The organism is Brevibacterium sp. RIT 803, from assembly GCF_016892625.1.
Lineage (GTDB): Bacteria > Actinomycetota > Actinomycetes > Actinomycetales > Brevibacteriaceae > Brevibacterium.
The window spans coordinates 1-57,671 of sequence record NZ_JAFEMW010000007.1 but is presented as its reverse complement, the minus strand read 5'-3'; the positions used below and the strand labels follow the sequence as shown (position 1 = coordinate 57,671).

47 protein-coding genes and 1 tRNA gene (1 of these 48 running past the window's edge) are annotated in these 57,671 nt (G+C 62.5%); 13 read left to right on the top strand and 35 right to left on the bottom strand.

Annotation, left to right across the window (positions count from 1 at the left end):
• Positions 1-336 carry the beginning of an FHA domain-containing protein gene (locus JTF07_RS21060; protein WP_502710976.1) on the bottom strand. Its footprint begins 702 nt before the window's first position, so the window shows 336 of its 1,038 coding nt (coding positions 1-336); its start codon is at positions 334-336; its stop codon lies off the left edge, out of view.
• Entirely contained in the window at positions 336-740 is a 405-nt protein-coding gene (gene gcvH / locus JTF07_RS20115; protein WP_204235966.1) for a glycine cleavage system protein GcvH, read from the bottom strand. Before gcvH ends, JTF07_RS21060 begins: the two co-directional genes overlap by 1 nt.
• Positions 741-972: 232 nt before the next feature.
• Here gcvH and JTF07_RS20110 point away from each other — a divergent pair.
• Positions 973-1,046, top strand: a tRNA-Pro gene (locus JTF07_RS20110).
• A gap of 99 nt (positions 1,047-1,145) precedes the next feature.
• Here the strand turns inward: JTF07_RS20110 and JTF07_RS20105 are convergent.
• Both JTF07_RS20105 and JTF07_RS20100 read right to left on the bottom strand, forming a co-directional pair.
• Positions 1,146-2,369, bottom strand: a complete 1,224-nt coding sequence (locus JTF07_RS20105; protein WP_204235965.1) for an MFS transporter — start codon at positions 2,367-2,369, stop codon at positions 1,146-1,148.
• Positions 2,366-3,796, bottom strand: coding sequence for a sodium:proton antiporter (locus JTF07_RS20100; protein WP_204235964.1), 1,431 nt, complete (start codon positions 3,794-3,796; stop codon positions 2,366-2,368). Before JTF07_RS20100 ends, JTF07_RS20105 begins: the two co-directional genes overlap by 4 nt.
• Before the next feature lie 134 nt (positions 3,797-3,930).
• Here JTF07_RS20100 and JTF07_RS20095 point away from each other — a divergent pair, with 134 nt between their 5' ends.
• A complete protein-coding gene (locus tag JTF07_RS20095; protein WP_252199988.1) occupies positions 3,931-5,478 on the top strand; it encodes a sugar porter family MFS transporter in 1,548 nt (515 codons plus the stop codon).
• 61 nt (positions 5,479-5,539) lie between these two features.
• Here JTF07_RS20095 and JTF07_RS20090 read toward each other — a convergent pair whose 3' ends face one another.
• Together JTF07_RS20090 and JTF07_RS20085 are read right to left on the bottom strand one after the other, a co-directional pair.
• Positions 5,540-6,040, bottom strand: a complete 501-nt coding sequence (locus tag JTF07_RS20090; RefSeq protein ID WP_204235963.1) for a DedA family protein — start codon at positions 6,038-6,040, stop codon at positions 5,540-5,542.
• A 222-nt stretch (positions 6,041-6,262) separates the two neighbouring features.
• Positions 6,263-7,477, bottom strand: coding sequence for a metal-dependent hydrolase family protein (locus JTF07_RS20085; RefSeq protein WP_204235962.1), 1,215 nt, complete (start codon positions 7,475-7,477; stop codon positions 6,263-6,265).
• A gap of 198 nt (positions 7,478-7,675) precedes the next feature.
• Here JTF07_RS20085 and JTF07_RS20080 point away from each other — a divergent pair, with 198 nt between their 5' ends.
• Both JTF07_RS20080 and JTF07_RS20075 read left to right on the top strand, forming a co-directional pair.
• Complete coding sequence (locus JTF07_RS20080) at positions 7,676-11,680, top strand: non-ribosomal peptide synthetase (RefSeq protein ID WP_204235961.1); 4,005 nt, start codon at positions 7,676-7,678, stop codon at positions 11,678-11,680.
• Positions 11,673-12,971 (top strand): M1 family metallopeptidase, encoded by a 1,299-nt coding sequence (locus tag JTF07_RS20075; RefSeq protein ID WP_204235960.1) that lies wholly within the window; start codon positions 11,673-11,675, stop codon positions 12,969-12,971. Before JTF07_RS20080 ends, JTF07_RS20075 begins: the two co-directional genes overlap by 8 nt.
• Positions 12,972-13,041: 70 nt before the next feature.
• On the opposite strand, the gene JTF07_RS20070 is transcribed toward JTF07_RS20075, so the two are convergent.
• Together JTF07_RS20070 and JTF07_RS20065 are read right to left on the bottom strand one after the other, a co-directional pair.
• Positions 13,042-13,746, bottom strand: coding sequence for a GNAT family N-acetyltransferase (locus JTF07_RS20070; protein ID WP_204235959.1), 705 nt, complete (start codon positions 13,744-13,746; stop codon positions 13,042-13,044).
• Entirely contained in the window at positions 13,743-15,059 is a 1,317-nt protein-coding gene (locus JTF07_RS20065) for an MATE family efflux transporter (RefSeq protein ID WP_204235958.1), read from the bottom strand. The genes JTF07_RS20070 and JTF07_RS20065 overlap by 4 nt, the downstream gene beginning before the upstream one ends.
• Positions 15,060-15,434: 375 nt before the next feature.
• Here JTF07_RS20065 and JTF07_RS20060 point away from each other — a divergent pair, with 375 nt between their 5' ends.
• Positions 15,435-17,984: an HNH endonuclease signature motif containing protein gene (locus tag JTF07_RS20060; RefSeq protein ID WP_252199980.1), complete on the top strand. Its 2,550-nt coding sequence runs from the start codon at positions 15,435-15,437 to the stop codon at positions 17,982-17,984.
• 4 nt (positions 17,985-17,988) lie between these two features.
• Here the strand turns inward: JTF07_RS20060 and JTF07_RS20055 are convergent, their stop codons facing one another.
• The gene (locus tag JTF07_RS20055) at positions 17,989-19,188 is read right to left on the bottom strand and encodes an acetyl-CoA C-acyltransferase (RefSeq protein WP_204235957.1); all 1,200 of its coding nucleotides are present in this window, start codon (positions 19,186-19,188) and stop codon (positions 17,989-17,991) included.
• Between the two features lie 75 nt (positions 19,189-19,263).
• Positions 19,264-20,007, bottom strand: a complete 744-nt coding sequence (locus JTF07_RS20050; RefSeq protein ID WP_204235956.1) for an SDR family oxidoreductase — start codon at positions 20,005-20,007, stop codon at positions 19,264-19,266.
• 449 nt (positions 20,008-20,456) lie between these two features.
• Here JTF07_RS20050 and JTF07_RS20045 point away from each other — a divergent pair, with 449 nt between their 5' ends.
• The 5 genes from JTF07_RS20045 to JTF07_RS20025 all read left to right on the top strand — a co-directional run bounded on the left by JTF07_RS20045 (position 20,457) and on the right by JTF07_RS20025 (position 25,251).
• The gene (locus JTF07_RS20045) at positions 20,457-21,680 is read left to right on the top strand and encodes an ABC transporter substrate-binding protein (protein WP_204235955.1); all 1,224 of its coding nucleotides are present in this window, start codon (positions 20,457-20,459) and stop codon (positions 21,678-21,680) included.
• An 85-nt stretch (positions 21,681-21,765) separates the two neighbouring features.
• Entirely contained in the window at positions 21,766-22,632 is an 867-nt protein-coding gene (locus JTF07_RS20040) for a branched-chain amino acid ABC transporter permease (protein WP_204235954.1), read from the top strand.
• Positions 22,629-23,777 carry a branched-chain amino acid ABC transporter permease gene (locus tag JTF07_RS20035; RefSeq protein WP_252199979.1) on the top strand — a complete coding sequence of 383 codons (1,149 nt, stop codon included), beginning with the start codon at positions 22,629-22,631 and terminating at the stop codon, positions 23,775-23,777. The genes JTF07_RS20040 and JTF07_RS20035 overlap by 4 nt, the downstream gene beginning before the upstream one ends.
• A complete protein-coding gene (locus JTF07_RS20030; protein ID WP_213018982.1) occupies positions 23,777-24,547 on the top strand; it encodes an ABC transporter ATP-binding protein in 771 nt (256 codons plus the stop codon). The genes JTF07_RS20035 and JTF07_RS20030 overlap by 1 nt, the downstream gene beginning before the upstream one ends.
• Positions 24,547-25,251 carry an ABC transporter ATP-binding protein gene (locus JTF07_RS20025; RefSeq protein WP_204235952.1) on the top strand — a complete coding sequence of 235 codons (705 nt, stop codon included), beginning with the start codon at positions 24,547-24,549 and terminating at the stop codon, positions 25,249-25,251. The genes JTF07_RS20030 and JTF07_RS20025 overlap by 1 nt, the downstream gene beginning before the upstream one ends.
• A gap of 25 nt (positions 25,252-25,276) precedes the next feature.
• On the opposite strand, the gene JTF07_RS20020 is transcribed toward JTF07_RS20025, so the two are convergent.
• From JTF07_RS20020 to JTF07_RS19905, 24 genes are all read right to left on the bottom strand, one after another.
• A complete protein-coding gene (locus JTF07_RS20020) occupies positions 25,277-25,897 on the bottom strand; it encodes an L-threonylcarbamoyladenylate synthase (protein WP_204235951.1) in 621 nt (206 codons plus the stop codon).
• Between the two features lie 84 nt (positions 25,898-25,981).
• Positions 25,982-27,277 (bottom strand): AI-2E family transporter, encoded by a 1,296-nt coding sequence (locus tag JTF07_RS20015; RefSeq protein ID WP_353844040.1) that lies wholly within the window; start codon positions 27,275-27,277, stop codon positions 25,982-25,984.
• A complete protein-coding gene (gene der, locus JTF07_RS20010) occupies positions 27,278-28,789 on the bottom strand; it encodes a ribosome biogenesis GTPase Der (RefSeq protein ID WP_204235950.1) in 1,512 nt (503 codons plus the stop codon). It abuts the gene before it with no gap.
• Entirely contained in the window at positions 28,786-29,445 is a 660-nt protein-coding gene (gene cmk, locus JTF07_RS20005) for a (d)CMP kinase (protein ID WP_204235949.1), read from the bottom strand. The genes der and cmk overlap by 4 nt, the downstream gene beginning before the upstream one ends.
• A complete protein-coding gene (locus tag JTF07_RS20000; protein ID WP_204235948.1) occupies positions 29,442-30,587 on the bottom strand; it encodes a prephenate dehydrogenase in 1,146 nt (381 codons plus the stop codon). Before JTF07_RS20000 ends, cmk begins: the two co-directional genes overlap by 4 nt.
• Positions 30,584-31,444 carry a pseudouridine synthase gene (locus tag JTF07_RS19995; RefSeq protein ID WP_252199978.1) on the bottom strand — a complete coding sequence of 287 codons (861 nt, stop codon included), beginning with the start codon at positions 31,442-31,444 and terminating at the stop codon, positions 30,584-30,586. Before JTF07_RS19995 ends, JTF07_RS20000 begins: the two co-directional genes overlap by 4 nt.
• An 18-nt stretch (positions 31,445-31,462) precedes the next feature.
• A complete protein-coding gene (gene scpB / locus JTF07_RS19990) occupies positions 31,463-32,095 on the bottom strand; it encodes an SMC-Scp complex subunit ScpB (RefSeq protein WP_204235946.1) in 633 nt (210 codons plus the stop codon).
• Entirely contained in the window at positions 32,092-32,931 is an 840-nt protein-coding gene (locus JTF07_RS19985) for a segregation and condensation protein A (RefSeq protein WP_353844041.1), read from the bottom strand. Before JTF07_RS19985 ends, scpB begins: the two co-directional genes overlap by 4 nt.
• Positions 32,932-33,005: 74 nt before the next feature.
• A complete protein-coding gene (locus tag JTF07_RS19980; protein ID WP_204235945.1) occupies positions 33,006-33,875 on the bottom strand; it encodes a ParA family protein in 870 nt (289 codons plus the stop codon).
• 39 nt (positions 33,876-33,914) lie between these two features.
• Positions 33,915-34,862, bottom strand: a complete 948-nt coding sequence (xerD, locus tag JTF07_RS19975; protein WP_204235944.1) for a site-specific tyrosine recombinase XerD — start codon at positions 34,860-34,862, stop codon at positions 33,915-33,917.
• 10 nt (positions 34,863-34,872) lie between these two features.
• A complete protein-coding gene (locus tag JTF07_RS19970) occupies positions 34,873-35,520 on the bottom strand; it encodes an NUDIX domain-containing protein (protein WP_204235943.1) in 648 nt (215 codons plus the stop codon).
• Between the two features lie 12 nt (positions 35,521-35,532).
• Complete coding sequence (pyrG, locus tag JTF07_RS19965) at positions 35,533-37,215, bottom strand: CTP synthase (RefSeq protein WP_213018989.1); 1,683 nt, start codon at positions 37,213-37,215, stop codon at positions 35,533-35,535.
• 8 nt (positions 37,216-37,223) lie between these two features.
• Positions 37,224-38,360, bottom strand: coding sequence for a group 1 glycosyl transferase (locus JTF07_RS19960; protein ID WP_204235941.1), 1,137 nt, complete (start codon positions 38,358-38,360; stop codon positions 37,224-37,226).
• Between the two features lie 33 nt (positions 38,361-38,393).
• Entirely contained in the window at positions 38,394-39,581 is a 1,188-nt protein-coding gene (locus tag JTF07_RS19955; RefSeq protein ID WP_204235940.1) for a glycosyltransferase family 4 protein, read from the bottom strand.
• The gene (gene murJ / locus JTF07_RS19950) at positions 39,578-41,302 is read right to left on the bottom strand and encodes a murein biosynthesis integral membrane protein MurJ (protein WP_204235939.1); all 1,725 of its coding nucleotides are present in this window, start codon (positions 41,300-41,302) and stop codon (positions 39,578-39,580) included. The genes JTF07_RS19955 and murJ overlap by 4 nt, the downstream gene beginning before the upstream one ends.
• On the bottom strand, positions 41,299-42,168 hold the full coding sequence (locus JTF07_RS19945; protein ID WP_204235938.1) for a hypothetical protein: 870 nt from the start codon (positions 42,166-42,168) through the stop codon (positions 41,299-41,301). The genes murJ and JTF07_RS19945 overlap by 4 nt, the downstream gene beginning before the upstream one ends.
• A gap of 1 nt (position 42,169) precedes the next feature.
• Complete coding sequence (locus JTF07_RS19940) at positions 42,170-43,120, bottom strand: copper transporter (protein WP_204235937.1); 951 nt, start codon at positions 43,118-43,120, stop codon at positions 42,170-42,172.
• Entirely contained in the window at positions 43,113-44,351 is a 1,239-nt protein-coding gene (gene steA, locus JTF07_RS19935) for a putative cytokinetic ring protein SteA (protein WP_204235936.1), read from the bottom strand. The genes JTF07_RS19940 and steA overlap by 8 nt, the downstream gene beginning before the upstream one ends.
• Before the next feature lie 15 nt (positions 44,352-44,366).
• Complete coding sequence (gene recN / locus JTF07_RS19930) at positions 44,367-46,070, bottom strand: DNA repair protein RecN (protein WP_204235935.1); 1,704 nt, start codon at positions 46,068-46,070, stop codon at positions 44,367-44,369.
• The gene (locus JTF07_RS19925; RefSeq protein ID WP_204235934.1) at positions 46,071-47,012 is read right to left on the bottom strand and encodes an NAD kinase; all 942 of its coding nucleotides are present in this window, start codon (positions 47,010-47,012) and stop codon (positions 46,071-46,073) included.
• A complete protein-coding gene (locus JTF07_RS19920; RefSeq protein WP_204235933.1) occupies positions 47,009-47,812 on the bottom strand; it encodes a TlyA family RNA methyltransferase in 804 nt (267 codons plus the stop codon). The genes JTF07_RS19925 and JTF07_RS19920 overlap by 4 nt, the downstream gene beginning before the upstream one ends.
• Complete coding sequence (locus JTF07_RS19915; RefSeq protein ID WP_204235932.1) at positions 47,809-48,066, bottom strand: hypothetical protein; 258 nt, start codon at positions 48,064-48,066, stop codon at positions 47,809-47,811. Before JTF07_RS19915 ends, JTF07_RS19920 begins: the two co-directional genes overlap by 4 nt.
• Entirely contained in the window at positions 48,059-49,096 is a 1,038-nt protein-coding gene (locus tag JTF07_RS19910) for an HAD-IIA family hydrolase (protein WP_204235931.1), read from the bottom strand. Before JTF07_RS19910 ends, JTF07_RS19915 begins: the two co-directional genes overlap by 8 nt.
• The gene (locus tag JTF07_RS19905; RefSeq protein ID WP_353844039.1) at positions 49,093-50,451 is read right to left on the bottom strand and encodes a hypothetical protein; all 1,359 of its coding nucleotides are present in this window, start codon (positions 50,449-50,451) and stop codon (positions 49,093-49,095) included. Before JTF07_RS19905 ends, JTF07_RS19910 begins: the two co-directional genes overlap by 4 nt.
• On the opposite strand from JTF07_RS19905, the gene JTF07_RS19900 reads away from it, so the two are divergent.
• The 3 genes from JTF07_RS19900 (at position 50,389) to JTF07_RS19890 (ending at position 55,389) form a co-directional block, all read left to right on the top strand.
• Positions 50,389-51,336, top strand: a complete 948-nt coding sequence (locus tag JTF07_RS19900; protein ID WP_204235930.1) for a hypothetical protein — start codon at positions 50,389-50,391, stop codon at positions 51,334-51,336. The two genes, JTF07_RS19905 and JTF07_RS19900, sit on opposite strands and share 63 nt — an antisense overlap.
• Positions 51,337-52,334: 998 nt before the next feature.
• Entirely contained in the window at positions 52,335-53,813 is a 1,479-nt protein-coding gene (locus tag JTF07_RS19895) for an aldehyde dehydrogenase family protein (protein ID WP_204235929.1), read from the top strand.
• A gap of 13 nt (positions 53,814-53,826) precedes the next feature.
• The gene (locus JTF07_RS19890) at positions 53,827-55,389 is read left to right on the top strand and encodes a GMC family oxidoreductase (RefSeq protein WP_204235928.1); all 1,563 of its coding nucleotides are present in this window, start codon (positions 53,827-53,829) and stop codon (positions 55,387-55,389) included.
• Between the two features lie 293 nt (positions 55,390-55,682).
• Here JTF07_RS19890 and JTF07_RS19885 read toward each other — a convergent pair whose 3' ends face one another.
• Positions 55,683-57,470, bottom strand: coding sequence for a BCCT family transporter (locus JTF07_RS19885; RefSeq protein ID WP_204235927.1), 1,788 nt, complete (start codon positions 57,468-57,470; stop codon positions 55,683-55,685).
• Positions 57,471-57,671: the final 201 nt, after the last annotated feature.

The window sequence follows — 57,671 nt, the reverse complement described above, 5'->3', positions numbered from 1 at the left end:
ACCGTATCCGGGGCCCTGCCCACCGTTGTGCTGCGGAGCATTGCCGTACTGCGGTGCCTGCGATCCGTTGTCCACCGGTTGCTGGCCGTAGGGAGGTGTCTCCTGCGAAGCTGGTCCTCCCTGTGGCTGCGACTGGGCAGAGGTGTGGACGTTGCCTTGGCTGCCGCCGCCGTTCTGGCCGTATGGGTCGATCACCGGGTTATGACGCGTCTCGGGGTCCGTGCTCTCATCACCGTTGCCGGCGCCGAACGGAAACTTCTTCGATTGCGGCACTTGACCGTTGTCATACCAGGTCTGCGAGGGGTTGGGACGACCTTGATCGTTATTCTGCGACATTACGCCTCCTCGCTCTTAATGAGCTCTTGGTACTGCTCGCTGTCCAACAGCGCGTCAACCTGCTCTGGATCACTGAGTTCGACGAGATACATCCAACCATCCTGGAATGGGGATGAATTCACCGTCTCGGGAGCGTCGTCGAGTCCTTCGTTGACTTCCGTGACCGAACCGGACACGGGTGCGATGAGATCGGACACGCTCTTCGTGCTCTCAACCTCACCACAGGATTCTCCAGCAGTGGTCTTATCGCCGACATCAGGAAGATCGACATACACGACATCACCCAGCTGTTCCTGGGCAAAATCGGTGATACCCACCCGCACAACCGCACTGTTGTCCGTGGTCTCGACCCATTCGTGGTCGCGTGAGTATCGCAAGGTCACTGGATAATCCAGGTTTGCCATGTCGACTCCTCTTAGCTTGTTGGTCCTCCAAGCATAGCCGCCTGAGGTGGTTTCATAACAATCACGAAACAGAAATGTTACTGATCCTCGGGACCAGCCAAGGCTCGCACCCACCTCTCACGTGACTACCTGGGATGATACCCGTTTTTTCGAGGTCACGAAACGCGGTTTTGGCACTTGGCCGGGGATCGTTATAGGCTGGGTCTCGTTGCTTTCCGAAGCAGCACGGATACGGGCTATAGCGCAGCTTGGTAGCGCGCTTCACTGGGGGTGAAGAGGTCGTGGGTTCAAATCCCGCTAGCCCGACCGTCTGATGTGTCGCGACGTCGTTCCTACGATGTCGCGGCACATTTTTCATTTCTGGCCCAGGTCCGTCTCGCAACATCGTTCCGGTCATGTCTCACGTCATCGTTCCGCCTGTTCCTGCTTTCCTCCGAGCTGGCCAGCGAAGATCATTGTGACAGCGCCGATGACGATCAGCACGGACAAGCCCCAGCGGAGCGTGCCGAGGCTGGCGATGATACCGACCAAGGGGCTTGTGCCCAGGAATCCGACCCTCATGATCCAATTGACCAGCGTCACACCTCCGGCTTTCCCCACACCGGGAATGTGGGCAGCGGCTCCGAGCGCCCCTGGAACCAGAGTCGCCGATCCGTACCCCATGAGTGCCAGTCCGACCAACAGCTGAATCGGCTCGACGGCGGTGACGACACCGATCCCGCCGAGGGCGATGAGGCCTCCCCCGAGGCGAGCTATCCGGCTTGAGCCCAAGCGCTGGACCAGGAAGTCCCCGCTGAAACGGCCCAGACACTGACTGCCGATGACCACGCTGAAGGCGATTCCGGCGGTCGCGGCAGACACCCCGCTGAACTCAACAGCTGCTATCGCGGACCAGTTGTTCGCAATGTCCTCCACAGCCGTTCCGCAGATTGCGACGACGGCCAGGGGCAGTGCCACCAGCAGAACCGCACGCTTCGAACTTGGTCGAGCACCGGTTGAAGGTTCGCTGACACCGGCTGCGGCTTCAGCGTCAACTCCCGTTCCTGCCAGCTGTCTGCTCTGGCCAACGTCTGAGATCAGCCTGCGGGCGAACATGATCACGATGAAAGACACCACCGCGATCAGGGCCAGATGGACCCTCATGTCCACGCCGTTGCCTGCAGCAATGGTGGCAGCAGCACCGCTGGCGAGACCTCCGAGACTCCACAGCGCGTGCATCGACGAGAGAATGACGCGCGACAGGCTCTCCTGAACCCCGATGCCGACGACGTTCTGCGCCACATCCACAATGGCATCGAAGAAGCCGACGAAGAACAGGCAGGCGGCCATCATCCAGCCATTGACCGACCACGCTGTGGCGGCCGCGGAGAGTCCCAGGAGAAGAGTGCCTCCCACGACGACTGCATTGGCTCCGAACCGTGAGATGAGGTGCGCCGGGACGACAGAGGAGGCGATGGCGCCGAGGGCGAAGGAAGCGACGACGAGCCCGAACTCCCAGGAATTCAGTCCCAGTCGCTCGACCAGCAGCGGGTACCACGGCAACAGGGCTGCGAACATGAGTCCGTTGCAGCTGAAGTAGAGACCGACGCCGGCTATCGCGCGGGCTCCGGAGCCCGGCCGATGGCTCATTCGCCGGACTCGCTCGCCCGGTCGATCGAGCCCGGTCCTTCCTTCGCTTCATGTCGGCCTGCTCGCACATTCAGCCCGGCCCGCCCGAGCACGAGCAGAGTCAACAGGACCCCGAGGAGCTTCCACCACACGCCATCGGTCATGAACAGCAGCACCATTGCTGCCAGGATCGGGGCCAGGTGGGACATCGACCACCCGACATAGCCTCCAAAACTCGGCATGGCCACGTTCGCCGAGTCCGCAACAGATTTCACCATGAAGTTCGGCCCGTTGCCGATATAGGTGATCGCCCCACCCATGACTGCACCTAGGGACACCGCGATCAGCAGAGTCTCTGCAACCCCAGCCACCCGAGGCTCCCCCGGCACCTGAGAGGCCATTTCGAAGAAGGTCACATATGTCGGAGCATTGTCGAGCACCGAGGAGAGGCCACCGGTGAAGACGAACAGAGAGATCTCATTGAGCGGTATCCGGTGCGCGATCTGACCAAGGTAGGCCAGCGCCGGCATCATCGTGAGGAAGATGCCGATGAACAGTGCTCCGACTTCCAGAATCGGGGTCCATGTGAATTTGTTGAGGTTGAAGCGGGCGCCTCGGTCTCCGAAGAGGAACGACGCGATTGCGGCTGTGAGCATCACGACCTCGCGCCAGGGAACGTACTGCGACAGGCTCGCGTGCCCGGATTCGACCGCATGCATGTCGATCGAGGGGATGAAGGCGACGGCGATGATGATGACAGCGAGGAAGGCGAGTCCGCTCGCCCCTCGCAGCCCCAGCTTGGTGACGTACTCCGCATCCTTCGCCAGCGCCTCGGCGGGCTCCTTCGCATACATTCTGCGATCGAGTGCATAGAAGCTGATCAGAAGCAGCGAATTGACGAACAGCCAGTATGGCCACAGCCCGAAGGTCCACTCGAAGGGAACGCCGCGCAGCATTCCGAGGAACAGCGGCGGATCGCCCAGCGGGGTCAGGAGCCCACCGCAGTTGGCCACGATGAAGATCGTGTAGACGACAGTGTGGGTACGGTGCCTGCGGTCCTGGTTGGTGTTGAGGATCGGCCGGATGAGCAGCATCGCCGCCCCTGTAGTGCCGATGAACGATGCGAGCACTCCGCCGATCGCCAAGAAGATCGTGTTGTTCTTCGGCGTTGCCTTGATATCGCCGACGAGGAAGATTCCCCCTGAGGCGACGAACAGGCTGCCGACAAGAACGATGAAACGGAAGTACTCCACCAAGGCATGGGAAACGGTGGAACCGGCTCCGCCGATGACGAACCACACAGCGATCGGCACGCCGAGGACCAACGCCACTGAGAGTTTGACGAGATTGCGGTCCCAGATCTTCTCAGTGGCCGGTATGAGCGGCAGGACTGCGATGCAGCCCAACAGCAGAACAAACGGCAGGATACTCCACCAGGCAACAGCCATCCGGCGGTCCCTTTCTCATAACGGTGATGACGAGTTCCACCGAGCTCGTCGACGATGACGTGGCACCACTCTACTGACAATCGGGTCCGATCCCCGCAGTGGCCCACCTCACGGACAGTCGCGTGCTCAACAGCATGTCGGTGGCATACCCTGGGGTGCAGCTCATCGACGTCACATTCGCGCCGCGTGCCGAATGTCATCTTCAGGAGGAGACTCGCTTGTCTCAGAATTCCCCATCCCCCGATGGCAGACTGCACGGTCGAGAACGGGTGAACTCCCGTATCGTCGGGATCTCACTGGCCGCCGCGCTGGGCGGATTCCTCTTCGGCTTCGACACGGCTGTCATCAACGGAGCCGTCGACGCCCTGGCAGAGGAGTTCGCTCTCAGTGCTGGCCTGAAGGGTTTCGCCGTCTCCTCGGCGCTGCTGGCGTGCGCACTCGGAGCCTGGTTCGCCGGTTCTCTGGCCAATCGCTACGGCAGACTCCCCGTCATGGTCGTCGCGGCGGTCTTGTTCTTCGTCTCTGCCGTGGGCTCAGGTTTGGCCTTCGGAGTCACAGATCTCATCATCTGGCGCATGGTCGGCGGCCTCGGTGTGGGCGCTGCCTCCGTCATCGCTCCTGCCTATATCGCCGAGGTGTCCCCCGCCCGGGTGCGTGGTCGCCTCGGGTCGCTGCAGCAGCTGGCGATCGTGACCGGTATTTTCGCGGCACTCCTGTCGAATGCGCTTCTGGCCTCACTGTCCGGCGGAGCAGCCGATCCACTGTGGTTCGGAATCGAAACCTGGCGCTGGATGTTCATGGTCGAGGCACTCCCCGCTCTGGTCTACGGACTCATGGCATTGGGACTTCCGGAGTCTCCGCGGTTCCTGGTGGCCCGTGGCAGAGAGGACGAAGCCGCACGAGTTCTGCGAGTCTTCACCGGGGTCACCGACACCGATTCCCTCATCGAACGGATCCGCGACTCGATCCGACGGGAGGACAAAGAGTCCTTCAAGGACCTCATAGGCAAACGTCTCGGCCTCAAGCCGATCGTCTGGATCGGAATACTGCTGTCCGTGTTCCAGCAGTTCGTCGGCATCAACGTCATCTTCTACTACTCGACGACACTGTGGAAATCGGTCGGATTCGACGAGTCCAGCGCCCTTCTGACCTCGGTCATCACTTCGGTGACGAACATCGTCGTGACGATCGTGGCGATTCTCCTCGTCGACAAGGTCGGACGTCGGAAGATGCTGCTGGCCGGTTCGTTCCTGATGGGCATCGCCTTGGCGATGATGGCGGTGTCATTCTCGTTCGCCGAACTCGCCACCGCGGCCGATGGCACCACCAGTGCCCAGTTGGAAGCGCCGTGGTCGATCATCGCGCTGATCTCCGCGAATGTGTTCGTCGTCGGATTCGGTGCCACATGGGGCCCTCTGGTGTGGGTGCTCCTGGGCGAGATGTTCCCCAACCGGATCCGTGCCGGTGCCCTGGCTGTGGCTGCTGCGGCCCAGTGGATCGCGAACTTCGCCATTTCGACGACGTTCCCGATCTTCTCCGATATCAGCCTGACCTTCGCCTACGGCTTCTACGCCTTCTTCGCGATACTCTCGTTCTTCTTCGTCTGGTGGAAGGTTCCCGAAACGAAGGGAGTCGAGCTGGAGGACATGACCGAAGAGCTCACGGTGCGTCCACACGACTGACTCCGCCGAGGCTGTCCCCTGGGAGGGTCTGTCACGCCGAGGTAGTTCCGAGCAGGACCGGTCAGGCCGTGCCGTGGGCGGCGGGCTCGGTCTGCTCGTCCTTCTTCTTCAGCCCGATGAACAGGCCGAGGATGGCCAGGACGAAGACGGCGCCGAGCCCGATCGTCAGTCCGGGCTCCGCCTGGTAGGCCGTGGCCAGGGCCTTGAAGCCGATGAGGCCGACGGTCGAATAGATCAGGGCCCACAGAGACCCGCCGACGACGAGAGCGGGGAGATAGCGGCGGTAGCTCATGCCGCTGGTTCCAGCCGCCAGATTGAGCACGGTCTGGACCCCGATCATGAGGAAGCTCACAGCGATCACCGGCGCACCGAAACGCTCGATCATCGCTTCGGCCTTTCGGTATTTCGGACCGGACATGATCGTGTCGATGCGTTCGATCCTGCGAATGCCCTTGCGTGCCAACCGCCCCAGGAGGAAGGTTCCTCCCGCGCGGGCCAGGATGATGCCGAACAGGATGAGCCACGTCACGGCGATGGGAAACGACCAGTTCAGTGGGTTCATCGTGAATCGTCGCCCCTGCACCCTGCTGCGTCGAGGCTTCCGCTGTTGGAACTGGGACTGCGGTGTGCCCTGGCACTGCGGTTCGCACTGGCACCGCGGTATGCCCTCGCACTGCACGGATGGTTTCGATTGCTCACGCCACGATTGTACGCCAGGTGAGGTTAGTCTCCCCTCACCTGGCGTACGCTCCTGCTGTCGTGCTCAGCCGCTCGGCCGGACGCCTCAGACGAGTTCGCCGCCCAAATGCACTGAGCTCACTCGTGACTCGATTCCTCTGACATCTTCGGAGCTGAGGTCACCATCGACGACCACGAGGTCGGCGAGCGCCCCCTCAGTGATCCGGCCGACGTTGTCGTGTCCCAACAGTTCAGCCGCGACGGAGGTCCCTGCTGCCAGCGCTTCGGTGGTGGAGAGGCCGACGCCGGCGAGGAGGCTGATCTCTTCGAGGTTCTCACCGTGCGGGCCGACACCGGCATCGGTGCCCATCGCGATCTTCACCCCCGCCTCGTGGGCCTTCGTGATCGACTCATAGTGCGCCTCGATCACCGAGTGCGCCTTGTCAACCACGGACTGGGGCAGAGCCGATCCGGCCTCGGCGGCCTTGATCACTGCCTGCGGCGCCTGCAGGGTCGGGACCAGGAAGGTGCCGTTTTCGAGCATGAGATCGATGGCTTCATCATCAAGGTAGATGCCGTGTTCGATGGAGCGCACCCCCGCACGGACAGCATTCTTGATTCCTGGTGCGCCCTGTGCATGAGACATGACGTGCGCGCCCTGGGCAGCCGCCTCGGCGACGATGACTGCGATCTCAGCCTCGGTGAACTGGGAGTGCCGGGGATCATCACGCGGCGAGAGCACGCCTCCTGTCGAGCAGATCTTGATGTGATCGGCTCCGGCTCGCAGCAGCTCACGGGTCTTGCGCTGCACTCCTTCGAGACCGTCGGCCACACCCGAGGGCCGGCCCGGGTGTGGAGCTAAGAATGGCGAATCGGCGCCCGAGACCAGGTGGAAGTCTCCGTGCCCGCCCGTCTGGGACATGATGTTCACCGCAATCGACAGACGTGGTCCGCGAACGATGCCCGTCTCGACGGCGACCTTCGCGCCGAGGTCGGTGCCACCGGCATCGCGCACGGTGGTCACTCCGCCCTTGAGCGTCTTCTCCATATTGTCGACGGAGTTGTAGAACTGCAGCGAGAACGGATCATGGAATGACGAGGTGTTGCTGGCCCCCGTGCTCATCAGGTGCACGTGGCAGTCGATGACGCCGGGAATGATCGTCTTTCCGGCACAGTCGACATAGGTGTCTCCGGCATCGTGTGAGCCCTGTCCGCCCTCGGTGACCAAAGAGATCGCTCCCCCGTCGACGACGATGTCTCGCAGCCCCAGCAGGAACCTGGTTCCGTCGAAGACCTTGGCGTTCTTGAAGACTGTGACCATTGACGTTCTCCTCATCATTGAAAATAGTGCGGGTGGATTAAGGATAATGAAGTGCCTGCACCATAGTGAAGAGGCCCACGGTCCGAGATACCATCACCGTCCTGTTCACATTCGAGACACCTTGTCGATATAGAGTCGTGGTCGGTGACTGGCGGCACGCACGCCGTCGTCCCTCTCCAGCCCCGACCCGGAAGTCCTGTGACCATACATTCGGCCCAATTCCCCGCAACTTCGCGACCACGCGAGGACCGTACGCTCATCGATGTCCTCCTCGAGGTTGCAGGCACACATGGTGATCAGCCCGCAATCGATGACGGGCGCGGCGTCCTCAGCTATTCCGAATTGATCGTCGAGATCCGTGATCTCGCTCTCCAATTGGCCGCTGCCGGCATCGGACCGGGAGACAAGGTCGGCATCCGAGTGCCTTCCGGCTCCGCCGATCTCTACGTCTCCATCCTGGCCACGATGATGCTCGGCGCAGCATACGTTCCCGTCGACGTCGACGATCCCGATGAGCGTGCGCACACAGTCTTCACCGAGGCGGCTGTCACAGGCATCATCACCGCCGACCGAGCGATAGAGTCGCGAACAGATCGGGGTCCGCTCGCACGTTCAGAGCTGCGTCGCCCGACCCCCGACGATGACTGCTGGGTCATCTTCACCTCCGGATCGACGGGCAAGCCGAAGGGCGTGGCAGTCTCCCACCGCAGTGCAGCCGCATTCGTCGACGCCGAGGCGGCGATGTTCTGTCAGGAGGAGCCGCTGGGGCCCGGAGACCGCGTGCTGGCCGGTCTGTCCGTGGCCTTCGACGCCAGCTGTGAGGAGATGTGGTTGGCTTGGCGACACGGCGCCTGTCTGGTCCCAGCGCCGCGTGCCCTTGTGAAGTCCGGGATGGACCTGGGGCCGTGGCTGTCCTCACGTGGCATCACCGTCGTCTCGACCGTTCCCACCCTGGCAGCGCTGTGGCCCGCCGACAGTCTCGATGCCGTGCGTCTCCTCATCTTCGGCGGTGAGGCATGTCCGCCCGAACTCGGGCGCAGGCTCAGCGATGAGAGTCGCGAAGTCTGGAACACCTATGGTCCCACCGAGGCGACCGTGGTGGCCTGCGGGGCACAACTCGATGGCTCCGAGCCCGTTCGGATCGGACTGCCGTTGGACGGCTGGTCCCTGGCCGTCGTCGATGCGGCAGGAATCCCAGTCGCTGATGGCCAGACCGGTGAGCTCATCATCGGCGGGATCGGTCTGGCCCGCTACCTGGATCCGACCAAGGACGCCGAGAAGTACGCTCCGATGCCGACCCTCGGCTGGGATCGCGCCTATCGTTCGGGCGACCTCGTCATCAGCGACCCCGAGGGACTGATCTTCGTCGGCCGAGCCGATGAGCAGATCAAGCTCGCAGGGCGTCGCATCGAGCTCGGTGAGATCGACGCCGCTCTCCAGGCCCTGCCCGATGTCGAAGGTGCTGCGGCCGCAGTCAAGCAGACTCCGGCGGGTTCGGACATCCTCGTCGGCTACATCGCGTCGAGCGCGGAAAATCCCGAGGATCGCATCTCCGGATGGGAACTGGCACTTCGGGCCGAGCTGCCTGCGGCTCTTGTGCCGCGACTGACTCTCATCGACGAACTTCCGACGAAGACCTCCGGCAAGGTCGATCGCAACGCACTGCCGTGGCCGATGGGCGACAGTGCCGAGACCGAGGACAGTTCTGAGACCTTCGAGCCCGAAGTCGAGTGGATCGCCGAGCAGTGGTCGGCGGTGCTCGGATCGCGGCCGGGATCGGACAGCGACTTCTTCACCTCGGGCGGCGGCTCGCTGGCGGCTGCGCAGATGGTCTCCCGGCTGAGGACCCAGCATCCCAGCGTCACCGTCGGTGACATCTATGCCCATCCGCGCTTCGGCGCACTCGCGAATCTGTGCCACGCCGACGACGGAGCCGCGGCGGGAGCCGGGCGCCCGAAGCGGACGATCACACGGACCTCGAGGGGGATGCAGGCCTTCCAGACTCTGCTCGCGGTACCGGTCCACATCCTCGGCGGGGTCAGGTGGGTCGTCATTGCGATGGTGCTCGCGAATCTCGGCAGCAGCCTCGGCGCGGATCTCCCGGTCACCCCCTGGCCTGTGGTCGCCACCCTGTTCCTCGTCTTCGTCACCGCGTGGGGCCGTATGCTCATCTCCGCCTGTGCAGCGCGCGCACTCATGCTCGGTATTCGTCCGGGTGACTATCCGCGGTCGGGCTGGGTGCATAAGCGCCTGTGGCTGGCCGAGCACATCGCCGATCTCGCTGCGGCCGTCTCGGTGGCCAGCGCCCCCTGGGTGACCTGGTACGCGAAGCTCCTGGGCAACCGGATCGGTTCCGATGCCGATATGCACTCGGCTCCCCCGGTGACTGGTTTCCTGACCGTGGGCGAGGGCGCCGCGATCGAGCCAGAGGTCGATCTCAAGGGCTGGTGGGTCGACGGTGACCTGCTGCGCATCGGCACGATCGACGTGGGTGCCAACGCGACGGTCGGAGCTCGCTCCACACTGATGCCGGGCACCCGCATCGGTGAAGGCGCACTGGTCGAAGCAGGTTCGGCTGTGACCGGCAAGGTGCGCCGGAACCAGATCTACTCCGGTTCCCCTGCTGTCCGGATCGGAAAGGCCAAGAAGAGCTGGCCCGCTCCACCGCCTCGCCGTCGGCTGCCCTTCCTGCTCTATGCTGTGGGCTCTCAGCTCAACGCCGCTCTGCCCTATCTGGCTGCCGTACCGGGCATTGCACTGATGATTGCGGTCTCAGGCATCGGCGTCGTCGAGTCTCCATTGCTCGTTCTCGCCTGGTCCCCTCTCATCGCCTGCATCTGGTTCGTCTGCACGGCCCTGTTCATCCTCGTGTCGGTGCGGCTGCTGTCCATCGGAATGAAGGAGGGAGAGTTCCCGGTCCGTTCTGCTCACGGCTACCGTGTCTGGGCCACGGAGCGCCTCCTCGACTTGGCCCGTGATCTCCTCTTCCCTCTCTATGCCTCGATGCTCACCCCGTGGTGGCTGCGACTGCTCGGAGCGAAGGTGGGCCCGGGCACCGAGATCTCAACGGTCGTGTTCGTCCCCAAGATGACGACCATCGCCGCGGGTGCGTTCCTGGCCGATGACACGATGGTGGCCAGCTACGAACTCGGTCACGGGTGGATGCGAGCCGGCAAGGCGAAGGTCGGCAAGCGTGCCTTCCTCGGCAACTCGGGTATCGCCTCTCCTGGACGGCGAGTGCCCAAGAACGCACTGGTTGCCGTGCTGTCGGCAGCCCCGGCGAAGGCGAAGAAGGGCTCGTCGTGGCTCGGCTCTCCCCCTGTGCAGCTGCGCAGGGCAGCGGTCGATGCCGATGAGGCGCTGACCTATGCCCCGAAGCTCGGCGTCAGATCGGCCCGGGCGTTCTTCGAGACCCTGCGGATCACCTCGGTGATGGTCGCCGGTGCACTCGTCGCCGCGGTCCTGCTCACGATCGAGTTCCTCCTCGGATTGCCGGGGGCTGGATCGTCCGCGGCCGGTACGGGCGCGGTGGGCACAGCTGGTGGCGCGGCTGGCGGTGGCGGATCATTCTTAGCCTCTGTCGGGCTCGCCCTGCTGACCTCAGGCATCGTGATGATGGCTGCTGGTGCGGTGGCGGCGGGGATAGCCATCGCGGCCAAGTGGATCTGCGCCGGTCCCATCAGAGCCGGCGAACATCCCCTGTGGTCATCGTTCATCTGGCGCAACGAGGTGGCGGACTGCTTCGTCGAGCTCATCGCCGCACCATGGTTCGCGCGGAATGCTGTGGGGACTCCCGCCATCGTGTGGTACCTGCGGGCCATGGGAGCGAAGATCGGCCACGGAGTGTGGTGCGAAAGCTACTGGCTGCCCGAAGCCGACCTGGTCAGCCTGGGCGACAACTCCACGATCAACCGCGGCTGCGTGGTCCAGACCCATCTCTTCCACGACCGGGTCATGAGCTTGGACACCGTCGAGTTGGAGCAGGGATCGACTCTGGGGCCCAACAGCGTGATCCTGCCTGCCTCCAGCTTGGGCACGAATTCCACGGTGGGTGCGACCTCGCTGGTCATGCGCGGAGAGTTCGTGCCGGCCCACGCCTATTTCAGGGGCAATCCTGTCATACCCTGGGTGGATGCACCAGAACTTCCTGAGGGCGGATCCAGCGAGCCCGAAGCAACCCCAAGGCGGCGCCACGATGCTTGATCCCTACACCCCGAACGTCGGTAACGCCGAACTCACCATCGACCACTATGATCTCGACCTCGACTACCGGATCGGACCCAACCGCCTCTCCGCACATGCGAGATTGACGGGCCGTGTGCTGCAGGAGACGAAGACGATCCTCCTCGACCTCACAGGTCTGCGAGTCACGAAGGCCGCCGTCAACGGCAAGAAGGCTCGGTACTCCACACGGGGCAAGAAGCTGCGACTGACGACAGATGCCCTGCCGAAGAACCAATCGGTGCGCATCGACGTCTCCTATGTCGGAAACCCGCAGCCCGCGATCGGAACCTGGGGTGACGTGGGCTGGGAAGAGCTCGAGGACGGTGTCCTCGTGGCCGGGCAGCCCGTCGGCGCCTCAACCTGGTTCCCCTGCAACGACCACCCCTCGGACAAGTCGAAGTACCGCATCCGCGTGCTCACGGAATCCGAATATACGGTCGTGTCCAACGGAGAACTCGTCGACAAGGTTCGCAAGGCCGGCCGCACGGCATGGACCTACGAGTCACAGACACCCCTGGCGACCTATCTGGCCACGGTACAGATAGGCCGCTACCGGCACGCCCAGATCGACGCCGAGGATGGTGCTGAGCCTTCTCCTGTCTCCCTGGGTCTCTACGCCGGTGAGCATTGGACCGCAGCGTCCACTCGTCTGCAGATCCAGCACTCCATGATGAACGAGTTCATCGAACGGTTCGGTCCCTACCCCTTCGACCGCTACGACGTGGTCGTGACCGACGACGAACTCGAGATCCCCCTTGAGTCACAGCCTCTGTCCGTGCTCGGCCCCAACCATCTCGGCGAGGAGTGGGAGGCCGAGCGACTCGTCGCCCATGAGATGGCCCATCAGTGGTTCGGGAACTCGCTGACGCCTCGGCGCTGGTCAGACATCTGGCTCAATGAGGGCTTCGCCTGCTATTCGGAGTGGCTGTGGTCGGAGGCATCGGGCCGCAGCAGCGCGCATGAGTGTGCGCAGACCTGGCGGGAGGCTCTGGCCGATGAGCCGCAGGACTTCGTGCTCACCGACCCGGGCGGTCACGATATGTTCGATGACCGTGTGTACAAGCGCGGGGCACTCTGCTTGCACGCGCTGAGGCTTGAGATCGGCGATGAGGACTTCTTCGCTGCGATCTCCGAATGGACGACGAAGCATCGTCATTCTTCGGTCGATACCTCGGATTTCCTCGAGTGCGTCTCTGGTGTAGTCGGCCGCGACCTCGCCGAGGTTGTCCGGCCGTGGCTGTTCGAAGAGGAGCTGCCTGAGCTGACCTAGCTGGATCGGCTAGGTGGGCTGGCCTAGCTGGTTCGGCTGGCTCCTGATGTCATTGCTGACTTCGTCTCAGTCACTTGAGCCGACGGACGAGGATGTCGGCGTTTCCATTGCGCCCGACCGTGACGAACCCGCGGTCGTGGTAAAGACGAGCCGCGCCGTTTCCGTCCTCGACGGACAGACTGACGGCAGGGAAACCGCTCATCTTCGCCAAGGTGCACACCACGTCGAGGAGCATGCCGCCGATTCCCTGAGACTGATGATCAGGCAGAACAGCCAATGAGAGCTCGGGGATGTCCCCGGCCACCCAGCCGTACCCGGCGAAGCGCGAACCCGCTTCGGCGGTGGTGTCGGTCGACTTTTCGATCACTGCATCGAACGCGGCCAGACGCAGCCATGCGAGTCCGATGATCTCCGGTTCTGAATCCGCGGCACCGTCGTGTCCGCCTGCAGGGTGGTCGTCGGCGGACTGGTCCTCGGCGGACTGGTCCTCGGCGGGCTGCTCGTCGGCGGCGTCTCCGCCGTTCGGGTCCTTCGCGTAGGCGGCCACCGCAATGTCGCCCTCGCGCCCCCAGTCCTTGAAGTAGAAGGCCGCATCGTCGCGCTCGATGAGCTCATCGACGTCGATCCTCGGCTTGTCCAAAGACCAGTTGAAGCACAGATCGAGGAAGGGTAGGAATGCCTCGTCTGGGGTCTCTGGACCCAGCGGGCGGATCCGTGACCTGAGTTCGGTCCGGCGGGCCGCCTCGGCGGAATCCTGGTTCTGACGTTCGTTCATGAGGTTCCTTTCTCGACCGCACGAGCGATCCAACTGCGATTGCGCACCCGCCACCCCAACGTCAGCGCCCGAAGGCCGACGAAGCCGATGCAGAATGCGGCCCACAGGCCCAGAGCACCGGGCCAATAGAGGACGATCGGAATCAGCAGAATCGCATATCCGCCCACAGCTACCAATTGTGCCAGAGCCAGATATCTCGCGTCCTCGGCGCCCATGAGGACACCGTCGAGGACGAATACATAGCCGGCGATGGGCATGCTCAGAGCCAGCACGGGAAGGAGGCTCGTCATCAGCGCGACGACTGCCGGGTCCGACGAGAAGCCGCGGGGAATGATTCCGGCGCCTGCGAGGAGGATGAGACCGACGACGACCCCGAAGACGACGCCCCACAGACACAGCCTCCGGTTGATCGCGGCCACTGCATCGACGTTCCGTGCGCCCAGCTGGAGTCCGATCAGGGCCTGACCGGCAATCGCCAGTGAGTCGAGGGCGAGTGCGAGAGCGAAGAAGATGCTCTGCGCGACTTGGATCGCGGCGAGCTCGGTCGTGCCCATAGCAGTGGCGAGGAAGACGAGGATGATGAGAGCCGCGCGCAGGGATGCATTGCGCACCAGCAGCCAGCCGGAGGTCTTCGCCGAGGAGAGCACGCCGGACCAGTCTGGTCTGAAAGTGGCGTGGAACCGTCGTGCAGCCCTGATCGAGATCGCCACATAGACGGAGCACATCCCCGCTTGCGCGATGACGGTGCCCAGCGCGGAGCCGGCAACTCCCATATCGAGGCCGTAGATGAAGATCGCGTTCAACCCGATGTTGGCGATGCATCCGGCTGCTGCCACGATGAGTGGTGTGCGCGTGTCCTGCAGCCCGCGCAGGAGCCCTGTGGCGGCGATGACGACGAGCATGAAGGGCAGGCCCCACCAGGAGATGGCGAGATAGGAGTGCGCTCCCTCGGCGATCTCGGCACCGGGTTCGAATGCAGCGATCACCGGCTTGAGCAGAGGCAGCCCGATCGCCAGCAGCAGCACCGAGGTGCACAGGGCAAGCCAGATTCCATCGAAACCCGCGTTGATGGCACCGGAGCGGTCTCCGGCACCCATTCGCCTGGCGACCCGAGGGGTGGTGGCATAGGCGAGGAAGATCATCAGTCCGAGGACGGTCTGCAGAATCGTCGACGCGATCGCCAGCGATCCCAATGCACCGGCGCCGAGGTGGCCGACCATGGCCGTGTCAGAGAGCAAGAAGATGGGTTCGGCAATCAGTGCTCCGAGGGCCGGAAGTGCCAAACGGAGAATGTCTTTGTCGATCGCTGCCACGGATCGAGTCTAACGAATCGGTGGAACTGCTTCCCAGGACGATTGCGCAGGCCCTCGTGTCAGTGGTGAACGTTCCTGCGTCGGTGGCCCAGCCTCTCGTGTCAGTGGTGAATGTTCCTGCGTCGGTGGCTCAGCTTCTCGCGTCAGTGGTGAATGGGATCATATAACAACAAACCGTACTGGATAAACATCTGTGGCTGAATGCTCCTCAATTAAGTCCTACTGAGATTTTGTATAGCTAGATGTATGTTCGAGCCATTTGCTGTTCGTCTTTTATTCGAATGTGTCTGGCTTTACGTTCTATTTTTAGTTAGACTGTGAGTAGACGCCAAACTATCAGCAGACTCCACATCGCAGTGGAGAGGAGGCGACGCAATGAAGCACATGGACGACGACAGCTCTCACTACGGTGTGCACTCGGATGACTCCAGCTCATCAGCCTTCAGCGGCCGCAGCCTTGATATTGATGAAGATTCGCCGTTCAGCGACCTGTCAGCCGTCTATGCCTGCAGCGACCAGGCACAGTTTGCGGCACTGGACGCAACCAGCAGCGTCTTCGTCCGAGAGGTTGCGCACTACCTTGGACTCGCGGGTCCCGACCTGATGATTCCATACGACTTCGCGTCGCTCGCGGAAACCGTCAGCCGACACAGCTGCCGCAAGCGCCCACGCAGCCGCTCCACGAAGAACACGAAGGCGAGCGCCCAATCCGATAACACCGGTAAGTGGGGTGAGGCGGGCACGGCTGGCGCCGCCGGCGGGTCAAGCAGAAAGAAGGACCGTGGAGCGGGGCGAAGGATGCGTCGTGAACAGAGGGAAGCCCGAGAACATCCCGAGCCGCTTCCCGACTTCCCTGCCTACAGACCCACATCGACGTTCAACGGATGGACGCATCAATACGCTTGTGCTGAAGACATCAGCGAATACTCGGCTCTGCTCGGCGCGACTACGTCCGGAGCCTATAGACACATCACCTCTGCGATGACGTTGGTGCACGGGCTTCCGAAGTTCCACCAGCGCTGCGCCGACGGCGATTTCACCGTTGAGCATGTTGCGTTCGTGACGCGTCGTTGCCGAGACGTCGCATTCAGATACCTGCCGAGCATTGATGACTATTTGGCCGACAGGCGTGCGGATATCACAATCGAAACGTTCAAGCGCTCTCTCGCGCTGAAGATCGCAGCGACCCAACCGGCACAGGAGACCCTTGAGAAGGTCGCAGTTCGCCGCCGAGTCGATATCAGCACGGGTGATGACGGTACCGCCTACCTCACTCTCACAGGGCCTGCCCCAGAGCTCAACGCCTGCTATAGAAGAGTCGAAGCATTCGCCCGCTCCGTCTACAAGGGAAACACTTCCGCGTTCGGCGACCAGCTGAGCCCCGGGGAGTCATTCGAAGACGACCGCGGCATCGATGCGCTCATGCTCGACATATTCACTCGTACCCGGCCACAGCTGAAACTGCGAATCACCAGCAACAACACCACAACTGGCGAGACGACGAGTACCGACTTCCCGATCGACGGTCTGTTCGTGGGATCAGACGGTGTCCCCATGTCTCCCGAGGAATCCCTACTCGATTACATCGAGCGGACTTTCGGCCAGATGGATGACGAGGCTTCAGCACCGGCCGACGCCGAGAAGGAAGATCAGGAGAATGAATCGGCCGACTGTCTGCGCGACCCACGGTTCCTCGAAGCGCTGAAGAACAGCCGACCAGCACCCGACACCCCTTTCTCGCCGACAGGGTTCGATCCTGATACAGCGTTCGTCCCTGATTCCTCGTCGGAACCTGACGGTTCAAAGTGCACAGTCAACTACGAGGTTCTCCTCGACTTGCCCACCGATGAGTATTGGCTCTCCCACCAGGCACGGACGACGGTCACCGTTCCAATGTTCACGCTGCTCAGCCAGTTCCTGGCTACCTCCGACGACGCAGCGAGCGCAGCGGAAATCACGAATGCAGAACGAACAGAGGCAGCCACGGCGACAGCGGCGACAACGTCCCCTTCGACCGACACCGCTGGCGAGCAGCGGACAGATACAGATGTATGCGATTTGGCCGGAATGCTTCCAGACGGCTCTCCCCTTCCAGCCGACATGGCGCGCCGGCTCGCCGGATATGCATCGACATGGACACGGATCCTCACGGACCCAGCGACCGGCACGCCACTCGATGCAAAGGCCACCAGCTATACGATCCCCAACAGCATTCGACAGCCTCTGGCCGCCCAGTGGATGAACTGCACCATGCCCGGTTGCACTCGTCGTGCCGAGCTCACCGAGGTCGATCACATCATTCCCTTTGACCACGACAGTCCACAGACCGGCGGTCTCACTCGATTCGGCAATCTCCACAATCTGTGTAAGCTCCATCACCAAGCGAAGACAGACCGGAAGTTCTCAGTCAGAATGACAGAACCTGGGCGACTCGAATACATTTTCAGGCACGGAATCACCACCGAAGTCATGCCGCCCGACAATCCGATCAACGTCGAGCACGCGAGGCTCTTCCTCAGATATTTCGCCACAGCCCCGCCCCGGGCGACTGTTCCACCACCGGCTGCGTCTTCGACAGCTGCACCTCGAACAGCTGCACCTCGAACTGCTGCGCCTCGAACAGCTGCACCTGCGACGGGATCTGCATCTCAAACCGGTGCACCGCCGACGGGATCTGCACATCCGAGGAAAACTGCCCCTGCTGACACAGAGAATCCGCCCGCGAAGAAGAACCATCGCAAGAAAGCAGAGACGGCAGAAGAAGAGCCGTCGACCATGCAGTCACAAACTGCGCAGTCGACGGCTGGTCCCGCCGAAGGACTTCAGTCCCCCGGCCAGGCCGAATACATCGATCCCTTCTCCCGCCTGCCCGACCAGAATGCGAAGCAGTGGTTCTGGGACTCGGGCGAAAAGCCACCGTTCTGATGACTCAGCAGACTTCGAAGAGTCCCGCAGCACCCTGGCCGCCGCCGATGCACATCGTGACGACGACATACTTGACGCCGCGACGACGTCCCTCGATGAGAGCATGGCCGACAAGGCGAGCACCGGTCATTCCGTATGGGTGACCGACTGAAATACCGCCACCATCGACGTTGTACTTCTCGGGATCGATCCCCAACCGGTCACGGCAGTAGAGAGCCTGAACCGCAAATGCTTCGTTGAGCTCCCACAGTCCGATGTCATCGATCGACAGCCCCTGCGCCTTGAGCAGCTTCGGAATCGCAAAGACTGGCCCGATCCCCATTTCGTCGGGATCACAGCCGGCCACTGCCATACCTCGATAGATGCCCAGCGGCTCCAGGCCTCGCCGACTCGCCTCATCGCCCGACATCAGCACCGAAGCAGAAGCGCCGTCGGACAATTGTGAGGCGTTGCCTGCAGTGATGCTCGGAACCTTGGACGCATCGCCGGGCTTGAGTACGGGATTCAACCCGGCCAAACTCTCCAATGTCGTCGATGGGCGATTCCCCTCGTCGCGCTCAAGCGTCACCTGCTGGGTCGACGATTCCTTCGTCTCCTTGTCGACGACGATCTTCGTCGACGGCAACGGTACGATCTCATCGTCGAACCGACCGGCCTCCTGAGCGGCGGCAGTCCGCTGCTGCGAGGACAGCGAGTATTCGTCCTGCGCTTCACGGCTGATGCCATACCGTTCTGCAACCACCTCGGCGGTGGCGAGCATCGGGTAGTAGATTCCGGGAACATGCTCGACCAGCCACGGGTCCTGCGCCCGGTACATGTTCATCTTGTCGTTCTGCACCAGTGACACCGACTCGACGCCGCCGCCGACCGCGATCTCCTGGCCGTCGAAGAGAATCTGCTTCGCTGCCGTCGCAATGCCCATCAGACCGGAGGAGCACTGACGGTCGATCGTCATTCCGGGGACTGTTGTGGGGAGTCCTGCTCGGAGTGCTGCTTGGCGCGCGACGTTGGTGGACTGACTGCCCTGCTGGAGGGCCGCACCGAGGATGACGTCATCGACTTCGCCCCCTTCCAGACCAGCCCGTGAGACAGCGTGAGAAATGGCGTGGCCAGCAAGTTCCTGGGCCTGAGTATTGTTGAACGCTCCTTTGTACGCCTTTCCGATCGGAGTTCTGGCGGTGGAGACGATAACTGCTTCGCGCATGACGTGCCTTTCTTCAGTGTGGTGCGTCGGACCTGAGTTCGCCGCGATGATCGTGGAACCGGAATTCGCTGGGGGTCAGTCCTTCGGCCCTCCGGCCACATAGATCACCTGACCGGAGACGAACCCGGCGCCTTCGGAAGCGAGGAATGAGGCGGTGTGGGCAATGTCTTCGGGTTTTCCCGTGCGCGCCACAGGAATCTGGCCGATTCCCGCTGCGATGAAGTCCTCGTAGTTCACGCCCATCCGCTCAGCGGTGGCTTTGGTCATATCAGTTTCGATGAGGCCGGGTGCAATCGCGTTTGCTGTGACCCCGAATTTGCCGAGTTCGATCGACCACGTCTTCGTCATCCCCTGAATCCCCGCCTTGGCAGCAGAGTAGTTCGTCTGCCCTCGGTTGCCCTGCGCCGATGTCGACGACATCGACACGATGCGCCCGAATTTCGCTTCCACCATGTACGACTGAACGGCCTTGGTCATCAGAAATGCCCCGCCGAGGTGCACGGAGAGGACCTTTTGGAATTCTTCATGAGTCATCTTGAACAGCAGGTTGTCCCGAAGAATGCCGGCATTGTTGACGAGGATGGTCGGAGCACCGAGGGTCTCTGCGACGGTCTTCACAGCGGACTCGACTGAGGCTTCGTCAGAGACATCGGTGGCGACTCCCAGCCCCTTCATACCTGCGGATTCGACAGCCTTAACCGAGTCTTCGGTGGGGCCCATGTCGAGGATCGCGACGTTCACTCCGTCCTTGGCCAGGCGCTGGGCGATGGCGGCTCCGATGCCGCGGCCGCCACCAGTGACGATTGCTGTCCGAGTCATGACGATTGTCCTCCGAAATGATAGTTCGTAGTTGATGACGAGAAGGGTGACCTGGATCTCACCTCTCGCAGTTTCCACCATAGACCACAAAAGTAACTGAACGATTGTTTGCTCAAACATTGGACCGTGGATTTCACCCATCTTTGCCGGATGTCGACGTCAGTGCGACCCACGTGCGACCCGCGTGCGAACCGAGCGCACAGCAGGGACGAGCCAAGTGCAAGCCAGGTGCGAACCAGATGCAAGCCAGGTGCGAGCCGGGCCCCATAACGACCAAGGACAGATGTCAGGGATTTCGAAAATGCGATTGACATCACATTTGATGATGTATAGGTTCCTATCTAAGCCTCAATCGAATATTCGTTCAGATTGGCTTCGGGCTTCCGCTCAGGCATCCCGACAACCTTGAGGAGCGATGTTGCTCCGTCTCACTTTTCAAAGGAGAAAAGATGACCTCAATCCCGCGAAGGGCGAGCCGTCCTGTGCTTGCGGCGGCCGTGATCAGCACTTTCGCACTGACCCTCGGGGCCTGCGGTGGGGGCGGTGGAAGCGGTGACTCCGGTGGCGATGGCTCGGTCGTCATCGGCTATACCGGCCCCCTGAGCGGCGGCGGCGCGGCCTATGGAGAGAATGTCCAGACGGGCCTCCAGATGGCTGTCGATGACCTCAACAAAGATGGTCTCGAAGTCGACGGGACGAAGGTCACTATCGAGCTCAAGTCCCTTGACGACAAGTACGCACCCTCCACCGCGGCGAGCAACGCTCAGCGACTGGCAGACCAAGACAAAGCACCGGTCGTCGTCTCCCCCAACGCCGGCGCGATCAAAGCGATTCAGCAGATCAACAACGGCCGATCCAAGTTCATGATCTCCGCGTACACCTCGGATCCCGCCATTGTGCAGTCTGACAATCCGCTGACGATGATGATTCCTCCGAACTTCGAGTCCTACGCCAAGCCGTTCACCGAACAGGGAATGAAGAATGGTGGCAAGAAGCTCGCGCTGCTCGGCACACAGAGTGAATACGGTCAGCAGTGGACGAAGGCAATCACGGACGAGTGGAAGAAGGCAGACGGCAAGATCGGGGCAGATAACAGCATTGACTACGCCACGGTGTCGGACTTCGCGGGCCCAGTCTCGAAGGCCCTGTCCGAGAAGCCGGACAGCATCTTCGTCGGTGGCCCCTCACAGCCGACTGCGCTGATCATGGAAGAAGCGAAGAAGCAGGGCTTCACGGGCAGCTTCCTCGTCATGGACCAGGCGAAACTCGACGAAATGGCGACCGTGACGAAGCCGAAGAACCTGACGAACTCCGTCGGAGTGCTGCCGGTCAAGGAATACGAAGATCCGGGCACGAAGGACTTCCTGAAGAAGTTCGCGGAGGCTGCCGGTGAGAAGAAGGTGGCGACCAGTGAGACCGCGCTGAACTATCAGAGCATCGCCATCATCGCCAAGGCGATGGAGGTCGCTGGGACCACCAGCGATCCCGAGAAGATCCGGGCGGCAGTGCCGGATGCGCTGAGCAAGGTCGACGACAAGTACAAGGTCAACGGCTTCCCGACGAAAATCACCGATCAGGGGCATTTGATGAATCCTGAATTGGAGGTCACCTACCTGAACAAGGACGAGAAGTACACGAAGGTACCCGTCGAGCAGGTTTCCGACGCCAAGTAGTCACCATCGTCGGCGCTTCCCACAGCGGGGTATGAGCTTCATGCCCCGCTGTCGCGCCGTCTGACGTCCTGTGAGGATTCGCTTCATGACACTTTTCACCCAACAGCTCTTCAACGGCGTTGCACTCGGCGGTGTGTACTGCCTTGCCGCAATAGGCCTGACCCTGGTCTTCGGCGTCCTACGCATTCCCAACCTCGCGCACGGTTCGCTCTACATGCTCGGCGCCTACGTCACGTACTTCTTTCTGACCACTGTCGGAGTGCCTTATGTGGCTGCCATCGGCATTGCAGCACTCATCCTGTTCGTCCTCGGTGTCCTGCTCGAACGCTTGGTCTTCCACCCCCTGCGCAACTCACCGCACACTCATCACATGATTGCCGCCATCGGCGCCATGTTCTTCTTCCAGGCCGTCGCTCAGGCGATCTGGGGTGCTGATTTCCGGCGGATGGAGACACCGATCTCCGGAAGTCTGAAGATTCTGGGCGCAGAGATCTCCGCACAGCGCATCGTGATCATCGTGACTGCAGTCGTTGTGCTCTCCCTGCTGACATGGTTCATCAAACGGTCCATTCACGGCCAGACGATCGAGGCCATCGAGCAGGATCGGACCGGAGCAGCTCTGGTCGGAATCAACCCCGCGATGGTCTCGATGCTCACCTTGGGCCTATCGGCACTTCTGGTGACGATCGCCGCTGGCCTTGTGTCTCCCATCAATCTCCTCTCCCCCACGATGGGTGATTCGCTCAACCTCAAGGTGTTCGCGATCATCATCCTCGGCGGGCTCGGTTCACTGCCAGGCGCCATCGTCGGCAGCTTCGCGCTTGCGATCACCGAGACGATGACATCAACGTACATCTCCTCGGCTGTCGGCGAGGCCGTGGCCTTCATCGTTCTGGTGGCGGTCCTGGCGATCAAACCCACTGGCCTGTTCGCAAAGGCGGTGCAGCGATGAGTGCACTGAAGAATCCTCGAATCATCGGAACCTTGGCCGTGCTGCTCATCATTGCCCTGACACCAGTGGCATTCGGCGATGAGAATTACATCATGCGAGTGATCACCGTCGGCCTGTGTTCGGCGATCGCGGTCTACGGGATGAACATCATCCTCGGCTTCACGGGGCAGCTGTCTCTGGCCCAAGGCGGCTTCTTCGGCATCGGAGCCTACACAGTCGGCTTGCTGACAACCGATTTCGACTGGTCGTTCTGGCAGGCCTTCCTCGTCGGAGTGGTCGGCACTTCTGCCATCGGGTACCTGTCCGGACTGATCGCACTGCGCACCAAGGACGAATATTTCGCCATCTTCACGATGGCCATCGGCTTCATCATCTACCTGACCATCAGCCGGTGGGAGGCGGTGACTCACGCCCATTCCGGCGTCAACAATGTGAAGTTCCCCGAGGCTGGAGACATCGTGGACTTCAGCAATCCGACAGTGATGTTCTACCTCGTCTTCATCATTCTGCTGATCTGCGTCTATATCACCTACGCGATTCGACGCTCCAGCGTTGGACGTACGCTGCTGACGATTCGAACCAGCGAAGACCTTGCCGATGCGATCGGCGTCAATGTGGGGCTGAGCAAGCAGCTCGCCTTCGCCGCCTCGGCGTTCTTCGGCGGGATCGGCGGCGGCCTCTACGCCTCCGTGGTCGGTTTCATCGGACCCGATGCGGCGACCGTGGACAAGACCTTCGAGTTCCTGATGTTCATCCTTGTCGGAGGAATGGGCACTGTCGCGGGGCCACTGGTAGGCACCATGATTGTGACCTTCCTGTTCGAACTCTTCCAGGACTTCCAGGCCTACCGTTTCATCGTGCTCGGACCCATCATCATTGCTCTTGTCATCTTCGCTCCTCGCGGAATCGTGGGGTATCTGGGAGGGTTCATCGACAAACGAGCTCGGAACCGACGAATCGGCTCCGCCCACAAGGATGGGACTGCCCAGTCACACAGCACCGCAGAGGCGAACGGCACTGCCACGCCTGACGACTCTGTTCGGGCCGACAACACTGCTGACTCAGACGGCTCCACTCGGCCCGGCACTGCTGAGCGCAGGGAAACGGCTGCCGACACCATCACCACTGAGGATGAGGAGAAGTGATGCTGCTCGAAATTCGAGGGCTCGGAAAGCGCTTCGGCGGCCTCGATGCCGTGAAGAACGTCGATCTCGATGTGCAGGAAGGACAGATCACCGCTGTGATCGGGCCGAACGGTGCCGGCAAGTCGACGCTGTTCAATCTCATCCACGGGTTCTATCGCCCCACCGCCGGAACTGTGTCCTTCAACGGTCGTGATATCACCCAGTCGTCTCCGCACAGCTCGGTCAACGGGGGTATTGCGCGAACCTTCCAGACGACGCACCTCTTCGACGATTCCACGCTGCTGGAGAACGTGTTGGCCGGTCGCATCGTGCGTTCCAAGTCCAATGTGTTCGACGCGATCTTCCACACGCCGCGGCATCGACGCGAATCGGCGCTCAACCATGACAAGGCGCTCGAGGCCCTCGAATTCTGCGGTGTCGCCGAGTTCCGCCACGATCTTGCTTCAAATGTGCCGCAAGAAGTGCAGAAGCGCACGGCCGTGGCCATGGCATTGGCGACCGAACCGGAGCTGATGCTCCTCGACGAGCCGGCTGGAGGCATTCCCGAGGAGGAGACGACGGACTTCGGCAACCTCATCCGTTCGCTGCCCAGTCGCGGGGTGTCAGTGCTGTTGGTCGAACACAAGATGTCGATGATCATGGACCTGGCGGACACGATCCTCGTCCTCGACCACGGCCAGAAACTGGCGATCGGCTCCCCGGCGGAGATCCAGAGCAACCCAGACGTGATTCGTGCCTACCTGGGATCGACCAAGGATGAGGAGAACTGATGCTTTCTCTGGAGAACGTAAGCGTCGGCTATGACGCGACTGATGTGCTGCACGGGGTGAGCATCACCGCACGGCCCGGTGAGCTGACGGTGATCCTTGGGGCGAACGGGTCTGGGAAGACCACCTTGTTCAAAACCATCAGCGGACTTCTGCGAACTCGCTCGGGAACGATCGAATACGACGGGCAGACGATCCAACGAACGCGCCCCAACAGCATCGTCAAGCGCGGCATAGCACACTGCCCCGAGGGGCGGCATCTGTTCGGCAAGATGTCAGTGGAGAAGAATCTTCGGCTGGGCACGTACCCGCACAGGGACCGCACCCGCACCGAGGAGATCCTGAGCGAAGTGCTCGAGCTGTTTCCCATCTTGAAGGAGAAGTCTGCCCAGCCGGCAGGTTCGTTGTCAGGCGGGCAGCAGCAGATGGTGGCGATCGGTCGCGCACTGATGTCGGATCCCAGCCTGCTGATCTTGGACGAGCCGTCTATGGGGTTGGCTCCCCTCGTTGTCGAACAGGTGCTCGAGTCGATTGCCCAGATCAACAGAAACGGGATCGGTGTACTGCTCAGTGAGCAGAATGCGAAGGCTTCATTGGCGATCGCTCACCGCGGTTATGTGCTGGCAGAAGGACGCGTGGTGCTCGCCGATGATGCCGAGAAGCTGCTCGACAATCCCCAAGTGCAGGCAGCCTACCTGGGACTGTGAGCGAACTTGTGCGATCCGCTGACGCTCATTCGAAGCGTGAGACGTCCCCGGCCCCGACGCGTGCGACCTCTGGCTCCCGACCGGTGAAGTCGATGACGGAGGTGGGAACAGTTCCCGGCACTCCCGACTCGATGACCACATCCACATCGTGTCCGATCTGATCGACGACATCGTCGGCCTGGGTCAGCGGGTCCTCTGCACCAGGCAGCAGCAGCGTCGATGACAGAATGGGCTCGCCCATTGCCTCAACCAGTGCCAGAGCTGTGACGTTCTCCGGGATTCGCGCACCGACCGAGTGCTTTTTCGCGTGCATCATACGACGTGGGACCTCCTTCGTCGCCTTCATGATGAACGTGTAGGGCCCCGGGGTCATCGACTTGATGATCCGGAAATCAGAGTTGTCGACGATGACGAACTGTCCCAACTGCGCGAAGTCCCGGCACATCAGAGTGAAGTGATGTTTCGAGTCCAACTGTCGGATACGGGTGATCCGCTCGATCCCGGCCTTGTTGTCTAAGGCACAGCCCAACGCATAGCACGAGTCTGTGGGGTAGGCGATCAATCCGCCGTCCCGCAGAGTCTGCACGGCCTTTTCGATCATTCGGTTCTGTGGATTCTCAGGATGGATATTCAGTAGCGTCGCCATACTTCATGCTAACCATTCACAGCGCACGAGGCGAGAGTCAAGACGCAAACGCTCGGACAATTCTTCGCCCGTCGACCCAAGGGGTCAGTTCGTCGGCGACTCGTCTGCCCGAGTAACAGGTGACTTGCCCGAGGTCGACACGCGAGCTTGCTCATCAGCTGACTCAGGTGACTCGGGAGTCTCGGGAGTCTCGCTGTCTTCACCGGACGCGGAGGAATCGTCCCCAGAATCCTCTTCAGCCGTCCCGAGAGGCGACACCGGTGGCTCCTGCGTCGACGACTTCGCAGTCCCCGGGTCGGAGGCGATGAGGATGTTCACCCACTTCGCCTTCGGGTCCGCGTCGACGAGCAGCGCCTTCAGCAGCAGTGTCGCAGGCAGCGCGAGCAGAGCGCCGAGCCATCCGAACACCCATACCCAGAACAGCAGCGACAGGAAGGACACCAACGGTGTGACTCCGACCGACTCGCCTGTGAACTTCGGTTGGATGATCGATTGGATGACAAAGTTGAGCACACTGTAGGCGATGACGACCCACAGGCCCGACTGCCACCCGCCGTCGACGAGGGCGAGCAGTGCGGGAGGTATGAGACCGATGACGAATCCGATGTTCGGAATGTAGTTCGTCAGGAATGCCAGCACACCCCAGACCCAGATCAGCGGCACATCGATGATCGCCAAGGCGATGACGTCGAGGAGCGCGACGATGAGGCCGAAGATCGTCGCCACGATCCAGTAGCGTCGGACACCGCTGGCGAAGCCGCTCAGCGAGGCCGAAAACGCGGGTTTGGCGTCGTGCAGCATCAGCATGCGCTTATTGATGCCCATGGAGTCCATGGCGACGAAGAACACCGCCATCACCACCGTGGTGAGCAGGCCAGCGACCATCGAGACATTGGTCAGCAGCGGGTAGATGGCATCGAAGATGGATCTGACGTCGAACTGCTTGAACTGCTCTTCGAGCACCGTGGACGTCACACCGATGTCGGACAGGAAGGCCAAGGCGTTCTGGTAATTGGCGACCAGCTGATCGCCGTAGCTGGGAATGAGGATCACGAGCTCTGCGACAGACCATGCCGTGAGCCCGAAGAAGCCGAAGATCATGACCAGTACGAGGATCACCGAGATACAGGCACCGATTGCCCGTGGGACCTTCAGCCTGGTCAGATAGTTCTGCAGCGGATAGACGACGATGTAGAAGTTCAGCGCCAGGAACACTGGAGCGGCGATGTCCTGAAGTCCCCTGAAGAACATCAGAGCATACGCGAGACCGGCAAGAGTCAGCGCGATTACCAGCACCCTGGCAGGCTGACTCGTATGCCAAGGACGATGCTCCCGAGTCAGTCCTTGCGGCTGCTCGCGGATCTGACCGTCATCGCTCACTCAGCGCCCTTTCCGCTTCTCCCTGATCCGCATCGACACCTCAATGGGAGTTCCCTTGAATCCGAACGTCTCACGCAGACGCCTGATGATGAAACGACGATACCCCGGATCGAGGAAGCCGGAGGTGAAGAGCACGAATTTCGGAGGGCGAGATTGTGCCTGGGTACCGAACAGGATCCTCGGCTGCTTGCCTCCGCGCACCGGGTGGGGGTTCGCTGCGACCAGTTCCCCGAGAAACGCGTTGAGGCGTCCGGTCGGGATGCGCGTGTCCCACCCCTCCAGAGCCGCTTCCATCGCTGGGACCAGCTTGTCGGCGTGGCGTCCTGTCTTCGCTGAGATGTTCACGCGCGGTGCCCAGGCCACATGTGCCAGGTCCCGTTCGATCTCGCGTTCGAGGTAGTAGCGACGTTCGTCGTCGAGCAGATCCCACTTGTTGAACGCCAGCACCACGGCACGACCGGCCTCGGCGGCTGTCGTGACGATGCGGACGTCCTGCTCACTCAGCGGTTCCTGGACCTCGAGGAGGACCAGGGCCAGCTCAGCGCGTTCCAGAGCGGTCTGGGTGCGCAGCGCCGCGTAGAAGTCAGCACCGCTGGCCTGATGTGCTCGACGGCGGATGCCGGCGGTGTCAACGAAACGCCACTGCTTGTCACCGAGCTCGATGAGTTCGTCGACCGGGTCACGGGTGGTGCCGGCGACATTGTCGACGAGCACACGGTCGGAGCCGATGAGCTGATTGAGCAGGGAGGACTTTCCGACATTCGGTCGGCCCACCAGAGCAATCCGGCGCGGTCCGCCGTCTTCGACGCGGGTTTCGACGGCGGAGACCTCGGGCAGGATGTTCAGCACTTCGTCGAGGAGGTCAGCGACCCCGCGACCGTGGAGTCCGGACACCGTCCACGGCTGTCCGAGGCCCAGGCCCCAGAGCTCGGCGGCCATGAGCTCGCCGCGTTCGTCATCGACCTTGTTCGCTGCCAGGATGACGGGCTTCTTCTTCCTCCGCAGCATCTTCACGACCAGTTCATCGGTCGCGGTCGGTCCGGTCGTCGCGTCCACGACGAGGACCACGGCATCGGCCATGTCGACTGCGACCTCGGACTGGATCGCGATGCGAGAGGCCATGCCCTTGGAATCGGAGTCCCAGCCGCCGGTGTCGACGAGGGTGAATTCCTTCGTGTTCCATTCCGCCCGGTAGCTGACCCGGTCACGGGTGACTCCGGGGACGTCTTCGACCACGGCTTCGCGCCGGCCGAGGATCCTGTTGACCAGGGTCGATTTGCCCACGTTGGGGCGACCGACGACGGCCAGGACGGGATCAGCCCCGCGGGACTCTTCGGCTTCGAACTCGAAGCCGTAGGCGTCGAGCAGTGCCCGGTCTTCGTCTTCGAGGTCATAGCTGGAGAGTCCGGCTTCGAGAGCAGTCGCCCTCTTCTCGGCCTCCTCGTCGCTGATGTTCTCGAGACGCTCGGCCAGATGCTCGTCCGGGTTCTCGTGGAATTCTGAATCAGTCATTGTGAGTCCTTCACCAGTTTCAGCACCGTCTCGACCACCTGGTCGAAATCGATGTCACTGGTATCGAGTGTGTAGACGCCTTCGGAGGCCTCTAGGAAGCTTGTTGTCGCTGAGTCCTTGGCGTCACGGCCTGTGACCTGGGATTGGGTGGCGGCGAGTGCCTCGACGTCGGCATTTCCGTGGAGCTCCTTGGCCCGGCGGGCCACGCGCACCTCGTCACGAGCGGTCATGAGGATGCGCACCGGGGCATCCGGAGCCACGACGGTCGTGATGTCACGACCCTCGACGACGATTCCCTCGGCTGCCGCAGAGATGATGGTCCGCTGCATGTCGATGAGCTCTTCACGGGCATCGACGACAGCAGACACGGTCTGCACGTTCTCCGATACCTCGGGCTCACGGATCTCCTCGCTGACATCGATTCCGTCGACGGAGACGAAGAACTCGTCCGGATCGGTCGAAATCTCCAGATCGACCCCGCGCACCTGTTCGAGGACGTCGACCGGGTCGGTCACGCCCCGGTTCAGGCACAGCCAGGCCATCGCACGGTACATGGCACCCGTGTCGAGGTAGCTGTAGCCCAATCGGCGGGCCGTTTCCTTCGCGGTGCTCGACTTGCCGACCCCGCTTGGTCCGTCAATGGCGACGACGCTCATGCAATTCCCTCTCTCTCGATGGCGGATTCTGGAATCTGCCATCCCTTCGACAACAAACCGATTTCAAGTTCCTGCTGGGTGGCCGGCACCACCGAGACATCGACGATTCCGAGCTTCTGGTCCGGTGCGTGGTCCATCCGGAAATCCTCGACGTTGATGTTCAGGTCCCCGATGTCCTTGAACAGTGTGGCCAGGGTTCCCGGGGTGTCGGGAATCAGGATCGTGACTTCAGCATATTTGGTCGGAGCCTGTCCGTGCTTGCCTGGGATCCGATCGTGACCTTCGTTGCCCAAGGCAATGGCCTTGGCCAGCGCACCGGTCGCACCCGGGCCCATCTCCAAAGCGGTGATGACCTCGTCGAGTTCGGTCCGCAGATCCACCAGCACGGAGCGGACCTCCTCGGAGTTTCCGGCCAGGATCTGCGTCCACAGACGCGGATCGGAGGCGGCGATCCGCGTCACGTCTCGCAGTCCCTGACCTGCCAGTGCGACTTCCTCCAGCGGCGCGTGCCGGAGTTGGGAGGCGACCAGAGAGGCGACGACCTGCGGCACGTGGGAGACCTTCGCGACTGCGGCATCGTGGATGCGCGGATCGAGGTGGATGACCGAGGCGCCGGTGGCCTCCGCCATCGTCACGACCTCGCCGAGGCGGTTGTGCGGTGTGTTCTCGTCCGAGCAGATCACCCATGGTCGAGCTGTGAACAGGTCCGATCGGGCAGCGATCGCTCCCGACTTCTCCCGGCCTGCCATCGGGTGGCACCCGATGTAGCGGTCGAGTTCGCTGCGTCCGACGAGTTCACGCACCGATTCGAGCAGGCTGGTCTTGACGCTTGCGACGTCCGTGACCGTCGCGTTCGGGTATGTTTCCAGAGCCGTTGCGATGGTCTGGGCCGCAACATCGGGTGGGGTGGCGATGACGACGATCTGCGGATCCCCGCCATTGCCGCCTTCACTGCTGCTATCGTCATGGCCGTCATAGCCGTCATGGCCGCCATCGGGGAAGATCGTCCCTGCACCCAGATCGGCTGCCAGCTGCTGAGCAGTCGGTGAGGTGTCCTCGAGGCTGACCTGGTACTTCTGTGCGCTCAGCGCCAGTCCGAGGCTTGCACCCAGCAGACCAGTGCCGATGATGTGGATTCTCACAAGCCGACGGCCTCGAAGAGCTCGCCGATCTCGTCTGAGCGCAGTGGGCGGATCTTGCCCTGTTTCTGTTCGTCCAAGGTGATCGGACCGAACTTGATCCGAACCAGACGCTCGACCGGGTTGCCGACCTCTTTGAGGAGCCGACGCACGATCCGGTTGCGCCCCGAATGCAGAGTCAGTTCGACCACCGACTTGCCCGGTGTCGAGTCCACGAGTTTGAACCCATCGACCTTGACGAAGCCGTCCTCCAGGTCGATGCCGGCCTTGAGGCGGGAACTGACGTCCTTGGCCAGCTGTCCCTTGACCTGCGCAAGGTAGGTCTTCGGAATCTCGTAGCGCGGGTGAGCCAGTCGGTTGCTCAGCTCTCCGTCATTGGTCAGAAGGATGAGTCCTTCGGTCTCCGTGTCGAGACGTCCGACGTGGAAGAGTCGTTCGACGTGGTTGTTGACGTAGTCGGCCAAGCATGGTCGACCGTCGGGATCGCTCATCGTCGACACGACACCTGCGGGCTTATTCAACACCAGGTAGACCTTCGCGGTCTGTGTCGAAATTCTCATTGTGTCCACGTACACGGACTGGGTCTCGGGGTCGATTCGCGTGCCCAGCTCGGTCACCATGGCACCGTCGACTTCGACCCGACCGTCGAGGATCAGCTGCTCACAGGCGCGACGTGAGCCCAAGCCCGCCTCGGCGAGGATCTTCTGGAGTCTCACACCCCCGCTGACATGGGCATCCGACTTCTCGCCCGTGCCTGACTGCGAACGCTGGGAGCCCTTTGAGGAGGCGCTGGATCGCTGTTTTCGGGTCGGACGATTGTTGCGCCCGCCTGGCGCTCGGGGATCACGGTATGGACTCATAATCTCCATTCTCTCAAATCAATCGTCAACTCGTGACATCTCGTCGTCGAGATCGGCCATTTCGTCGTCCACAGAGGCCAGAACCTCGGAATTGTCGGCACCCAATTCGGCGACATCGGCGTCCTCGGGAAGGTACGGAGCGATCTCCGGCAGGTCGTCGATGCTGTTCATCCCCAACGCGTCGAGGAACTGGTGCGTGGTGGTGTAGAGCAGCGCCGAGGTGGTCGCTTCCTTCCCCGCTTCGACGATGAGTCCGCGCAGGAGCAGGGTGCGAATGACACCGTCGACGCTGACCCCTCGGATGGCGGCGATGCGCGGGCGCGATATCGGCTGCCGGTAGGCGATGACGGCGAGTGTCTCGAGTGCGGCTTGGGAGAGCTTCGCGCTCTGGCCAGACGTGAGGAAGTCCTTGACGATCTCGTGATAGTCCCCGCGGGAGAAGATCCTGAAGCCTCCGGCGACCAGGCGGATCTCGAATCCGCGCTGCCGGCCGCCGTCTCTGCCGTCGTAGTCGGCCTTGAGTTCGGCAATGGCATCCGTGATCGTGTCCTCGTCGAGTCCGAGGGCAGTGGCCAGCTCATTCGCCGAGACTGCGGAGTCGCTGATCATGAGGACCGCTTCGATCCCGGCCAGAATTTCGTCGTCGATCATGCAGATCCTTCTTCGTCATCGTGCGCACTCTCAGGTTCGCCGTCAATGCCTTCAGCATCCGCGCTGACGACTCCTTGGACGTTCGCGGCGTCGAGTTCCGCATCGCCGTCCCACTCCCCCTCGGTGCGCAGGTCCACCCCATCATCGGTGGACTCGGTACGGGAGATGAACAGCGGTCCGAGCGGCTCCTCTTGGGCGAAGTCACAGAGGCCGACCTTGAAGAGTTCCAGCAGTGCCAGGAACCGGGCCACGACGACCAAGGTGTTCTCGGAGGTGTCGAGGAGTCTCTGGAAGTCGAGGTCCCCGGAGCGCAGCAGGCTGAGGATGTGGCCGCGCTGCTCAGAGACGCTGACCAGCGGCAGGTGGATGTGGTCGACGGCGACGCTCGGCGGCGTGTGGTCGCGCTGGAGCACAGTCGCATAGAGTCCGGCCAGCTCACCTGGCCCGATATGGATCTGAAGCGGCGGCAGCACGTCCTGGAACTCGGGTTCGAGTCCAACGCTGCGCGGCGCCCTGATCGATCCCGCCGCCATGGCATCGGCGAAGAATCTGCTCACGGACTTATAGGCCCGGTACTGCAGCAGGCGGGCGAAGAGAAGATCGCGGGCCTCGAGCAGTTCGAGGTCGAGTTCCTCTTCGCCGTCCTCGTTCGGCAGCAGACGCGCCGTCTTGAGGTCGAGGAGAGTCGCAGCCACCAGTAGGAACTGGGAGATCTCTGCAAGGCTGGAACCGGCTTTGGCACCTGCCCGTTGACTCAGACCGGTCGTGTAGGCGATGAACTCATCAGTCACCTCGGCGAGGGCGATCTCAGTGACGTCGAGACGACGTTTGGAGATCAGGCCCAGGAGCAGGTCGAAGGGACCGGAGAAGTTCTCCAGCTCAACCTGGAACCCTTCGTGTACGGTCTCGCTCAGGGTGCGCCTCCGCGGGCGATGAGTTCCCTGGCCAGGCGACGGTAGGCCTCGGAGCCTGCGTGCCTGGGTGCGAAGCTCGTGATCGGTTCGGCAGCGACCGAGGCGTCAGGGAACTTCACTGTGCGGTTGATGACCGTGTCGAAGACCTTGTCGTCGAAGGCCTCTGTCACGCGCGACATGACCTCCTTCGAGTGGAGGGTGCGCGAGTCGAACATCGTCGCCAGGATCCCGTCGACGACGAGGGAGGGATTGAGGCGGTCCTGGATCTTCTCGATGGTCTCCACGAGCAGTGCGACGCCGCGGAGGGCGAAGAACTCGGTCTCAAGCGGAATGATGACACCGTGCGCGGCTGTCAGAGCGTTGACGGTCAGCAGGCCCAGGGAGGGCTGGCAGTCGATGAGGATGACATCGTATTCGTCGGTGACCTTCGACAGGACTCGTGAGAGGATCTGCTCACGGGCGACCTCGCCCACGAGCTGGACTTCAGCGGCGGAGAGGTCGATGTTGGCCGGGAGGATGTCGATGTTCTCGAAGTCGGTGCTGACGATGACCTCGTGCGGATCCATCCGCGAATTCATCAGCAGGTTGTAGATGCTGATTTCCAGGTCGTAGGGGTTGACGCCCAGACCGACGGACAAGGCACCCTGCGGGTCGAAGTCGACGAGGAGCATCTTGCGCCCGTAGGCGGCCAGAGAGGCGCCGAGGTTGATCGATGAGGTCGTCTTGCCGACGCCGCCCTTCTGGTTGACCATCGCGATGATGCGGGCAGGCCCATGAGTGTCCAGCGGTGCTGGCTCGTCGAAGTCCTGCTGCTCAGGGTCAGTGGATTTCGATTTGGGAATATCCAGCGCCTGTTGCGTATTCATCACTCGGATGGCCACCTTTCGTTGCTCTCTGCCCCAACCCTACCGCGCCCGGGGGTGAGAGGTCGCGTACACTTCACGCAATGTTTCCTCTGACACCTTGGTATAGATCTGCGTGGTCGTGACTGACGCGTGTCCCAGCAGTTCCTGGACGACGCGAATATCGGCTCCGCCCTCCAGCAGGTGTGTCGCGAACGAGTGCCGGAACGTGTGCGGTGAGACTTCTGCTTCCAGCCCGGCGAGTTCACCTGCGTCCTTGACGATCTGCCACGCGGTCTGACGCGACAGGCGGGTCCCCCGCGCATTGAGGAACAGGGCCCCGGCCGGTGCTGATGATCTGGCCTTCGCGGCCATGCTCGGTCGAATCCTCGACACCCAGGCACCAAGGGCTGTGGAGGCGTGGGAGCCGAAGGGCACGATCCGTTCCTTCCCGCCCTTGCCGTAGAGGCGTACGAGGTTGGTCTCGAGATCGACGTCGTCGAGGTCGACCCCGACTGCCTCGGAGATCCGGGCCCCCGTTGCGTAGAGCAGCTCGAGAAGTGCTGCCGCTCTGATTTGTGCGGGCTCCTCGCCGCCAGTTGTGGCCAGCATCGCTTCGACATCGTCCAGAGACAGCGCCTTGGGCAGGCGCAGCCCCTCCTGTGGTGGGCTGACCTCAGATGCGGGATCCGTGGCCGCCAGTCCCTCACCGAGGGCGAATCCGTGGAAACGGCGCACCGCGACGAGCGCTCGCGCACGAGTCCGGGGGGCCAGGTTCTCATCGAGCAGATGCAGAGCGAAGGCTTCGACGTGGGTGCGTGCGACCTCGCCGAGGTCACCGATCCCCTGCCCGTTCAGCCAGGTGCCGTACCTGGCCAGGTCACGGGCGTAGGCATCGATGGAGTTCCGCGAGAGCCCACGCTCGAACCGCAGTGAGTTCAGATACGTGACGAAGGCGCGGGACAGCGACTGCGGCAGCTCCGGGAGCAGTTCGGCACCGTGCCGGGCCATGGATCAGACCTCAGACTCGCGGTCGGCCATCAATGAGACGGCGAGGCGCATCGACGCCGCGGGTTCTGATGGGCTCCCCGACGGCTTCGGCACGCAGGATCCGATCCACCTGCAGGATCGCCAGCTGCGCGATCGAGTTCGTGATCTCGCCGGCGCCCACTGCGTCGAGAGCCTCATCAAGGCTGGCCCAGCGGAATCTGAAGCCCGCTTCCTCTTCGCTGCGTTCGTGCCGTTCCTCGTCTGCGATGAGCTCGAGGTCCCGGGCCAGGTAGAGGCGGATCGATTCGCTGCTGCCGCCTGGTGTCAGGCAGGAGTCGGTGAGGACTTCCCAGCGTCCGGCTCTCAGATCGGCTTCTTCTGCCAGTTCTCGCTTCGCTGCGGCGAAGGGATCTTCGCCGGGGATATCGAGGAGTCCGGCGGGGACTTCCCAGAGCCTGGCCCGGACGGGATGGCGGTACTGCTGGATGAGCAGGATCCGCTCCTGCTCATCCACGCACGCAATGGCAACAGCACCCGTGTGAGCCATCATGTCGCGCACAAGCCCAGATGCTTCGGGCAAGTCGAAGGTCTCTCGCCGGATGTTCCACACCGCTCCGTGGTAGACCACGTCGGATTCGGTGATGGTCGGCGTATAGGCTTCGTCGCGCAGATCGCTCATTTGGGGCCCTGCCTACTTCTGGGACTTCAGCGCCGCTGCCACGAGCCCCGCGAACAGCGGATGCGGCTTAGTCGGGCGTGACTTGAGCTCGGGGTGAGCCTGCGTCGCCACGTAGTAGGGGTGCTCGGATTCCGGCAGCTCGACGAATTCTACGAGTTCACCGCTGGGTGAGGTGCCCGAGAAGTGGAGTCCTGCCGTGGCCAGCTGTTCGCGGTAGGCGTTGTTGACCTCGTAGCGGTGACGGTGGCGTTCGGTGATGAGCGTCGAATCGTAGACTCCGGCGACGACGCTTCCTTCATCGAGCTTCGCCTCGTAGGTGCCCAAGCGCATGGTTCCGCCCAGGTCGCCTTCGCCTTCGACGATGGAGAGCTGTTCGGCCATTGTGGCGATGACGGGGACCTGCGTATCGGGGTCGAATTCGGAGGATGATGCCTCGTCGATGCCGGCCACGTTCCGGGCATACTCGATGACCATGCACTGCAGGCCCAGGCACAGACCCAGAGTCGGAATTCCGCTCGTGCGGGCGTATTCGAGTGCGCCGAGTTTGCCGTCGATGCCGCGGATGCCGAAGCCGCCGGGCACGCAGATCGCATCCAGATCGGACAGACGCTCACGAGCGCCTTCCTCTGTGTCGCAGTCATCGGAGGCGATCCATTCGACCTTGACCTTGGCATTGTTGGCGAAACCACCGGCGCGCAACGCCTCGGTGACCGAGAGATAGGCATCCGGGAGGTCGATGTACTTGCCGACGATGCCGATGCGCACAGTGTGCTCGGGGTTGTGGACGCGCTCGAGAACCCAGTCCCACTTCGTCCAGTCGACATCACGGAAGGGAAGGTTGAGGCGACGGATCACGTAGACGTCGAGGCCTCCGTCGTGGAGGACCTTCGGAATGTCATAGATGCTCGGTGCGTCCACGCAGGACACGACCGCATCTGACTCCACGTCGCAGGAGGAGGCGATCTTCGTGCGGATCGAGTCGGGAAGCTCCCTGTCGGAGCGCAGCACAATCGCGTCGGGCTGGATGCCGATCGAGCGCAGTGCCGCCACAGAGTGCTGAGTCGGCTTCGTCTTCAGCTCACCGGAGGGCCCGAGGTACGGAACCAGGGACACGTGGATGAAGAACACGTTGTCGCGGCCGATGTCGTGTCGGACCTGACGTGCGGCCTCGAGGAACGGCTGGGATTCGATGTCACCGACAGTTCCGCCGATCTCGGTGATGATGACATCGGGACGTTCGTCGATAGGACGTTCGGCCTGGGCCCGCATCCGCGACTTGATCTCGTCGGTGATGTGCGGGATGACCTGAACGGTGTCGCCGAGGTAGGCCCCGCGACGTTCCTTGGCGATGACCGAGGAGTAGACCTGTCCGGTCGTCACGTTGGCTGCGCCGTCGAGATCGACGTCGAGGAAACGCTCGTAATGGCCGATGTCGAGGTCGGTCTCAGCACCGTCTTCGGTGACGAAGACTTCGCCGTGCTGGAAGGGATTCATTGTTCCGGGATCCACATTGAGGTAGGGATCCAGCTTCTGCATTGCTACCGAGAGTCCGCGCTGAGTGAGCAGGTGGCCGAGGCTCGATGCCGTCAGTCCTTTGCCCAACGAAGAGGCAACGCCTCCCGTGACGAAGATGTGCTTTGCCGTATTTGTGCCGCCTGGGCCAGTTCGATTCACCACGGGATTTGATCCTATCAAAGTTGGGCTCACGAATCCGACGATTCTGCGACTTCGGCGTAGAGGTCAAGCAGCGTCGCAGAGATCGCGGCCCCGTTATTCACGTCAATCACGCGCTTCTTCGCGGCCACAGCCTGCGATCCGCGTCCGGCAGGGTCATCGAGAAGATGATTGATCTCACTCAGAAGTGCGTCGGTGTCGTCGGCTGCGACGGCCTTGGCCGCAGCACCCCAGATGCCGGCGCGTCGCTGGTTGCCGATGAAGACCGCAGGCTTCGACAGCTGCATGAGGTCTTCATGGCTGAGTCCTGTCATGGTCTCGCTGGCGATGACGACGTCCGCGGCAGCTGCGACGTCGACGAGGTCATCGGCTGGGGCGACGATGACACCGCGGTCGGCGAAGGCGGACTCAATCGTGGATCGGTCCTTGCCGGTGCCGGTGAGGACCGTGACGACGGGACGGCCGGGCCGCTTCGTGTTGATCTGGTCTGCCGCATCGAGGACCGTGGCCAGGGCCGTGTGGTCGCGCAGGGCAATGGGGCTGGCGACCATCCACGTGCCTTCTTCGACGCCGAGTTCCCGGCGCACCTGTGCGCGCGGTGTCCTGACGGTGAGGTCGACGTCGATGTCCGGGTGGACGAGCTCGGCGCGTTCGACGATCGGAACCTTGCCCCCGAAGTAGTCGACGACCGGTTCGGTGGTGCCAAGGAGCGCAGTTGCGGTGCGACCTACGATCTCCGCACCGGTCTTCTCGATCACACCGGCCGCGTCGAAGGACTCGATCGTCGCGACGACCTTCGGGTGCAGTCGGGCAGGGAGGCCGGTGAAGGCGAGACCGGCGAGCGTCGCAGCATGCAGGCCGTGGGCGTGGACGATGTCCACGTGCTGGTAGTACTTGTGCAGAGTGAATGCGGTATTGGGATCTGCCAAGGTGAAGCGTCGTCGGGCTGCCAGTTCGATCTCGCGGAAGTTGTCCGCCAGCTCTTCGGGGACTCCGAATGTACCCAGCAGCGAACGGTGGGCAGCGACTGCTACCTTGAAGCCGGCACGCAGATGCCCGAGCACTGCGAGTTTCGCGACTTCGACGACGGGACCCGTGGTTTCGGCGAGTACATGCAGAATCCTCGTGTCTGCGCTGAGTGGGTGGACCTCGCCGGATTCGCTCATTTCCTCATCCTTTTCATTAGATCGACGCTGCTTCTACCCTACCTGGGAGGGCATGAGTTCCGTGTATATGCCCACCAGTTCTTTGGCCACTTCTCTCTCATCGGGAAGTTGGGCTCCGCGGGCCTTGGCCCGGGCGGCCAGCTGGGCCCTGCGAGCAGGATCCGAGGCCAATTCGCCGATGGCTGCGGCAAGGCCCATGTCGTCATCGTCATTGATGAGAATGCCCGCATCCCCGACGAGTTCCGTCGTGCCACCCGTGCCGGTGGCGATGATGGTTCGTCCGGAGATCAGCGCCTCCTGCAGCACCAGCGCACGTGCCTCCCAGACGCTGGTGAGCACATAGAGATCGGCGGCCGCATTGAGTTCGGCGATATCGTCTCTGGGACCGAGGAAATGCAGAGCAGGCACCGCCGAGGTGCCGGCGAGGTCCTCGTACTGCCCGCACACCTCATCGAGGACGGCCTGGTCGGCGGCTCCTGCGATGAGGAAGACGAGTTCTGGTCCTTGATGCTCGGATCCCGCATTCGGCTCATGCGACTCGCTCGGCTCGGGCCCGCCGAGGCGGCCCAGGGCCCGGACGAGCATCGGATAGTTCTTCTGCGGTGCGACACGCCCGACGGCGAGCACGATGAGCGCGTCTGGCCCGAATCCGAACTCCGCGGCCAGTGCCGCGCGGGTGGCAACGGCCGCCTCGGCGGGGACCTCAAGGACCTCCGGGGCTGCGGCGGGCACGAACCTGGCATCGCGTGCGCCGAGCTCCCGAGCCCTGTCCACCAAGTCGGTGCTGGCACCGATCGTCACGTCCGTGCCCTTGGCAAGCAGAGTCTCGATGCCGGTCTCGACCGTGGCTCTCAGACCCTGACCACTGGCCCGGTTGTGGAGGCTGATGATGAGGCGGGGGCGGTGCCGAATGGACCGCGTCGCCAGCAGGGTGACGAATCCTGACCGGAAGCCATGGGCGTGGACGATGTCGGCGTTGAAGCTGCCGATGAGCCTGCGCAGCCGGATGATCAGAGCACCGTCACGGGCACCGATTCCGGTTCCCATGTCAAGGGCGGCGAAGCGGACCCCGGGCAGGGAGGAGAAGCCGAAGTGCTCATCGGTGGAAGCGGGGCCGATGACTCCGAGTTCATGGCCGGCGGCGGCGAGGTCACGGGCCAGGGCACGCACATGGGTGCCGACACCCCCGGTCGATGTGCCGAGCACGTAGATGATTCTCATCTCTCATCCTCATTCTCTGTCGAAGTGATCGGTCGCGGCGCCTGTACGGCAGGGTCGGTCTGTTCGGCGAGGTCGGGACCACCTCGGCGATTCGACAGCAGTCCGCGCACCTCGGTGAGATAGCTGCGGTCGATGGCGATGATGCCGATGAAGATCACCACGCCGACCAAGGCGGAGACCACGCCGTTGATCACCGAGCCCACGGCTGCGGTGCCGAGAGAATCGACCAGCCACCCGGACACGAGGACACCGGCGACTGAGGCGACGGCCGCGGCCAGCAGGGAGTGCAGGCTGCGGCGCACAATGCCGCGCAGGCCAGCCGCTCCCAGGACCCGGCGCATCGAGATGAGCAGGAACAGGCCGGCAACGCTCATGCCGAGGACATAACCGGCGCAGATTGCCACGAGGGTCAGACCGGCGTCTCCGTCTGCGTTCGTGACCAGGATCGCGAGCACCATGCCGACGATGACGAAGACCCAGCCGACCGTGGTGGCCACGGCCGCGTGGCGGGAACGTTCCAGGGCGTAGAAGACACGCGTCCCCCAGGCGACGAAGGACCAGCCGGGGACTGCGAGTGCCATGACCATGATCGCCTGGCTCATCGAAGAGAAGGGCGCTGATGCGTGTCCGCTGGCAGCATCGATGGCGGTGAAGAACGTCTCCAGGGCGCCGGCTGCGGTCATCAGGATCACCGTGCCCAGCAGTCCGATGCTGACGATGACCGTCGTGGTCGTCGACGTCAGTTGGTGCAGGCGCAGGGTGGCCGTTTCTCGGTCCTCGGCGCTCGCATCGGGATCCTTGGTCCGTCCCACCCATCCGGACAAGGAGGGGAACATGACCGTGACCAGTGGGATCGCGAGCACCCCGTAGGGCAGGAGGTAGACCGCGTTGATGTAGGCGAACAGGACGTAGGTGCCTTCACCGCCGGAGTAGTTCGCCATTCGCAGCGTCATCACCACTGCCGCCTGCTGAGCGAGCAGCGCGGCCATTCCTGCTCCGGCCAGTCGCAGTGCACGGTGGGCGACCCCGGGTGGGAAGGTCCAGGTGGGCGAGATCCTGAGACCGGTCGAGCGCATCGGCAGGGCCAGCGGCAGTGCCAGGGCGGCGACGCCGATCGTGGTGCCCCAGCCGAGCCAGCCGATGTGGGACTGCCAGGTGCCGTCGGTGCCGCCGACTGCCTGGTAGGCGAAGTAGCATCCGATGACGACGAGGCTCGAGAGCAGCGGCGCGAATGCCGGCCAGAGGAACTTCCGGTGTGCCTGGAGAACACCGGTGAGCACGGCGCCGATGCCGTAGAGGACGAGCTGAGGCGCGAACATGAGCAGGAATACCGCGGTGGCTCTGTGCTGCTCGTCCCCATCCTCGATCAGCAGGTTGGCGATCGGGTCGGCGAAGACCGCGAGGATGATGCTCAACGGCAGAGTGACTGAGACGGCCCAGGTCAGTAGCGCCGAGGCGATCCGTCCCGCCGTTTCCTTGTCCGAACGTGCCAGGGGAATCGCCAGGAGCGGAATGACTGCTCCGGCCAGCGCGCCGCCGGCGACGACTTCGAAGAGGATGTTGGGAACCTGGTTCGCCGACTGGTAGGCGGTGCCGACGGTGCCGGCACCCACCGTCGGCGAGAAGACCAACCACCTCAGGAACCCGATGAGGCGGGTGAAGAGGGTGATGACCGAGACGAGCAGCGCCGCAGAGGCGAAGACTCGAACCAGCTTACTCACACGGCCTCGCGGCCGAAGGCGTCGATCTCACGCAGTCCGGGGGTGGATTCGATGATGGAGGTGAACGAGACCTTCTCACTCAGCAGGGTGAGGCCGACTAGGCCAGACAGCACCAGCGCACGCTGGGTGGCTGTCGAGTTCTCGGCGACGATCGTTCCCAATGCGGCACCGAGGGCGTTGGCGCCCGTGTCGCCGAGCATCACCGCACCGTCGAGGTCGTCTGGCCACGCTGCGGCGCTGGCCCCGGCGATGGCTGCGCTGGGCGACCAGGTCAGGCCGTGCTTGTGGGGCATGAAGGACAGTGTCAGCAGACCTGCCTTGAGGGCGCGTCCAGGGCGAAGATCGAGCAAGTTGAACAGGTTGGCCGTTCCGGCGATGACTCCCCCGGTGACGACGACGTCGACCGTGGAACCGAACCAGGTCTGCTCTGCCGTCGTTGAGTTCGAGGAGAACAGCCCGCGGCTGTCTCGCCCGGTCCGCAGAATCGTCGCAGCCGCGATCGAGGCCAGCGGGATTCCGATGATCTTGATCCCGCCGGTTGTGATCTGGCCTTGGGCCAGTGCGCTGAGGTGGCCGCGCAGTCCCTTCGAGTCACCGGATTCGAGGAAGTCATCAACCGCGCCCAGACCTCCGGCAACGGTGGTCACCAGCAGGGTCGCTGCGCGCTGACGCGGCGCTTCGATGAGGAGGCTGCCTGCCAACAGTCCCGCTGTGACCGCTGGACCTTCGACGAGGGAGACGTCATGGCCGGCATGATTCGTGCGCACGACCTTGTCATGGGTGCGCAGCTTCGAGGACAGGATCGCCTTAGTCGCCGTGTAGCCGAGGAAGCCGGCGACGGCGGAGCTGACGAGTGAGCGGATCATCTCAGTCCTTTCCTGGCATGATCTCTTCGGCATCATTGGAGAATCCGTAGTGGCCGTGGGTTCCGGCTTCGCCTGCGGCTAGGGCGCGGACGGTGATGACGGCCCCGGCTCCCAGCCCGAGTCCGTCGACGGTGCTGGCCCGCGACTTCTCGGTCCTGAGGATGGACACGAGACCGTTCTGGGCCGATCCCGCGTCTCCGGCTACGACCACGGACTTCGAGTCAGAGGTCAGCGAATTGATGAAATCAGTGATGAGGGTGCGGTTTGCCTTGTCATTGGTCGCTTCGGGGCTGGGCTCGGTCTCATCGGCGAGCTTCGAATTCTCATCATCGATGACGACGAAGAGCGAGGTCGGCTTGTGGTCGGTGTCGGTGCGCAGGCGTCCTGCGTCGACGAAGGCATCGAAGATTCCGGAGGACTTCTTCTCCGCAGCGTCCCGGTCCTTGCCGCTTTCGAGCATCGTGGCTTTGCCGGTGAGGGCGATGACGAGAGCGGACCGAAGCGCCGTCGAGTCGTCCTTCGGCAGGCTCGGCACCGAGTCTCTCAAGGTTTTGAGGAAGTCTTTGGAGTCCGTCAGCGACAGGGTGTTGTCCACGAAGGAGACGTCTCCCCCGATCTTTCCGCCAGCTTCCTTGATCCGGTTGGTGACCTCTTCGACCTGTTCGGGGTCGGCCTTCGGTGCGCCGATGATGCTGACGTCTTCACCCTTCAGTGTGTCGCCGATGAGTTCGGGGGCGGCAGAGGTCACGAAGTCGTTCTGCTTGTCGATGTTGCCGTTGGCTGCATCGATCTTCGCGCGCAGATCGTCACGGTCTGCGCGCAGTGAGTCGACCTGGCTCTGCAGGGACTCACCGATCGGTTCCTTCAGCGGTCCAGCGCCAAGGACGATTCCCACCGCCAGGGCCAGGAAGACCGAGACGAGAGAGACAAGGTGGTAACGAAAATCAATCACTGGTCAGTCCTTGAATGATGCTGGCAGATTCTGAGGATGCAGCAGGGTCGCCGCCGAACAGGGAGCCGATCCAACCGAAGACCCCGTCGAGTTGAGCTCCGACGAGCCCGATGAGTGTCTGGCCGGCAGCTGTCGCGAACAGTGCCACACCGAGTGCGACGAGGCCCGCGATGATCAGGATGCTCAGTTGCAGGTTGGAGATCCGCTGTCGGTACAGCAGCGATACGCCCTTGGCGTCGATGAGCTTCGAGCCCACTCGCAGGCGCGTGATGAATGTCGAGGCCATGCCTTTTCGCCCCTTATCGAGAAATTCCATCACGGTGTCGTGTGTGCCCACGGCCACGATCAGGCTTGCGCCTTTGTCGTCGGCCAGCAGCATGGCGATGTCCTCGCTGGTGCCCGAGGCGGCGAAGGCGACGCAGTCGACGCCCAGGGAATGGACGCGCTCGGTTCCGGGTGCGTTTCCGTCCCGGTAGGCGTGGACGACGATCTCGGCTCCGGAGGTCAGCGCGGTGTCGGACACGGAGTCCATATCGCCGACGATCATGTCGGGTTTGTAACCGGCTTCGATGATGGCGTCGGCTCCACCGTCCACGCCGACGAGAAGCGGACGATACTCCCGGATGTAGGAGGCGAGGATCGCGAGGTCCTCTTTGTAGTGGTAGCCGCGGACGACGATGAGGGCGTGTCTGCCGTCGAACTTCGTGGCGACCTCGGGGACGACGAGTTCGGCCGAGAGCAGGTCCGAGTCCTTGCGGATGTATTCGATCGTGTTGTCGACGAAATCCACGAGCACGGAGTTCATTCCGGCCTCGGCTGCGTGCATGTCCTCCGCGATCGTCTCCGAGGTCTGGACGATGCCGGTGGCGATCTCCTTCTCGTCGAGGAGCACTGTGTCATCGGCGATGCTGATCTGGGAGTTCTCCTCGACCAAGTCGAAGATCTCCGGGCCGGTGGCGTCGATGAGCGGGATTCCGGCGTCGACGATGATTCCCGGTCCCAGGTTGGGGTAGCGACCGGAGATCGACTTGTCCGCATTGATGACTGCGGCGGGTCTGCAGGCAACGAGTGCCTCGGCGGAGATCCGGTCGATGTCGGCGTGTTTGATGACCGCGATATCGCCTGCGCTCAAACGCTTGGTGAGGTCTTTCGTCCGCCGATCGAGTCTGGCAGGAGCCGGGCCGGACCTGGTTGGGACTGTGGGCTTCTCCCGGGTTCTACGCACTTTCATGGTCCGCCCATTCTCTCATGTCAGCGCCGTCTGACCGGTCTTGACCTGCCGTGCTGAGTCGAGGAGTTCGGCTGCATGGGCCTTCGCCGAGGAGGAGTCCTCCATTCCGGCGAGCATCCGTGAGAGCTCGATGACCCGTTCGTCTTCGCTGAGTTCTCTGACGCCGGATTTCACGGTCTCGGCGTCGTCGTCCTTGACGATGGTGACGTGGGTGTCCGCCCAGGCTGCGACCTGGGGCAGATGGGTGACGACGATGACCTGTGCGTTCTCAGCAAGTTTGGCCAGGCGTCGACCGATCTCGATGGCGGCCTTTCCTCCGACACCGGCGTCGACTTCGTCGAAGACGTAGGTGGGGATGGCTTCCCCTGCCGCGCGGACGACTTCGATGGCGAGCATCACGCGTGAGAGCTCACCACCGCTGGCGACCTTGCCGATGTCATCACCGGCAGAGGAATCGTGTGGGGCGAAGGTGAGGCGGACATCGTCGCACCCGTGTGCTGTCGGTTCCCGTTCGGTGAGTTCGAATGTCACCTGGGCCTTCGGCATCGACAGGGCTGCGAGCTCTGCGCTCACGGCGCGGGAGAAGGATTCTGCCGTGGCGGTTCTGATCTCTGTCAGGGCGCTGCCGGCTGCTTCCATTGCGCTGCGTGCTGCCTCGAGTTCGACGTCGAGCTGTCCGAGGTCGCGGTCATCGGCTTCGAGCTCGGCCAGTTCCTGGGCTGAGCGTGTTTCGAAGTCCAGGACTTCGGCCACGTCCTGCCCATAGGCGGCCAGTGATCCGAGTTCGGCTCTGCGAGCTTCGGTCTCTTCAAGTGAGGTCTCCCCCAGTTCGTCGAATCCGGTGAGATAGGAGCTGAGCTCTGCGGCGGAATCGGACAGGCGCAGGACCGCATCGTTGAGGGCGTCCTTGATTCGAGCCAGTTCCGGGTCCGCGGATTCCACGTCGGTCAGTGCGCTGATCGCTTGGTGCACGTGGTCGACGGCGGCACCGGCATCGTCGAGTTCGCTGCCGAGGAGGAGGTCGTGGGCACTGCCGACGGCCTGTGTGATCTCAGCCGCGGCTCCGAGCTTCGCAGCCTGCGCGGTCAGTGCCTCATCTTCACCCGGGACTGGTCGGACCTTGTCGATGGCTTCCAGGCAGCCGCCCAGCCACAGGATCCTCTCCCGTCTGGCCGCGGTACTGTCCTTGATTCGGGCGACCCGGGTCTGGGTTTCGCGCCAGTTCTCAAATGCTGCACGATATCTGCCGGCCACGGCCTCGAGTTCGGGGCCTCCCGCTGCGTCGAGCAGCTGCCGCTGTTGGGCGGGACCTTTGAGTCGCAGCTGTTCGGACTGTCCGTGGAGGGTGATGAGCTCATCGGAGATCTCGGTCAGCACCGAGATGGGGACGGTGCGTCCACCGGCGGTGGCGCGGGCGCGTCCCTTCTGTGCCACGGTGCGGGAGATGATCGCTTCGTCCTCGGCGTTGCCTCCGGCCTCTTCGATGCGGGAGCGCACGGAGTCGGTGACGGCGGAGAAGATGCCCTCGACCTCTGCCTTCTCCGCACCTTTGCGAACCACACCTGCACCGACCTTGCGGCCCATGAGCAGGCTCAGTGCTGAGACGAACATCGTCTTACCGGCACCGGTCTCACCGGTCACGACGGTGAAGCCTGTAGAGAGTTCGACCTCTGCTTCGGCGATCACGCCGAGGTGGGAGATTCTCAGTTCGGAAATCATCTACGCCTCCTCGATCGGTCCCCGCCAACCGGAGACGGGCAGTCGGAACTTCGCCACCAATCGATCGGTGAAGGGGCCGGTGTGAAGTCGGGCCAGTTTGATCGGTGACTGTGAACGTTTGGCTTCGATCCGCGCCCCGGCTGGCAGCTCGAGGGCTCTCCGGCCGTCGCACCACAGGACGGCGGAGAAGTCGGGATTGCGCGGCGAGATCTCCACGCCGAGGCGGGAGTCTGGGTTGACGACGAGCGGTTCGGTGAACAGGGCATGGGCTGAGATCGGGATGAGCAGCAGTGCTTCGACCTCGGGCCAGACGATGGGGCCGCCTGCCGAGAAGGCATACGCGGTCGAACCGGTCGGTGTTGCCAGGATGACTCCGTCGCAGCCGAACGACGATACCGGTCGAGCGTCGACGCCGAGGACGACGTCGATCATGCGGGCCTTCGACGTCTTCTCGATTGTCGCCTCGTTGAGGGCCCAGGCGTTGTAGATGGCCTCTCCCTCGTGCCAGACGGTGACGTCCAGGGCGAGGCGCTCCTCAACCAGGTAGTCACGCTGGGAGGCGCGATGGACCGCCTCGGCGAGGTCTTCCCTTTCGCTTTCGGCGAGGAATCCCACATGTCCGAGGTTGACGCCCATGAGTGGGACGCCGGAACCGTGGAAGCGTTCGGCTGCCCGCAGGATAGTGCCGTCACCGCCGAGGACGATGACGAGTTCGCATCTGGTCTTCCAGGTCGCGAGCTGGGCTGGCTCGATGACCTCGCAGCGGCTGAGGAGTTCCTGCTGCACGTCGGCGTGAGAACTGCGTTCAGCGAAGTCGAGGACCTCTTCGTCGAGGACGACTGGGGTGATTCCGTCGTCGAGGAGCGCCTTCCACACGCTCACTGCTGCCACTGCTGATTCCTCGCGCTGGGGATGCAGCAGCACCATGATGTGTCGGCTCACGGCTCTCCTCTCATGATCTGATCCAGATGGGTTGCGATGTCCGCCTCGTTGAGCCTATCGGACTCGGTTCGTGTTTTCCCTGGTCGAACACGCAGGAAGTACTCCAGGTTTCCACTGGGACCGGGAAGCACGGAGCCTGCCACGTCGACTACGCGGGCCTCGTGATCGGCGATGCCGGCGAGGACGGAGTCAAGGGCCCGCCGTCGCTTGCTCACGGTGGAGACGACGCCGTGCTTGTCGAGTGCACCGCGGGCGAGTTCGAATTGGGGTTTGACCATGAGGAGCAGTTCGCCCGTGGACTGTGTGGCTGCCAGCAGCGGAGCCAACAGCAGTCGCAGGGAGATGAATGACACGTCGGCGACGACCACATCGACCTGCGGCACGTCGGAGCTCTCCAGCTCACGCAGGTTGAGGCCCTCCCGGACACGGACTCGTGAGTCCTGGCGAAGCCCCGCGTCGAACTGGTCGTGACCGACATCGACGGCCCAGACTTCCTTCGCTCCCCGGTGCAGGAGGACCTGGGTGAATCCGCCGGTGGAGGCACCGGCGTCGAGCGCGGTTCTGCCCGCGAAGTCGGTGATGGAGAAGGACTCCAGTGCGCCGAGGAGTTTGTGCGCGCTGCGTGCCACCCAGGGGTCGGGTTCTGTGACTGTGAGCTCGTCGGCATCCGTCACATCCTGCGAGGGCTTCGCGGCTGCTCGGCCGTTGATGCTGACCCGTCCGGCGGCGATCTCCCGTGCCGCTCGGGACCGGGTGGCGATCAGTTCCCGTTCGACCAGTTCGCGGTCGAGTCGGCTCACAATGAACTCACCTGAGAGTCGAGGTCATCCAGCAAGGCAGACAGGAGTCCGTGTCGTTCGGTGCTGGGTGCTTGGTCGATCTGCTCAAGGTCACGGCGCCAGCTTTCAACCGGCACATCACCGTTGACAGATGCCGGTGTGGGTGCCTGGGTGGGTGCCTGTGGCACAGGTCGGCTCTGCGATGCCGGTTGGCTCGGCGCTTCGGCCGGCTGTGGTTCGTTATTCTGCTGTGGTTCGTGCATCGGTTCAGTCATGGATCCTCCGTGGCAGATTCCCTGGAGCCACGTCATCGCCGCGGTCCACCGCCTCCCATGCTAGTCGGAGAGCGTCCTCGACGACGGCGGCCCCGTCGTGGGCAGAATCGTCCAGGCACAGTTGACCATCGACGATCCGTGAGCCCATGGATCCAGGTGCTCCGACGGCCGATCTTTGCGTGTCCTCGCTGTCGATGAGCTTCGGCAGGCCACGCAGGCTGGGCAGGATATAGGTGGGACGCAGACCGGGACGGGCGTGGAGGGCGTCGTGAATGTCGTGGACGCCGGTGAGGACGAGAGCGGTCTCGAACCCTGCTGAGTTCCCTCCTTCGATATCCGTGTCGAGGCGATCTCCGACCATCAGAGGTCGTTTGGCTCCGATCCTGTGTGCCGCGAACTCCATCATGTGCGGGGAGGGTTTGCCGACGACGGTCGGCTGAGCACCGGTGAGTTTGGAGAGCATGTCGATGAATGCCCCGTTGCCCGGGACTCGGCTCCTGGGCCCGACCATCGAATAGTCGGGGTTGGTCGCCCACCATTCGATGCCTGATGTGATCGCTTCACAGGCGCGCACGATCGCCTGGTACGTGATGTCCGGGTCGAGGCCCTGAGCGATGGCGACGGGGCCGTCATCCAGATTGTGTGTCGGTGTCAGTTCCTCGGATTCCAGCGCCGTGGCCAGTCCGGTTGTGCCCACCAGGTAGATGAGTGCCCCGGTTCCGAATCTTTCGGCAAGCCGTCCGGCCAGCACCTGCGCCGAGGTGGTCACCTCGGCCGGTGTCGTGTTGATTCCCAGCGTGGAGATGTGCTCCGCCACCACCTCGGCGGTGCGGGTAGCGTTGTTCGTCACATAATTGACGGGGATGGACTGCTCGTGAAGGAAGTTGATGCCCTCCACTGCTCCGGGGATCGGTTCCGGACCGTGGTAGACGACGCCGTCGAGGTCGAACAGCACACAGTCGATCGGTGCGCCCGATTCCTCAGGCGCACGTCGATCAACCGGTGCTGCTGCGTTGGCGACTGGCGTCACTGATGACCGTTCAGCCGATACGAGACGTTCGTCTCCTCTGAGCTCGCGTTGTCGGCAGGCTTGAGGCTCGTGCCCGATTCTTCGGGTTCTGCGAGAGCTTCTTCCTCGGAGGTCTCTGAAGTCTCCTCATCGGAAGCGGCGCTTTCCTCAGCGTCCTCGAGCAGTTCGTCGAGTTCAGCTTCGATCTCCTCGTCGGAGACCTTGACCTTCTTCAGTTCCTTCTCCGAGACGTGCGTCTTCGACTTCGTCGGAACGTGATCGTCTCCAGTCGCCTCAGCAACGGCATCTGTAATGGCGTTGTCTGCAACCAGACTGGCTGTAGGGGCCTCGTCGGCCTCGGCGTCGCCCGCGTCCTTGTCGAACTCTGCTTCGCCCGCGTCCTCAGCATCTGCGTCGTCGACATCGACATCATGGGCGCCCGAACCAGCCGCGGTCGAAAGTTCGGCCGCGGCATCGTCGAACTCAGCATCTTCGAGTTCTGCAGCGTCCCTGTTGTCAACGCCGGCCATGCCCACAGCATCGACATCGTGTGCCGAGCCGTACTCAGCCTCAGCTTCAGCTTCAGCTTCAGCAGGAGCATCGTCGAGTGAGGCAGGCTCATCATCGTCGATCTCTTCAACGGTCTCGATTTCCACGCCGAGGTTGGGGTCTGGCTCTTCGTCCCCGAAGAGAGTGCCCGTGGCCTTGGCAGTACGACGCGAAAGCTCTTCATACTTGTCGGCCATCTCGGTTTCCCCGTGCAGGCGCAGCACTTCGGAATATGCGGCCATCAGTCGCACCAGTGCACCGCTTGGCTTCTGCGTGAAGTCTTCGGCTTCGATCAGAGCCCGTGCGCCCTTGAGGTCGCCGAGGTCTGATTTCGCACCGGCGGCAACGATGACGAGTTCGGTGCGAGCATCGTTGTCGAGTTCAAGCTCACCGGCTGACTCGAACAGCTCGATAGCCTTCTGAGGCTTGTCACGACCGCGTTCTGCATCAGCGATGAGCGCAATGTTGTCGTTCGAGCCGGAAATTCGTCGGTGCGTGCGCAGTTCGCGAACTGCCTCGTCGTACTTCTCCACGTGATAGGCGGCAATGCCGAGTGCTTCTCGGACCAGGCCAACGCGACCCGCGCGGGCCATGGCTGCCTTCGCATGCTCGTAGGCGCGTTCCGGATCGACGTCCAGGAACCCTCCGGCGGAGACGAGGTGCTTGGCAACTGCGGCTGCGTTCTCCTTGTCGAGGGTACGCAACTGTCCCAGCAGCTCTTTATCAAGTTCCTTGCCGGTGACCTCTTCGGGAATCGGCGGCTCTTGGATGCGCGGACGGCGTGCGCGCTGTTCGCGTGCGTATTCGCCGGTCTCGGTAGAGCGCACGGCTCTGCGGTCATTATTGTTACGCCCGAAGCCTCCGCGGTCACCGCCGCCGTCGCGACGTCGGCTTCCTCCGCGGTCATCGCGGCGGTTGCCCTGGTAACCACCACGACGTTCTCCGTCGCTGGAGCGATTGCCCTGATATCCACCACGGCGTTCACCATCATTGGAGCGGTCACCTTGGTAACCGCCACGACGGTCACCGTCCTTATTGCGGTCCCCTTGGTATCCACCACGACGCTCATCACGACGGTCGCTGCCGAAGCTGCGGCGTTCACTGTCGTTGGAACGGTTGCCCTGATAACCACCGCGACGTTCACCGTCGCTGGACCGGTTGCCCTGGTAACCACCACGGCGTTCACCATCATTGGAGCGATTGCCCTGGTAACCACCGCGACGTTCACCATCATTGGAGCGATTGCCCTGGTAACCACCGCGACGTTCACCGTCGCTGGAGCGATTGCCCTGGTAACCACCACGACGGTCACCGTCCTTATTGCGGTCGCCCTGGTAGCCGCCACGACGCTCATCACGACGGTCGCCGCCGAAGCTGCGGCGTTCACTGTCGTTGGAACGGTTACCCTGATAACCACCACGACGCTCACCATCGCCGGAACGGTTACCCTGAAAACCGCCACGGCGTTCACCGTCGCTGGAGCGGTTGCCTTGGTAACCACCACGACGGTCACCGTCCTTATTGCGGTCGCCTTGGTATCCACCACGACGATCATCACGACGGTCGCCGCCGAAGCTACGGCGTTCACCATCATTACGACGGTCGCCACCATTGCCACGGTTGCCCTGGTAACCACCACGACGCTCACCATCGCTGGAGCGATTGCTCTGATAGCCGCCACGACGGTCGTCGCGACGATCGGAGTTACGTGACCCGCGCTCGTCCCGGGACTGGTGGGAGTCCTGTCGACGATTGTGATTGCTGTCGCGATCTGAGCGGCGCCCGCCGTCCGAACGGCGGTTCTGCTGGCTGTCTCGCGAATCCCCTGGGGCCACGATTCTCCCTATAAAGTCTTTTCAATGATTCCGCACCATTCTAGTCCACTCGAAACGGGTAAGTCCTGTGCGTGGGAACACGAATTCATTGTCGACAGAGTGATGCGATGGTCACGGTAAGTTCTCTTTCGCAGCCACCGGTCAGGTCCGGGCCACACAACCCGCAGTCTCCGGCCACCTCGATTCATCAGACGAAGCGGCGGTGCATGGTTAGGCGGACCGCTCCCCTATTAGGCATCAGGCCATAACATCAGAGCAAGATCGCCTCTATGTGCTCTGTTAGAATCGTGGCGAACCGTGCCCTCAGCAACGGCATACGGGGACACACGGTCATCTCATCGCGGTCAGTAGGGGATTCATGAAGCCTGGTGTGGAAAATTCGAGCATGCTGGTCCACTCTTTTCACGCCCCCGCTTCAACCGCATTATCGCCACATGAAACTACATCAGCAATTGCCTCTTTTCTGACGTCACACCTGAATACCGGAATCCAGATCAGGCACCGTTGCATGATGACCCGGTGTTTCAAATACCCTATCGACGTCCCGACAATTGTGCTCATTGTCACCGCAGGCTCAGTGCACAGATCGCAGCACGAGGTTCCACACAGCAACGACTGTTCCGGACCCCTCGCAGACACGGAAGCCTTCACCCCAGACCGTGCAAGGCCGCATGTGCGCACAGTATCGTCGGCAATCTGTGACTCTGTTCATCCGATTGAGCATCGGATGCCCTTGTTCGCATATCGTGGCTCTCGGAAGCGTCACCACCAGCGGAAAGAGGAGACATGCACTCAGCAAGGACTCGCACTTCGACATGGGTGGCCAAGACAGACTCAATCTCAATGATTTTCACCATCAAGGAATAGGAGACATCGTGCCCAACACGCTTTTCATCGATGGACAGTGGGTTTCGGCCCAGAACGGCGGGATCAGAGAGATCCATAATCCGGCAGACGGCAGTTTCGTCGCCGAGGTGGACGAAGCCAGCCCAGCCGACACCGAACTCGCAATCGCCGCCGCTCGTCGCGCCTTCGACTCGGGCGTCTGGTCGAGCGTGCCCGCCAGCGAGCGGGGCGATCTGCTCCTCAAGTTCGCATCGGTCCTGCGGGAGCGCAAGGCAGAGTTCGCCCGCGCCGAATCACTTGACACAGGCAAGCGCTATGTCGAGTCCGAGATCGATATGGATGACATCGCCAACTGCTTCGACTACTTCGGCAAACTGGCCGCCAACGACGCCGGCCGCGTCGTCGACGCCGGCACCGACACGGTCGCCAGCCGCATCGTCCACGAGCCCGTCGGCGTCTGTGCCCTCATCACCCCGTGGAACTACCCGCTGCTGCAGGCCGCCTGGAAGATCGCGCCTTGCCTGGCAGCCGGAAATACGTTCATCCTCAAACCTGCCGAACTCACCCCGCACACAGCGATCCTGACGATGCAGGTGCTCGAAGAACTGGGTCTTCCGGCAGGAGTCGGCAACCTGATTCTCGGCGCCGGCGCAGATGCAGGTGCACCGCTGTCGACCCATGAGGACATCGACATGGTCTCCTTCACCGGCGGCCTCGTCACAGGACGCCTGCTGGCTGCGAACGCGGCGGCCACCGTGAAGAAGATCGCACTCGAGCTCGGCGGAAAGAACCCGAACGTCGTCTTCGCCGACGCGGACTTCGAGGCCGCTGTCGACAACGCGCTCAACGCCGCCTTCGTCCACTCCGGTCAGGTCTGCTCCGCAGGTGCCCGACTCATCGTCGAAGACTCCATCGCCGAGAAGTTCGTCGACCGCCTCGTCGAGCGCGCTCAGCAGATCCGCCTCGGCGGACCCTTCGATGACAATGCCGAAACCGGACCGCTCATCTCCGCAGCCCACCGCGACAAGGTCACCGCCTATGTCGACAAGGGCGTTGCCGAAGGCGCGCGCGTGCGCTGCGGCGGCACATGGGGCGAGGGCGATCTGGAGAAGGGCTACTACTACCTGCCCACCATTCTCGACCAGGTCAAGCGTGGAATGTCTGTCGTCTCCGACGAAGCATTCGGCCCTGTCGTCACCGTCGAGACCTTCTCCACGGTCGACGAGGCCGTCGAGATCGCCAACGATACCTACTACGGTCTCGCCGGAGCGGTCTGGAGCCAGGATGCGGGCAAGACTCAGCTGGTCGCCCAGCGTCTGCGCCACGGAACCATCTGGATCAACGATTTCCACCCTTACCTGCCACAGGCCGAGTGGGGCGGATACAAGCAGTCGGGCTTCGGCCGCGAACTGGGACCGACCGGTCTGGCCGAATATCAGGAAGCCAAGCACATCTACCAGAACCTCGAGCCCGCCGTGACCGGCTGGTTCCCCGATCACAGCAAATAAGGAGAATCAGAACGTGGAAACTACTCATAGCTTTGACTATGTCGTCGTCGGCGGAGGCTCCGCGGGCGCTGCCGTGGCCGCGCGACTCAGCGAGGATCCCGAGGTCAGCGTCGGACTACTGGAAGCGGGCCCGACCGACGTCGGCGAAGACGTCGTCCTCAGCCTCAACCGGTGGATGGAACTCCTCGAGTCAGGCTTCGACTGGGACTACCCCATCGAGAAGCAGGAGCACGGCAACTCTCATATGAGGCATGCCAGGGCGAAGGTCCTCGGCGGCTGCTCCTCACACAACTCGTGCATCGCCTTCTGGGCCCCGCGTGAGGATCTCGATGACTGGGAGACCAAGTTCGGCGCCACCGGGTGGGGATCGAAAGACACCTTCGGCCTGTACAAGAAGCTGGAGAGCAACGAGCTTCCCGGTGACCACCACGGTCACGACGGCCCCGTGCACCTGATGAATGTGCCGCCGAATGACCCATGCGGTGTCGCCCTGCTCGACGCCTGTGAGCAGGAGGGCATCCCCCGCGTTCAGTTCAACGAAGGCGAAACCGTCATCAACGGTGCCAACTTCTTCCAGGTCAACCGGAAGACCGACGGCACCCGTTCGTCCTCCTCGGTGTCCTACCTGCACCCAATCCTCGACCGTGAGAACCTCACGATCCTCACCGACACTCAGGCCAAGGTCCTCGAGTTCGACGATCAGGAGAACTGCACCGGCGTCCACGTCGTCAACAACGCCTTCGGCCACACCAAGCGCATCGAAGCAAAGCGAGAAGTCATCGTCTCCTCTGGTGCGATCAACACTCCTCAGCTGCTGATGCTCTCGGGAATCGGTCCTAAGGATCACCTCGCCGAGGTGGGTGTCGATGTTCGCGTCGATTCGCCGGGTGTCGGTGAACACCTGCAGGACCACCCCGAAGGTGTCATCGCCTGGGATGCGAAGAAGCCGATGGTCGACGACTCCACCCAGTGGTGGGAGGCCGGAATCTTCACCCCCACCGAAGAAGGCTTGGACCGCCCCGACCTGATGATGCACTACGGTTCCGTGCCGTTCGACATGCATACACTGCGTCAGGGCTACCCGACGTCGGAGAACACCTTCTGTCTGACTCCGAACGTCACGCACGCCCGCTCACGCGGCACCGTGCGCCTGCGTTCGCGTGATTTCCGGGACAAGCCCTACGTCGATCCTCGGTACTTCACCGACCCTGAGGGCCACGATATGCGTGTCATGATCGCCGGTATCCGCAAGGCTCGTGCCATCGTGGCTCAGGACGCAATGTCCGAGTGGGCCGGTGAGGAGCTCTTCCCCGGCAAGGATGTCCAGACCGATGAGCAGATCGAGGACTACATCACCCGCACCCACAACACCGTCTACCATCCGGTGGGCACGGCGCGGATGGGTGCAGCCGATGACCAGTCGTCGCCGTTGGATCCCCAGCTGCGAGTCAAGGGTGTCAATCGACTCCGTGTCGTCGATGCTTCCGCAATGCCGGAGATCACGACGGTCAACCCGAACATCACAGTGATGATGATGGGTGAGAAGTGCGCCGAAATGATCAAATCAGGATCCTGACGCCTCATCACGGAATCCTGATCGGTCGACGCCGGTCAGTGTTCTGACGGAGAGAGATAAGGACCACTGAGGAGGGCCTCGCTGACAAGCGGGGCCCTCTTCTACACCAGCCAACACTAACGGTGCGGTGGAAACCCTGTCCGGTGACAGATGTGTCCCTCCCGGACGGGCTTGAGCACCCCGGCTTATACATCGGCTCAGTCTGATCAAAGCAGAGGGACTGGCCACACCCGGCACGCAGGCTTGGCCAGTCCCCTAGCCTGTCCTAGGCGGGACGCGTCACTTCACTCGCGTCAGCCTGGATGTTCCGGCTCGCTCTTGGCGCTGCCTGTTCGGCTGGCCAGCGTTCCATAGCGCTTCTTCTTCCTTCCATCACCCGGGACGTAGGGGTCACGGAACTCAGGAGCCGGCTCAACAGCTTCAGGCGTAATCACGACCTCTTCATCTTCGTCGTATTCGTGCCCGAAGACGTCATCATCATCGGTCCTGCGCTCAACCTCTTCGGGTGGGAGCACCTTCTTCCATTTGCGCATCCGCACACGTGGCAGTTCACCTGCGTCTTCGCGCAACGCGCGCATGAGAGCGTAGATCTGGAAGTACGCGATGATGAAGAACGGCAGCCCAACGAGGATGATCGTCGACTGCAGTGCCTCGAGCCCGCCCGAACCAGAGAAGACGAGCAGGGCCGCGGTGACAACGGCAACAGAGACTGCCCAGAATATGCGCTGACCCAAGGGATTGAAGTCCTCGTGACCGTTGTTCATCGTGTCCACCACCAGCGCAGCGGAGTCCACCGAGGTGACGAAGAAGATGACTACCAGGATGATCGCAATCACCGACACCGGCCCTGCGAGCGGATAGTGATCGAGGAAGGCAAAGAGCGCTCCTGGGATGTCTCCCTCGCCGACAACACGATCGACGAGGCCGCCACCCTTGTTGAACTCGATGTCGAAGGATGCGTAGCCGAAGACACCGAACCAGAGGATGGAGAAGGCCGAGGGAACAGCGAGGACACCGATGACGAACTGTCGGATCGTGCGACCACGGGAGATTCGGGCGATGAAGATGCCGACGAAGGGTGACCAGGTGATCGTCCACGCCCAGTAGAAGACTGTCCAGGTATTCTGCCAGCCGGTATCGGCAAACGTATCGTTCCACAGCGCCAGTTCAGGAAGAGTCTGAATGTAGGTGCCCAATGACTCGAAGATGCCGCGGGCCATGAACAACGTCGGTCCCAGAACGATGATGAAGATCAGCAGCAGCACCGCCATGACGATGTTGATGTTCGACAGAACCTTGATGCCCTTGTCTAGGCCCAATGACACGGAGATGGTTGCCAGGCCGCAGACGACACCGATGATGATCAGCTGCCAGAGGGCATTCTCTGGAATTCCGATGATCTCTGCCAGACCGCCGTTGATCTGCAGAGTGCCGAGACCGATAGATACCGCAATGCCGAAGACCGTGCCGATGATGGCGACGACGTCGATGAACTTGCCGATGGGACCGTGGATCTTCTCACCGAGAATCGGCTGGAAGATGGAGCTCACCCGCGGCGGAAGGTTTCTCTTGTGGATGAAGTAGGCGAAGCACAGAGCCGGGAGAGTGAAGATCGTCCAGGTATGCAGAGTGAAATGGTAATAGGTGAAGTTCATAGCCTCCGTCGCCGCTTCAACGGTGCCAGGTTCAATGCCAAGCGAGGCTCGTGGCGGATCACCGAAGTGGCTGACTGGTTCTGCCACTCCCCAGAACATGAGGATCGAACCGATGCCGGCAGCGAACAACATAGCGAACCAGGCACCGTTCGAGTGTTCTGGCTCTTCATTGTCCGGACCGAGCTTCGCTCGACCATACCGCGAGGCCGCAATGTAGATGAGAAAGACCAAGAACACGGTGACACCGAGGATATAGAACCAACCGAGGTTCGTCAGCAGCCAATCCGAGGCTGCAGAAACTCCGGTATCGAGGGCGTCAGTGAAGAAGATCGTAGCGAGTACGAACACTATGATGACCGCGGCCGACGAGAAGAAGATCGCCGGATTCGTCCGGAGCCTGAGGGTATCGTGCAGTCGATTGAGCATGGGCGGTACCTTCCTTCTGTATGTGCGGCCCACACTACCCAACCAGTGGCGATGTGGGTGCGATCATGCGCGGAAGGGTTCTCCATCGTTGCCCGATAGGCCGCGCACCATCAACTCACCTGGTGTCAAGAGGATCTGAGCAACCTCAAAGTGAATACGAGAAAGGGGCCACCCCACAAAAGTGGAATGACCCCAAACCCA

Coding starts and splice junctions, on each gene's coding strand:
- JTF07_RS19885 (WP_204235927.1), bottom strand. CDS start 57,470: ATGCTCAATCGACTGCACGATACCCTCAGGCTCCGGACGAATCCGGCG.
- JTF07_RS20095 (WP_252199988.1), top strand. CDS start 3,931: ATGTCGGTGGCATACCCTGGGGTGCAGCTCATCGACGTCACATTCGCG.
- JTF07_RS20070 (WP_204235959.1), bottom strand. CDS start 13,746: ATGAACGAACGTCAGAACCAGGATTCCGCCGAGGCGGCCCGCCGGACC.
- JTF07_RS20020 (WP_204235951.1), bottom strand. CDS start 25,897: ATGGCGACGCTACTGAATATCCATCCTGAGAATCCACAGAACCGAATG.
- JTF07_RS19995 (WP_252199978.1), bottom strand. CDS start 31,444: ATGAGTCCATACCGTGATCCCCGAGCGCCAGGCGGGCGCAACAATCGT.
- cmk (WP_204235949.1), bottom strand. CDS start 29,445: ATGAGCGTCGTCGCCATTGACGGACCAAGCGGGGTCGGCAAGTCGAGC.
- scpB (WP_204235946.1), bottom strand. CDS start 32,095: ATGATCGACGACGAAATTCTGGCCGGGATCGAAGCGGTCCTCATGATC.
- JTF07_RS20030 (WP_213018982.1), top strand. CDS start 23,777: ATGCTGCTCGAAATTCGAGGGCTCGGAAAGCGCTTCGGCGGCCTCGAT.
- steA (WP_204235936.1), bottom strand. CDS start 44,351: ATGAAAGTGCGTAGAACCCGGGAGAAGCCCACAGTCCCAACCAGGTCC.
- der (WP_204235950.1), bottom strand. CDS start 28,789: ATGACTGATTCAGAATTCCACGAGAACCCGGACGAGCATCTGGCCGAG.
- JTF07_RS20055 (WP_204235957.1), bottom strand. CDS start 19,188: ATGCGCGAAGCAGTTATCGTCTCCACCGCCAGAACTCCGATCGGAAAG.
- JTF07_RS20105 (WP_204235965.1), bottom strand. CDS start 2,369: ATGAGCCATCGGCCGGGCTCCGGAGCCCGCGCGATAGCCGGCGTCGGT.
- JTF07_RS19960 (WP_204235941.1), bottom strand. CDS start 38,360: ATGAGCGAATCCGGCGAGGTCCACCCACTCAGCGCAGACACGAGGATT.
- JTF07_RS19915 (WP_204235932.1), bottom strand. CDS start 48,066: ATGACTGAACCGATGCACGAACCACAGCAGAATAACGAACCACAGCCG.
- JTF07_RS20090 (WP_204235963.1), bottom strand. CDS start 6,040: ATGAACCCACTGAACTGGTCGTTTCCCATCGCCGTGACGTGGCTCATC.
- JTF07_RS19980 (WP_204235945.1), bottom strand. CDS start 33,875: ATGAATACGCAACAGGCGCTGGATATTCCCAAATCGAAATCCACTGAC.
- JTF07_RS20045 (WP_204235955.1), top strand. CDS start 20,457: ATGACCTCAATCCCGCGAAGGGCGAGCCGTCCTGTGCTTGCGGCGGCC.
- JTF07_RS20085 (WP_204235962.1), bottom strand. CDS start 7,477: ATGGTCACAGTCTTCAAGAACGCCAAGGTCTTCGACGGAACCAGGTTC.
- JTF07_RS20025 (WP_204235952.1), top strand. CDS start 24,547: ATGCTTTCTCTGGAGAACGTAAGCGTCGGCTATGACGCGACTGATGTG.
- JTF07_RS19955 (WP_204235940.1), bottom strand. CDS start 39,581: ATGAGAATCATCTACGTGCTCGGCACATCGACCGGGGGTGTCGGCACC.
- JTF07_RS20040 (WP_204235954.1), top strand. CDS start 21,766: ATGACACTTTTCACCCAACAGCTCTTCAACGGCGTTGCACTCGGCGGT.
- JTF07_RS20100 (WP_204235964.1), bottom strand. CDS start 3,796: ATGGCTGTTGCCTGGTGGAGTATCCTGCCGTTTGTTCTGCTGTTGGGC.
- gcvH (WP_204235966.1), bottom strand. CDS start 740: ATGGCAAACCTGGATTATCCAGTGACCTTGCGATACTCACGCGACCAC.
- JTF07_RS19970 (WP_204235943.1), bottom strand. CDS start 35,520: ATGAGCGATCTGCGCGACGAAGCCTATACGCCGACCATCACCGAATCC.
- JTF07_RS20035 (WP_252199979.1), top strand. CDS start 22,629: ATGAGTGCACTGAAGAATCCTCGAATCATCGGAACCTTGGCCGTGCTG.
- JTF07_RS20050 (WP_204235956.1), bottom strand. CDS start 20,007: ATGACTCGGACAGCAATCGTCACTGGTGGCGGCCGCGGCATCGGAGCC.
- JTF07_RS19945 (WP_204235938.1), bottom strand. CDS start 42,168: ATGATCCGCTCACTCGTCAGCTCCGCCGTCGCCGGCTTCCTCGGCTAC.
- JTF07_RS20060 (WP_252199980.1), top strand. CDS start 15,435: ATGAAGCACATGGACGACGACAGCTCTCACTACGGTGTGCACTCGGAT.
- JTF07_RS20075 (WP_204235960.1), top strand. CDS start 11,673: ATGCTTGATCCCTACACCCCGAACGTCGGTAACGCCGAACTCACCATC.
- xerD (WP_204235944.1), bottom strand. CDS start 34,862: ATGGCCCGGCACGGTGCCGAACTGCTCCCGGAGCTGCCGCAGTCGCTG.
- recN (WP_204235935.1), bottom strand. CDS start 46,070: ATGATTTCCGAACTGAGAATCTCCCACCTCGGCGTGATCGCCGAAGCA.